A 57,432-nucleotide genomic window follows, 5' to 3' on the forward strand; every position below is an offset into this window, starting at 1 on the left:
CGACGGCGGCCAGCGCCTCGTTGTGGCGCCGGCGCAGCCCGGCGAGCGCGCCCTCACCCGCCAGCGCGTCGTCCGGGTACGGCGCCAGCGCCTCGGGCCGCGCCTGGTCGATACCCTCCAGGGCGCGCCAGCAGGCCCAGGCCAGGCTGGCCGCCTCGGCCTGCCGCTCGGCCTCGCCGTTGGCGCGGCGTCCATCCTCGGCGATCTCGGCCAAGTAGCGCACGCGCCGCGGCGGGATCAGGGCGCCGTGGTCGGTGGACACCGGCAACTCCGGGGGTATCCACGCCGCCTCGTCCAGCCCGCAGCGCGCCACCAGCGCCGTGCACAGGGCGCGAAAGAAGCGGTTTACCCCGGGGTCGTTGAACTGGCTGGCGATGGTCGGGTAGACGGGCACGCGCTCGTCGGGCATGTCGAAGGCCTTGCGATTGCGCTTCCACTGCTTGCGCACGTCGCGCAGCGCGTCCTCGGCGCCGCGCTTCTCGAACTTGTTCAGCACCACCAGCTCGGCGAAGTCGAGCATGTCGATCTTCTCCAGCTGGCTGGCGGCGCCGTACTCGCTGGTCATGACATAAACGGGCAGGTCCACCAGGTCGACGATCTCGGTGTCGCTCTGGCCGATGCCCGCGGTCTCGACGATGACCAGGCCGAAGCCGGCCGCCTTGAGGAACTCGACGGACTCGGCGAGGGCCGCGCTGGTCGCCAGGTGCTGGCGCCGGGTGGCGACGGAGCGCATGTAGATGCGCTCGTCGGCGAGGGAATTCATGCGGATGCGGTCGCCGAGCAGGGCACCGCCGGTGCGCCGCCGCGTCGGGTCCACCGCCAGCACCGCGATGTGCAGTTCGGGGAAGGCGCGCAGGAAGCGGTTCAGCAGTTCGTCCGTGAGGCTGGACTTGCCGGCGCCGCCGGTCCCGGTGATGCCGACCACGGGCACGGAGCGCGCGCCGATGCTGGCTACTGCGCCCTGCTGCCAGGCCCGAGCATCCTGGCCGCCGTCCGCGCCGTCCGCGCCCTCTTCGATCAGGCTCAGCGTGCGGCCGATGCGCAGGTAGTCCCGCGGCCCGTCCGCCCCGGGCGCCAGCTCGGGCCGGCGCGCGGCGCGCACGCGCTTGAACACGTCCTCGATCATGCCCTCGAGGCCGAGCTTCATGCCCTCCTCGGGGCCGTAGACCCGCTCCACCCCGTAGGCTTCCAGCGCGCGCCGCTCCGCCGGGGCGATGGTGCCGCCCCCGCCCACCACCACGCGGATATGCTCGGCGTCGTGCTCGCGCAGCATGTCCACCATGTAGCGGAAGTACTCGTTGTGGCCGCCCTGGTACGACGAGACGGCGATGCCGTCGGCATCCTCCTGCAGGGCGGCGCGCACGATGTCGGCCACGCTGCGGTTGTGGCCCAGGTGCACCACCTCCGCGCCGTGGGACTGCAGGATGCGGCGTATGATGTTGATGGCCGCGTCGTGGCCGTCAAACAGCGAAGCCGCCGTGACGAATCGCAGGGGGCGCCCCTCCGCGCCCGGCAGGACCTCGAGTTCGCGTGCTGCTGTGCTCATGGCTTTGGTGCGTATCCGGCGCCGCCCCGGGCGGCAAACAGCCCTTGATTATAGCGGCAAGCACCCGGTCACCGCGTTCCCGCCCGGATGCTGCAACGCGGCACAAGCGCACGGGAATGCACGGCTTTTCACCCGTCGCTATAATTGTCCGGCCCGACTCGCCGCCCGGCGGGACACGGAGGTCCGCCTCTCCTGTCAGCCCCGCGGCGCGACCAGCGTCATTGCAGACACTCGCGCGGCCCGCCCGGGTCCCGCCAGGCGTTGCGCACCAGAACAACGACCCAGAACAAGACTAAGGGGCGGACGCCCTGAACCGGACCAAACCCAGGAGGCATCCTCTGATGAACCTGTTCCAGAAGCTCGAAGGCATGGGCCACGAGCAAGTCGTCTTTTTCCAGCACAAGGACAGCGGCCTGAAGGCCATCGTCGCCATCCACAACACCGCCCTCGGGCCGGCGCTGGGCGGATTGCGCATGTGGCCCTACGCGAGCGACGACGACGCGGTGAAGGACGTGCTGCGCCTGTCGCGGGGCATGACCTACAAGGCGGCGGTATCCGGGCTCAACCTCGGCGGCGGCAAGGCGGTGCTCATCGGTGATCCGGCCAAGGACAAGAGCGAGGGCCTGTTCCGCGCCTTCGGCCGCTTCATCGGCTCGCTCGGCGGACGCTACATCACGGCCGAGGACGTCGGCACGACCGTCGACGACATGGACTACATCTACCAGGAGACGGATCGCGTGGTCGGCGTGCATCGCGTCCACGGCGGCAGCGGCGACCCTTCCCCCTTCACCGCCTTCGGCACCCTGCAAGGCATCAAGGCCTGCCTGCAGAAGAAATACGGCCACGACGACCCGGGCAAGGCGAGCTTCGCCATCCAGGGCGCCGGCAGCGTCGGCTACTACCTGGCCAAGTTCCTCTCCGAGGCCGGGGCCAAGGTGTTCGTGTGCGACATCAACGCCGAGCGCGTGCAGCACATCGTGGACGAGTTCGGCGCCGAGGCCGTGAGCACCGACCAGATCTACGACGTGGACGCCAACGTGTTCGCGCCCTGCGCGCTCGGCGGCGTCATCAACGAGAACACGCTGCCGCGGCTGAAGTTCGACATCGTCGCCGGCAGCGCCAACAACCAGCTCGAGACCAACGACCACGGCACGGCGCTGGAAGAGCGCGGCATCCTCTACGCGCCTGACTACGCGATCAACGCCGGCGGCCTGATGAACGTCGCGATCGAGCTGCAGGGCTACGACCGCGACCGCGCCTACCGCATGGTTTCCAGCATCCGCGACATCATCAGCCGCATCTTCCTGCTGGCGGAGCGTGACGGCATCCCGACCTGGCAGGCCGCCGATCGCCTGGCCGAGGAGCGCATCGCCATGATCTCCAAGGTGAAGATCCCCTACACCAAGCGCTTCAAGGACCGCCTCTCGGGCCGCCGCAGCCACACCACGGAAATGATGGGCTGAGCACCGCATGAGCGTCTTCAACACCGGCCTGGGCGAGGAGCTGGACCTGCTGCGCGACTCGGTGCGCCGCTTCGCGGAGGAGCGCATCGCGCCGCGGGCCGAAGAGATCGACCGCAGCAACGAGTTCCCGCAGGACCTCTGGCCTGCGCTGGGCGAGATGGGCCTGCTCGGGCTGACCGTCGGCGAGGACTACGGCGGCTCGGGCCTCGGTTACCTGGCGCACTGCGTGGCCATGGAAGAGATCTCGCGCGCCTCCGCCTCGGTGGGCCTGTCCTACGGCGCGCACTCCAACCTGTGCCTGAACAACATCTGGCTTAACGGCACCGAGGCGCAGAAAGCCAGGTACCTGCCGAAGCTGTGCTCCGGCGAATGGGTCGGCGCGCTCGCCATGTCCGAGCCCGGCGCCGGCTCCGACGTCATCGGCTCCATGAGCTGCCGCGCGGAGCAGCGCGGCGAGGTGTGGGTGGCGAACGGATCCAAGATGTGGATCACCAACGGCCCCGAGGCCTCGGTGCTGCTGGTCTACATGCGCACCGCCGACCCGGCCGCGGGCTCAAAAAGCATTACCGCGTTCATCGTCGAAAAGGGCATGCCCGGCTTCCGCACGGCGCAGAAGCTCGACAAGCTCGGCATGCGCGGCTCCAACACCTGCGAGCTGGTGTTCGAGGACTGCGAGATTCCCGCGGAGAACGTGCTCGGCGAGGTCAACGGCGGCGCCTACATCCTGATGCGCGGCCTGGACTCCGAACGGCTGGTGCTCTCGGGCGGGCCGATCGGCATCATGCAGGCCTGCATGGACGCGGTGCTGCCTTACCTGCACGAGCGCAAGCAGTTCGGCCAGCCCATCGGCAGCTTCGGCATCATGCAGGCCAAGGTGGCCGACATGTACACCGCGCTGCAGTCGGCGCGTGCTTTCTCTTACCGCGTCGCGGGTCAGTTCGACCGCGGCGAACCGACCCGCTTCGACGCCGCCGCCTGCCTGCTGCTGGCCTCGAAATCTGCCGTCGAGGTGGCGCTGGAAGCAATCCAGGCCCTGGGCGGCAACGGCTACATCAACGAGTACCCGACCGGAAGGCTGTTGCGCGACGCCAAGCTGTACGAGATCGGCGCCGGCACCAGCGAGATCCGGCGCATGCTGATCGGGCGCGAGCTGTTCCGTGCCACCGGCGGCGCCGACTAGAACAGGGAGTCACACCATGAGCGACACATCCATCGTCATCGCCGCCGCGCGGCGCACGCCCATAGGGTCTTTCCAGGGCGCGCTGTCCGCGGTGCCCACCCCGGAGCTCGGCGCCGCCGCGGCGCGCGCGGCGCTGGCCGACGCCGGCCTCGAGCCGGGCGAAATCTCGGAAGTCATCATGGGCTGCGTGCTGCCGGCCGGACTGGGCCAGGCGCCCGCGCGCCAGGCGGCCCTGGCGGCCGGCCTGCCCGAGAGCGTCGGCTGCACCACGATCAACAAGGTCTGCGGCTCGGGCATGAAGGCCGCCATGTTCGCCCACGACCTGCTCCACGCCGGCTCCGCCCGCATCGTGCTGGCCGGCGGCATGGAGTCCATGAGCAACGCGCCCTACCTGCTGCCGAAGGCGCGCGCGGGCTATCGCATGGGCCACCAGCAGGTGCTGGACCACATGTTCTACGACGGCCTGCAGAACCCCTACGACGGCCACATGATGGGGCACTTCGCCGAACAGACCGCGGGCAAGTACGGCTTCACGCGCGAGGCCCAGGACGCCTTTTCCATCGAGAGCGTGCGCCGCGCGCTGGCGGCCGGCGACGGCGCCTTCGCGACCGAGATCACCCCGGTGACGGTAAAGACGCGGCGCGGCGAAGAGGTCGTGGCGACGGATGAGGAACCCGGCCGCTGCGACATCGACAAGATCCCGAGCATGCGGCCCGCCTTCGCCAAGGACGGCACGGTCACCGCCGCCTCCTCGTCCTCGATCTCCGACGGCGCCGCGGCGCTGGTGCTGACCACGGCGGCGGAGGCGGAGCGGCGCGGCATGACGCCGCTGGCGCGCATCGTCGGCCACGCCGGCTACGCGCACGCCCCCGAATGGTTCACCACTGCGCCGGTGTCGGCAATGCACCACCTGCTGGATCGCATCGGCTGGACAGCCGACCAGGTCGACCTGTACGAGATCAACGAGGCCTTCGCCGTGGTGGCGATGGCGGCCATCCACGACCTCGGCCTGGATCCGGCTAAAGTCAACGTCAACGGCGGCGCCTGCGCCCTCGGCCATCCCATCGGCGCCACCGGGGCGCGCATCCTGGTGACCCTGGTGCATGCCCTGCGCGCGCGCGGCCTGAAGCGCGGCGTCGCCTCGCTGTGCATCGGCGGCGGTGAAGCGACGGCCGTGGCGGTCGAGGCGCTCTGAGCCCGATGCCCGCCATCAAGAGCAGCCTGCGCACCGACGACGACGCCTTCCGCGCCAACCGGCGCCACATGGAGGCGCTGGTCGCGGACCTGAAACGCCACAGCGAGCGCGCCGCGCTCGGCGGCGGTGAACGGGCCCGGGCCCGGCACGCCGACCGGGGCAAGCTGCTGCCGCGCGAGCGCATCGACGCCCTGCTCGATCCCGGCAGCCCCTTCCTCGAACTCTCGCCCCTGGCGGCGCATGGCCTGTACGAGGACCAGGCGCCGGCGGCAGGGATCATCACCGGCATCGGGCGCGTGTCCGGCCGCGAGGTGGTGGTGGTGGCCAACGACGCCACCGTGAAGGGCGGCACCTATTTCCCCATGACGGTGAAGAAGCACCTGCGGGCGCAGGAAGTGGCGCTGGAGAACCACCTCCCCTGCGTCTACCTGGTGGACTCGGGCGGGGCCTTCCTGCCGCTGCAGGACGAGGTGTTCCCGGACCGCGACCATTTCGGCCGCATCTTCTACAACCAGGCGCAGCTCTCGGCGGCCAACATCCCGCAGCTGGCGGTGGTGATGGGCTCCTGCACCGCGGGCGGCGCCTACGTCCCGGCGATGTGCGACGAGGCGGTGATCGTGCGCAACCAGGGCACCATCTTCCTCGGCGGCCCGCCGCTGGTGAAGGCGGCCACCGGCGAGGAAGTCGACGCCGAAACGCTCGGCGGCGGCGAAGTGCACAGCCGCATCTCCGGCGTCACCGACCATCTCGCCAACGATGACGCCCACGCGCTGGCGATCGCGCGCGAGCTGGTCGCCGCCTGCAATCGCCCGCGCCACGTGCACGGCGAGGTGGCGGCACCGGAAGACCCGCTGTACCCCGCAGAGGAGCTCTACGGCATCGTGCCGCAGGACACCCGCTATCCCTACGAGGTGCGCGAGGTGATCGCGCGGCTGGTCGACGGCTCGCGGCTGACCGAGTTCAAGCCGCTGTACGGCAAGACCCTGGTGTGCGGCACGGCCCACGTCCACGGTTACCCGGTCGGCATCCTGGCCAACAACGGCATCCTGTTCTCGGAGTCCGCGCTCAAGGGCGCGCACTTCATCCAGCTGTGCAACCGCCGCGGCATCCCGCTGCTGTTCCTGCAGAACATCACCGGCTTCATGGTCGGCAAGAAGTACGAGCAGGCCGGTATCGCCAAGGACGGGGCAAAAATGGTGAATGCCGTGGCCACCGCCACGGTGCCGAAGTTCACGGTGGTCATCGGCGGCTCCTTCGGCGCCGGCAACTACGCCATGTGCGGCCGCGCCTACGGCGCGCGGTTCCTGTGGACCTGGCCCAACGCCCGCATCTCCGTGATGGGCGGCGAGCAGGCGGCCAGCGTGCTGGCCACGGTGCGACGCGACGGCCTGGCGGCGCGCGGCGAGGACTGGCCGCAAGCCGACGAAGACGCGTTTCGCGCCGAGATCCGCGCGCAATACGAAACCCAGGGCCACCCCTACTACGCCACGGCCCGGCTCTGGGACGACGGCGTCATCGACCCGGCCGACACGCGCCGGGCCCTCAGTCTCGCCCTGTCGGCGGCGCGCAATGCGCCACCCGCAGTCGAGGCTCCCTACGGCATTTTCAGGATGTAGAGGCAGGCCCATGGCCGACAATGTCTTGCTCGAAATCGACCGTCGCGGCGTCGCGACGCTGACGCTCAACCGCCCGGAGGTGCACAACGCCTTCGACGCCGCGCTGGTGCAGCGCCTCACCGAGCTGCTGGTGGGGCTGAAGTCGCGCGGCGATGTCCGCATCGTGGTGCTGACCGGCGCGGGGCGCTCCTTTTCCGCCGGCGCCGACGTCAACTGGATGCGCTCCATGGCGAGCTGCAGCGAAGAGGAGAACTTCGAGGACGCCCTGCATCTCGCGGACCTGATGGCGCTGCTGAATTCCATGCCGGTGCCGACCGTGGCCTGCGTCAACGGCCACGCCTACGGCGGCGGTGTCGGGCTGCTGGCCTGCTGCGACATCGTGCTGGCGAGCAACGAGGCCCGTTTCGCCCTGTCCGAGGTGCGCCTCGGCCTGGTGCCGGCCGTGATCAGCCCCTACGTGGTGGCGGCCATGGGCGAGCGCAATGCACGCCGGCTGTTCCTCAGCGGCGAGGCCATGAACGCCAAGCTGGCGCGCCGCGTCGGCCTGGTGCACGAGATCGCCAAGCCGAATAAGCTCGACGCCGCGCTGGAGGACCAGCTCGGCATGCTGCTCAAGGGCGGCCCCAACGCCCTGCGCGAGAGCAAGGAACTCATCTTCACGGTCGAGGGCGGCGCCATATCGGCGGACGCCGCGCTGCGGCGGCGCACCGCCCAGATCATCGCCCAGCTGCGCGTCTCGGCAGAAGGCCAGGAGGGCCTGGCGGCGTTCCTGGAGAAGCGCAAGCCGGCCTGGATCGACGCGGCAGCAGCGCCGCGGCGCGGAGAAAAAGAGGGCGCGGGGTGAGCGACGGCCTGAAGATCCGGCGGCTGCTGATCGCGAACCGGGGCGAGATCGCCTGCCGCGTGATGCGCACTTGCCGCCGGCTCGGCATCGAGACCACGGCGGTGTATTCCAGCGCCGACGCCCGCGCCCGCCACGTGCGCCAGGCGGACACCGCCGTCGCCATCGGCGGCGCGGCGCCGGCCGAGAGCTATCTCGACGGCGCGCGAATCGTCGAGGCGGCCCTCGCCGCGGGCGTGGACGCCATCCATCCCGGCTATGGCTTCCTGTCGGAGAACGCCGCTTTTGCACGCGCCTGCACGGAGGCCGGGCTGGTCTTCGTCGGGCCCCGCGCCGAGACCATCCGGCGCATGGGCTCGAAGAGCGAGGCCAAGGCGATCATGGAGGACGCCGGCGTCCCGGTGGTGCCCGGCTATCACGGCGCCGACCAGGCTGACGCAACCCTGGCGGCGCAGGCGGAGCTGGTCGGCTACCCGCTGCTGATCAAGGCCTCGGCCGGCGGCGGCGGCAAGGGCATGCGCGTGGTGCGCGAGGCGACGCAATTCCTCGACGCCCTCGCCGCGGCGCGACGCGAGGCACAGAAGGCGTTCGGCGACGACCGCGTCATTCTCGAGCGCTACATCGAGCGACCGCGCCACGTCGAGGTGCAGGTCTTCGGCGACCGCCACGGCAATGTCATTCACCTGTGGGAACGGGATTGCTCGACGCAGCGCCGTTACCAGAAGGTCATCGAGGAAAGCCCCTCGCCGCTGCTGGACGACGCGACGCGACGGCACATGGTCGAGGCCGCCGTGGAGGCCGCACGCGCGGTGGACTACCTCAATGCCGGCACCGTGGAGTTCATCGCCAGCCCGGAGCGCGAGTTCTGGTTCATGGAGATGAACACGCGACTGCAGGTGGAGCACCCGGTGACCGAGATGGTGACGGGCCTGGACCTGGTGGAGTGGCAGCTGCGCATCGCCGCGGGCGAGCCCCTGCCGCTGGCGCAGGCGGAAATCCCGCAACGCGGTCACGCCATCGAGGCGCGCATCTACGCCGAGAATCCCGGCAACAACTTCATGCCCTCGACCGGGCGCATCCATCGCCTGCGCTCGCCGCAGCGCCATCCCGCCATCCGCCTCGACGCCGGCGTGGAGGAAGGCGACGTCGTGAGCCACCACTACGACCCCATGCTCGCCAAGCTGGTGGTGCACGGCCTCGACCGCGACGAATGCATCGGCCGGCTGCGCGGCGCGCTGGCGCAGACCTCGATCGCCGGCGTGGCCACCAACCTGCCGCTGTTGCGCGCCATGGCCGCGCACCCCCTGTTCGCCGCCGGGGAAGTCGATACCGGCTTCCTCGACCGGGCGCTGGAGGAAGTGCTGTGGGACGTGCCGCAGCCGCCGCTGCCGGTCCTTGCCGCAGCCGGCTGGCGCGTGAGCCGCGACCTGCCACGGCCGGTGCCGGCGGACGACCCGTGGTCGCCCTGGGCGGCCGGCGACGGCTGGCGCCAGGTGGGCGCCGGCGGCGTGCCCATCCGCCTGCTCGACGCGGCCGGACGTCGCCATGCGCTGCGGCTGGAAGTGCGGGGCCGGAACCTGCGCCTGCACTCTGGCGACCATCATCTCGACGCCATGCTCGAGGACCTGGGTGAAGGCCGGCTGCACATCTGCTGCGGCGGCCTGGACGAGGAGGCGCTGGTGGTCGCCGACGGCGAACGTATTTACGTCGGACTCGGCGATCACGGCTGGGACTTCGTGGTGGAGCCGCTGTTCGCGGCCGACGACGCCCAGGGGGAACAGGACCCCCACCCCGTGGCGCCCATGCCCGGCACCATCGTGGCGGTGAAAGTTCGCGCCGGGGACCGGGTCAGCGCCGGGCAACCGCTGCTGATCATGGAAGGGATGAAGATGGAGCTGACGCTGGCGGCGCCCGTCGCCGGCACCGTGGAGCGCGTGCTGTGCGGCGAAGGTGACAGCGTGGAAGCCGACACCGTGCTGGTGGACATCCGGCCGGAGGCCGACTGAGGTGTCGCTGCCCGCGAGCGTGCGCATCGTCGAGGTCGGGCCCCGCGACGGACTGCAGAACGAGCCGGCCGTGGTACCTGCGGCGGTGAAGATCGAGTTCATCCAGCGCCTGGCAGCGGCCGGGCTGCCGGCGGTGGAGGCCACCAGCTTCGTCAGCCCGCGCTGGATTCCCCAGCTGGCGGACGCCGACGAGGTCTACCGCGGCCTCGAACGCAGGCCCGGCGTGGCCTACCCCGTGCTCGTGCCCAACCTGCAGGGACTGGAGCGCGCGCTGGCGGCCGGCGTCAAGGAGATCGCGGTGTTCACCGCCGCCTCCGAGACCTTCAACCAGAAGAACATCAACGCCTCCATCGCCGAGAGCCTGGAGCGGATCCGCGCTCTCGCCGGGCCCGCACAGGACCGCGGCGTGCGTATCCGCGGCTACATTTCCTGCGTCCTCGGCTGCCCCTACGAGGGCCGCGTCACGGACGCGAAAGTAGTCGAGGTCGCCCAGGCGCTGTTCGCGCTCGGCTGCTACGAGGTCTCGCTGGGCGACACCATCGGCGTCGGCACGCCCGTGGCCGCGCGCCGCATGCTGTGGGCGGTGGCCGGTGAATGCGGCATGGAGCGCCTCGCGGTGCACTTCCACGACACCCGCGGCCAGGCGCTGGCGAACATCTTCGCCTGCCTGGAAGCGGGCGTGAGCACGATCGACGCCTCGGTGGCCGGCCTCGGCGGCTGCCCCTACGCGCAGGGCGCCTCCGGCAACGTGGCGACCGAGGACCTGGCCTACCTGCTGCACGGCCTCGGCATCGAGACCGGCGTCGAACTCGACAAGCTCGTCGCCGCCGGCCGCTGGATCTGCGCGCAGCTCGACCGGGCGCCACGCAGCCGCCTGGCGCAGCTGCCCGAATACCTGGACGAATCAAGCAACGGATAAGGAAGAAGCCTCAATGGAACTGTCACAGCTCAAGGCCGTCGTCTCCGGCGGCGCCTCCGGACTCGGCCACGCAGTGGCCCAACGCATCATCAATGAAGGCGGCAGCGTCGCCCTGCTCGACGTGAACGGGGCGCAGGGTCAACAGGCTGCCGCGGATCTCGGCGACCGTGCGATGTTCGTGCGCACCGACGTCAGCAACGAGGCCGAGGTCAACGCCGCCGTGGATGCGGCTGCCGGGGCTTTCGGCGGGATCAACCTGGCCGTGAGCTGCGCCGGCATCCTCGGCGCCGGGCGCGTGCTGGGCCGCGAGGGCCCGATGGAGGGCAGCTACTTCGCCAAGGTGATCATGGTGAACCTTGTGGGCACTTTCCTGCTCGCCAAGGCGGCGGCGGCGAAGATGCAGGAAAACGAGCCGAACGACCAGGGCGAGCGCGGCGTGATCGTGAACACGGCCTCGGTGGCAGCTTTCGAGGGCCAGGTCGGCCAGGCCGCCTACTCGGCCTCCAAGGGCGGCGTCGCCGCCATGGCGCTGCCGCTGGCGCGCGAGTTCGCCCGCCTCGGCATCCGCGTCAACACCATTGCCCCGGGCATTTTCCTTACCCCCATGATGGAAGGCATGCCCGAGCACATCCAGCAGTCGCTGGCCGCCCAGGTGCCCTTCCCGTCGCGGCTCGGCCGCCCGGAGGAGTTCGCCGACCTGGTGGCCTACATCTGCACCAACAGCATGCTGAACGCCGAGACCATCCGCCTCGACGGCGCCATCCGCATGCAGCCCAAATAGCCGGATGCCTCGGGTAAAATCACCGGTTCAGCCGCGCACGAGGACGAGTCGCCGATGAGCGCACACGACAAGGACATCGAGCGCGATGTCATGGAGTACGACTACGCCATCGTGGGCGGCGGGCCGGCCGGCCTCGCCTGCGCCATCCGCCTGAAGGAGAAACTCCCGGAGGCGAACATCTGCCTGCTGGAAAAGGGCTCCGAGATCGGCGCGCACATCCTCTCCGGCTGCGTCATGGAGCCGGGGCCGCTGGACGAGCTCATGCCGGCCTGGCGCGACAACCCGCCGGCCATCTGCGTCCCCGCCGGCGCGGACGAGTTCCGCCTCTACACCCGCAAGCGCTCCTACAAGCTGCCGACACCACCGCAGATGCACAACGCGGGGAATTTCATCGTTTCCCTCGGCGAGCTGTGCAAGCAGCTGGCTGCGCACGCAGAGTCGCTCGGCGTGGAGGTATTCCCGGGCTTCCCGGGCCGGCATCCCCTGCTCGAGGGCGAAGGCGATGCGGCGCGGGTGATCGGCGTGCGCTGCGGCGACATGGGCCGGGAAGCGGACGGCACGCCCGACGGCCGCCCCGGCGACAACTTCGCCGCCGGCGTCGATATCCACGCGAAAGTCACCCTGTTCGCCGAGGGCTGCCGCGGCAGCCTTTCCAAGCAACTCATCGCGCGCTTCGGCCTCGACCGCGACGCCATGCCGCAGACCTACGGCCTCGGCTTCAAGGAGCTGTGGCAGCTCCCCGCGGGGCGCACCACGCCGGGGCTGATCCAGCACAGCGTGGGCTGGCCGCTGGACAACGCCACCTACGGCGGCAGCTTCCTTTACCACCTCGACCAGGACCGCGTGTACATCGGCTACGTGGTCGGGCTCGACTACGCCGACCCGCGCTTCTCGCCCTTCGAGGCCTTCCAGCAGTTCAAGCACCACCCCGACATGCGCGCCCTGCTGGAGGGCGGCGAGATCATCTCTACCGGCGCCCGCACCATCATCGAGGGCGGCTGGCAGGCCTTGCCGAGAATGGACATGCCCGGCGCGCTGCTCATCGGCGACGGCGCCGGCACCCTGAACGTGCCGAAGATCAAGGGCGTGCACCAGGCCATCCGCTCCGGCATGCTCGCCGCCGACCACCTGGCGGCCACCGGTCAGCCCGCAGGCTACGACGCCGCCTTCCGTGCCTCCGCCGCGGGCGAAGAGCTGCGCAAGGTGCGCAATATCCGCCCCGGCTTCAACCGCGGCCTGTGGTTCGGCATGGCCAACGCCGCGCTGGAGACCGTGCTGGGCGGGCGCAGTCCCTGGACGCTGAAGACGCACTCCGACTGGGACAGCCTCAACTCGCTCGCTGCCGCGCGGGCGCACGACGGCCAGGCAGCGATGGCGGCAAACTGGGAAGCCGAGCGCACGCTGCCGCCGCGCGACCGCCTCGCCAGCGTGTATTTCGCCAACACCGCGCACGAGGAGGCCCAGCCGGTACACCTGCGCGTGGCCGACACCTCGATCTGCGCCACGCGCTGCGCGGAGGAATACGGCAACCCCTGCACCCGCTTCTGCCCCGTCGGCGTCTACGAGATGGTGGACGACGGCCAGGGCGGCCGGCAGCTGCAGATCAACGCTTCCAACTGCGTGCACTGCAAGGCCTGCGACATCAAGGACCCCTACCAGGTGATCAACTGGGTCACGCCGGAAGGCGGCAGCGGACCGAACTACCAGACAATGTGATCGCCGCGCCGGGGACGGCGCAGCACCTTAAGGAGAAGCCATGAAGATCCTGGTCGGCATCAAGCGCGTCATCGACTACAACGTGCGCGTGCAGGTGAACCGCGATGGCACCGGCGTCGTCAAGGACGGCGTCAAGATGAGCATCAACCCCTTCGACGAGATCGCCGTCGAGGAGGCGCTGCGCATGAAGGAGCGTGGCGAGGCCGAAGAAGTGGTGGTGGTGTCCATCGGCCCGGACGCGGCGCAGCAGCAGCTGCGCACCGCGCTGGCCATGGGCGCCGACCGCGCCGTGCTGTACCAGGCCGAGGAAGAGATCCAGCCGCTGGCCGCAGCGCGCGCGCTTTTGAAGATCGTGCAGGCGGAAGAGCCGGGGCTGGTGCTGCTCGGCAAGCAGGCCATCGATGACGACGCCAACCAGGTGGGCCAGATGCTGGCGGCGCTGTGGGACCGCCCGCAGGCCACGTTCGTCTCCAAGCTGGAACGCACCGGCGACACGCTCAAGGCCACGCGCGAAGTCGATGCCGGCCTGGAGAACATCGAGGTCGACCTGCCCGCCGTGGTCACGGTGGACCTGCGCCTCAACGAGCCGCGCTTCGTGAAAATGCCCGACATCATGAAGGCCAAGCGCAAGCCGCTGGACATCAAGCCGTTCGCCGAGCTCGGCGTGGAGATGCCGCCGCAGCTGGAAGTGGGCGCGCACGAGCCGCCGCCGAAGCGCCAGGGCGGCACCAAGGTCGAATCGGTAGCAGCGCTGGTCAAGGCGCTCAAGGACAAGGGGGTACTGTGATGAGCCGCGTACTGTTGATCGCCGACCACGACGGCAAGACCCTGAACACCGGCATCGCCCGCACGGTGGCCTGCGCCCGCCAGTTGGGCAACGTGCACGTGGCCGTGTTCCATGCGCCGGACGCGGATGCGGCCTGCGCTGCCGCGGCGAAACTCGACGGCGTGTCCCGTGTGCTGTCGGTCAGCCACGAGGCCAACGGCACGCCGCTGGCCGCGGTGCTGGCGCCGCAGATCGCCAGGCTGGCCGCCGCGCACGAGGGCGGCTACGACTACGTGCTCGCGCCCTCCACCACCTTCGGCAAGGACGTGTTGCCGCGCGTGGCGGCGCTGCTCGGCGTGCCGCAGGTGTCCGACCTGATGGAAGTCATCGACGCGCGCACCTTCAAGCGGCCCATCTACGCCGGCAACGTCATCACCACGGTCAAGGTGCCGGAAGGCATCCCGGTGCTGGCGACCGTGCGCATCGCCTCCTTCCAGGCGGTCGGCGAAGCCGGCGAGGCGCCCATCGTCGCGGCGCAGGCCGAGGCGGAACTGCCGGGCCACAGCCGCTACCTCGGCCTCGCCGAGTCCGGCGGCAGCGACCGTCCCGACCTGCAGAGCGCGCCGCGCGTGGTCGCCGGCGGCCGTGGCGTGGGCAGCAAGGAGAACTTCGAGATCGTCTTCAAGCTCGCCGACAAGATCGGCGCCGCCGTGGGCGCCAGCCGTGCCGCGGTCGACGCCGGCTACGTGCCGAACGACATGCAGGTCGGCCAGACCGGCAAGATCATCGCCCCGGACCTCTACATCGCCGTCGGCATCTCCGGCGCCATCCAGCACATGACCGGCATCAAGGACGCCGGCTGCATCGTGGCCATCAACAAGGACGGCGACGCGCCGATCTTCGAGGCCGCGGACTTCGGGCTGGTGGGCGACTTGTTCACGCTGCTGCCGGAACTGGAGAAGGCGCTGGACGCCTGAGGCGGGCGCTGGTGGACGACACGATCCTCTGGCAACCCTCCACGGAGCAGGTCGCGCGCGCCCAGCTGACGCGCTTCATGGCCTCGGCAAGCGGTGCTGCGGGCCGGCCACTCGAGACCTACGACGCGCTGTGGCGCTGGAGCATCGAGCAGCGCGACGCGTTCTGGGCCGCCGTGTGGGACTTCTGCGAGGTCAAGGCGTCACGCCGCTGGGATGTGGTGCTGGAAAATGGTGAGCAGATGCCGGGGGCCAGGTGGTTTACCGGCGCGCGGCTGAATTTCGCCGAGAACCTGCTGCGACAGGACGATCCCGGGCGGCTCGCCCTGGTCTGGCGCGGCGAGGATGGGTCGCGGCGCACCTTCACCCGGGCCGAGCTTTACCGCGAGACGGCGCGCCTCGCCGGCGCGCTCCGCGAACTCGGCGTCGGGCCGGGCGACCGCGTCGCGGGTTTCCTGCCCAATTGCCCCGAGGCCGTGATCGCCATGCTCGCCGCAGCCAGCCTCGGGGCCACCTGGTCCTCCTGCTCGCCGGACTTCGGCACCCAGGGCGTGCTCGACCGCTTCGGCCAGATCCGCCCGAAGGTGCTGTTCACTGCCGACGGCTACCGCTACAACGGCAAGCGCATCGACTCGCTCGAGCGCATCCGCGGCGTGCTGCAGCAACTGGAAGACGTGGAGCGCGTGGTGCTGGTGCCCTTCCTGGACCATGAGCCCGATGCCGAGCCCGACCCGGACACGCTCCCGCACGGGGTGCGCTGGCAGGACTTGCTGTCGCACGAAACGGAGCTCGAGTTCGCCCAGCTGCCCTTCGACCACCCGCTCTACATCCTCTACTCCTCCGGCACCACCGGCGTGCCGAAGTGCATCGTGCACGGCGCTGGCGGCACGCTGCTGCAGCACCTGAAGGAACACCGGCTGCACACCGACATCGGGCCCGAAGACATGCTTTTCTACTTCACCACCTGCGGCTGGATGATGTGGAACTGGCTGGTGTCCGGGCTGGCGGTGGGCGCCACCCTGGTGCTCTACGACGGCAATCCCTTCCACCCGGGGCCGGAAGCGCTGTGGCAAATGGCCGAGGAAGAAGGCATCACCGTGTTCGGCACCAGCGCCAAGTACCTCGCCGCAGTGGAAAAGGCCGGCTATGCCCCGCGCGCGCATTTCCGGCTCGAGCCCCTGCGCGCCATCCTCTCCACCGGCTCTCCCCTGATGCCGGCCTCCTTCGATTTCATCTACCGCGACGTGAAGGCCGACGTGCAGCTCGCCTCCATCTCCGGCGGCACGGACATCGTCAGCTGCTTTGCGCTCGGCTGCCCGGTCCTGCCGGTGCATCGCGGCGAGCTGCAGTGCCGCGGCCTCGGCATGGCGGTGGAGATCTTCGACGACGAAGGCCGCTCGCACACCGAGGAGCCGGGCGAACTGGTGTGTACGAAGCCCTTCCCCTCCATGCCAGTGGGCTTCTGGAACGACCCGGATGGCGATAAATACCGCGCCGCCTATTTCGAGCGCTTTCCCGGCGTGTGGCACCACGGCGACTGGGCGCGGCTGACGGAGCACGGCGGGCTGGTCATTTACGGCCGCAGCGACGCCGTGCTCAATCCCGGCGGCGTGCGCATCGGCACCGCCGAGATCTATCGCCAGGTCGAGAAGCTCGAGGAAGTGCTCGAATCGCTGGCCATCGGCCAGGACTGGGGCGGCGACCAGCGCATCGTGCTGTTCGTGCGCCTGCGCGCGGGCCAGTCCCTCGACGACGCGCTGCAGGCGAAGATCCGCCAGGTCATTCGCGCCAACACCACGCCGCGCCACGTGCCGGCGAAGATCGTCCAGGTCAACGACATCCCGCGCACGCTGAGCGGCAAGATCGTGGAGCTCGCCGTGCGCAACGTGGTGCATGGCCGCCCGGTGAAGAACACCGACGCGCTGGCCAACCCGGCCGCCCTGGACGAATTCCGCGACCGGCCCGAGCTGGCCGCGGACTGATGTCGCCCACCGACGCCGACTCCGACCCCGCCACGCAGACGCCGCTGGCGCGCTACCACGCCGAGATCGAGCGCCTCGGCTGGGTGCGCGACCCGGCGCAGGAAGCGGTGGCCCGCCGGCTGGACGCACTCCATCGCACGCTCGTCGCCTGGCGGCCGCCGCGCCGGCGCCTCTTCCGCCGCCCGGAGCCGATCGTGCCGGTGCGCGGGATGTACCTGTGGGGCGACACCGGGCGCGGCAAGACCTGGCTGGTGGACCTGTTCTACCAGTGCCTGCCGTTTCGCGAGAAGACGCGGCGGCACTTCCACCGCTTCATGGCCGACGTGCACGACGGCCTCAGGCGTTACCGCGACTTCAAGGACCCGCTCGGGCCCGTGGCCGACGAGCTGGCGGCACGGGCGCGCGTGGTCTGTTTCGACGAGTTCTTCGTCTCCGACATCGCCGACGCCATGATCCTCGGCACCCTGCTGGAGAAACTGTTCGCGCGCGGCGTGACGCTGGTCGCCACCTCCAACGTGCTGCCGGCGGAGCTGTACCGCGACGGCCTGCAGCGCGCCCGCTTCCTCCCGGCGATTGCGCAGATCGAGCGACACACCGAGGTGGTTTCGGTCGGCGGCGAGACCGACTATCGCTTCCGCCTGCTGGAGCGGGCCGAGATTTACCACGTGCCGCTGGACGACCAGGCCGAGGCCGGACTGCAGGCGCTGTTCGCGGATGCGGCGCCCCAGGACACGCGCAACCGCGGCCCCCTGCGCGTGCTCGGGCGCGACATCCCGGTGCGCTGCCGCGCCGACGGCGTGGCCTGGTTCGATTTCGCCTCCATCTGCGGCGGGCCGCGTAGCCATGCCGACTACATCGAGATCGCGCGCAGCTTCCACACCGTGCTGGTGGGCAGGGTGCCGCAGTTCACGGCGGAGAACGAGAACGAGGCGCGCCGCTTCATCGCCCTGGTGGACGAGTTCTACGACCGCAGCGTGAAGCTGGTCCTCTCCGCGGCCGTCCCGACCGACGCGCTGTACCAGGGCCGGCGGCTGCAGTTCGAGTTCAAGCGCACCGCCAGCCGGCTGGAAGAGATGCGCGGCAAGCCCTACCTTGCGGCACCCCACCGGCCCTGAAGCCCCAGGCGATAGCCGGCCCAGGCAGCGAATATCCACAGCGGCGCCGAGCAGGCGACATAGGCCATGGCCATACCGGTGCGGCCTGCCTGCAGCAGCCACAGCGTCTCCAGGCCGAAGGCGGAAAATGTCGTGAACGCGCCGCAAAATCCGGTCATCAGGAACAATTGTGCTGGCAACTGGCTGAGCGGGGCGCGGTGGCGCGCCACAAGCGCAGCCAGGATGCCGATCAGCAGCGACCCGGCGACGTTTACCGTCAGCGTGCCCCAGGGCCAGCCCGGGGCCATACCGGGCGCCCCGCTCCCGGCCATTACCTCCGCCACGGCCCAGCGGCCGAGCGCACCCAGGCTGCTGCCCAGGGCGACCCAGAGATAGAGCCTGCTGCGGGGGTGATCGTGGGCGTGGCTCATTTGGGGCCCCCGGCCGCCCAGCCCACCAGCGCCCAGCCCAGGCCCACGCCGCCCAGCGTGAGCAGCAGCGAGGCCATGATGTTCGCCGCCGCCTTCCCGGCCCGGCCGTCATGAAACAGGGCCAGCGTCTGCAGGCTGAAAGAGGACACCGTGGTGTAACTGCCGAGGAACCCCACCACGCCGAGCTGCCAGGCCAGCGAGCTCGCGAAGCCGGCTGCGCCGGCAGCCAGCCCGGCAGCCACGCCCGCCGCCAGCGCCCCGCTGGCGTTGACCGCGAGGATGCCCCACGGAAAATTATTGAGGCGCCCGCGGCTGAGCAGGTCCGCCAACCAGAAGCGGGCCATGCCGCCCAGCGCCCCGCCGGCGAGTACCGCGATCGCTTCCATGGACACCCTTCCGGTCGCCGTGCCGGGTTATTGTCAAATCCCGCTACGGGCGCGCCGCGAACCGGGAACTGAAGTATTGTATATGCGCGTAAACTGTTGTTTCGACAGTTGCCTGCTTTGTGACGGACGTCGCGTTCTGGCAACTTGGCAGCGGTACACTAATGCTCGTTGAACTATATGCAGGGTCCGGGGCGAGCGCAGGCGCAGGCCCCCGTCCGACGCGGGTCAAAACCCGAGGATGAAGATGAAGCGCGCGCAAGCGAGTCAAAGCCGGGGGTTCACCCTCATCGAGTTGCTGGTCACCATTGGTGTGCTGACCATCCTCATCGTGCTTGGGACTCCATCGTTCTTTGACGCCATCGACCGCCGGCGCGTTGTCGATGCGACCGAGGCCCTCGGCAAGCAGGTAGAGCAGGCGCGGATGACGGCCATCGAGACCAACCGGCCGATCACTATGGTGTTCGATACAGGGGCCGACTGGTGCTTCGGCCTCACTGATGCCGCTACCTGCGATTGCTCCCTTGCCTCAGCGGATGTTTGCGAGATTCCGTTCAGCGTCGATATCAACCTAATTCCACAGGACTATGAAGAGGTGGCCGGCAATGCTGGCCAGTTTCCGGGCTTGACCCTGGACTCAGCACCAGCCGCCATGCGGTTCGCACCAGGACGTGGAGTACGTATCGGCGCAATCAACCTGGGCGCGAATCCGGCTGACCCAAGCGATGACTTCGTGGAGACCGTCAACCCCGTCGAGACCATCGAAATCACCTCCCCGCGCCATGTCGCCCGCGTCATGGTGAATGCGATTGGACGCGTATCGACTTGTTCTCCCCCGGGCGCAGGCAATATATCGGTGATGAAGACATGTCCCCCGTGAAGCGCATGAATCTCGAACGCAGTCGGGGCGTCACCCTGATCGAGTTACTCATCGGCGTGGCTGTGGGCGCGATTGTTACGCTTGCCGTCGTTGCCGCGTGGGGGATCTCCGTGCGCTCGGCCTCCTATTCGCTCGAGTCAGCTCGGCTCAACAATGACCTGCGCAGCGCGATGCAGATCATGAGCCAGGACGTGCGCCGTGCGGACGGGGGGGTGGATATTCCGGATGAGTTCGCCGTGCAGTTCGGCGGCGACGGCGACTGCATCACCTACTTCGTTGAAGGCCTGGGCCGGGGCTTCAGACTTAACGATGCAGGTCTGTTCCAGATCTATTTCACTGAAAACCCCACCGACAGGCCGACATGTGTAGACAATAACAACTGGGTCGCTCTTTACGAGGACCTGTCGGAGGGCGGATTCAGCATCACGGATTTCTCTGTCGCCTGGCGCGTGACCTGCTATCCGTTTGACGAACTCGATCCGATCGTCGAGAACGATTCTTCCGCGGATATTGCGGTATTCCCACGCTGTAGGGACGGCGGGGGACCCATGACAGATGTGACTGAGGTGCTTGAGGTGACGCTATCGCTCACGGGCGAGATCGGCACCAGCAGCGGCATAAAGAATATGACTTTGAACGATGTAGTGATGGTCAGGAACCACGATGTACGCTGACCGGAGGCATAGAATGATGAACGCGAACTCCCGACCCGGGTGCCCGTCGATACGCAACCGCCAGCGAGGCGCGGCGACACTGCTCATAACGGTCATCATCGTACTGCTGGTCAACATCCTTACTTACATGATGACCCGAACGACCACGCTGGAAAACCGCATGACCGCTGCGGAGCTGCGCTCCAAGCAGGCATTCCATGCGGCGCAGGCCGGGCTGGACTTTGCGCTGCAAAACATCATTTCGGAGTCTCTGGATACCCTGAATACAACCTGCGGCATCGAGCCCGTCGATGCGAGTGGCGATTCTCCGACTTTCCAATTGCTATACGGTCGTGAGGCGCCCGTCTGTCCATCGCCCACTCTCGGGCTTCAAACCCGCAGCTTCGTGCGCTCGATCGGGCGCTCGGCGGACGGATCGGCCGTTCGGATTCTAGAGGTTGCGATCGACCTGGAGCGCGAGTGGATCAGTACGCCGCTGGAGGGGTCCGGGGGCACCGGAGGCACCCCCCCCGTGGTAAGTGCTGTCATCTCGAAAGGGAGCGTCAATTTTGACGGCACCGCTTCTGCTGCACCCTGTGCTACCGCAGAACAGTGTCGCGCCTGGGCCGACCAGGGTCACGACTGGCAAAAAGAAGCGTCCAACGATACGTACGAGGGCGTGCTCGTTACGGCAGGCGGTACCGTCGATCCCCCTGGCGGAACCAAGAGCACCCAGCTGTATCCGGAATTAGGACAGATCGTTGAAGATCCGGCGCTCGCATCAATGTCAGACGATGCCTTTTTCAAAGAAATCCTCGGAGTGGAGAGAACTGACTTCCGCGCGGATGCCGAGCCAATTAGCCTGGATGGCACGCGCACCGACATTAACTCCAATCCGAACGTATGGATCGAAGCGACCGTAGGCGGCGAAGTCGGCACCTATACCGTGCCCAGCGACGGCGCTTGGGGCAGTCCTGAGAAGCCTATCGTCATGGTCGTCGACGGCAACCTCGAAATCGGTGCCAATACCGTCATCTGGGGGGTCGTTTACGTCACTGGTGAGGTCACCAAGGGAAGCGGCACGGCAAAGGTCGTCGGCTCCCTCGTTACAGAAGAACCGATCGTCAAGGGCACAGGCAATATCGCCGTGTTCTACAACGAGAATGTTGCCAAGCAGCCTGTCCTTGGCGGACCCACGGGCGAAAGCGGTACCGAGGTCGGCGAGGTCCTGGCCAGCTTCGATGCAACCTCCTGGCGCGAGGTTTTCTTCTGATTACGGCGACAGTTAAGCCGGTCCGGACCAGGAGAGGGACGAGATCATGAAAATGCATTTACCAACACAAACGGATAGCGCACAGGCCGGCTCGCGCGAGTCCGGCTTTACCCTGGTAGAGGCCCTGATCTCCATCGCGATACTGGGCTTCGGCTTTGCAACCACCATGGCCATCCATGGCGAGCTGCTCGGCAGCGCGGGTGAAAACCGGCTCCGGTCCACCGCCATGTCGCTGGCTGAAGCCAAGATAGAGGAACTGCGGGCGAGCCAGTTCGACTCCATCACAACCGATGACGATCCGCTGCTTGAGCTCGACGGGTTCGGCTTCTTCTCGCTGCGCCCCGTCAGCCTGAAGAGGTGCTGGATCGTCACGGAGGTGGAGACCGACGTGATGAAGCATGTGCAGGTTGCCGTTTCAAGGGCCAGTGATGACTGCAGCCCCTACGGGGCTGACGTGCTCGTCACCCTCTCCTCTCGCATTGCCAGGAACGACTTCGGCCGCGCTGGCACCAAGGCTTTCGCGGACGCCCTGTACAGCCCAGACGGCCGCGGTGAACTCGTCCCGCGGCCTCCTGAGGATGAGGTGACTTTCTTCAAACCAGCACTCAACCTGGCTCCGGGCGGCTTCGATGTAATTAACCATCCCAGCGGCTTCGCTTTGTGTGATTCGAGTGTCTGCCTCGTGCCGGATGTGGAAGATGGTGTCCAGAACTTCGCCACAATCAACGGGAATATTTTCCTGTCGGGCCGGACCTGCGGCGACGGCGCTACCATCCAGGAGCAGTGCGACGTCGACATCTTCGTTGAGGGTAATGCGCTCTGTCGCTTGCACTACCCGGGCGATGCCGTGCCCGTGATCCCGGCAGCAACTGATGTCGAATCGTTCGCTTATATCAGTTACAGCTGCGTTGTCGCCAACCAGTGGCGCCGCTCCATCACCGTCCTTTCCAACTATGAGACGGAAGAGGAGAAAGTCTGCGTCGGCAATCCTGCCCTGGTGCTCGCCGATGGAGATCCCAACGACCAGCTGCGCACGCCAACCCGGTTTTATGACGGCAGGCAGCCCCCCACGACTGTCGAGGGAGACACTGTCGTTCGGGACTTGCCGCACGGAGTAAAAGGCGGCCCGCTCGAAGGCGAGCTGCAGGCCAACATTGGCACCGTCTGCACGGATGGCCTTGATGAACTTGGTGAACCTGCTGCTTGCTGGGCGGACACCGATGCGCGCGGTCTTGTGCCGGGCGGACACCACTTCCTGTTGATGCGCGATGATGTAGGCGGTGCCACGTGCTCCGCTCGCATGCAGGAACTGCAGGTTATCGATGAGGAAGTGGGTACGTATTACACCGATCTCTTTGGGCGCAACCCGGATATCTTTTACTGCACCAGCTCCAAGGATTACCAGGGTGACTTCTGCACGAGCTATACCCGGGTCAGTGGCTTCATAGCGAATGAAGCCTCCATGGCGGTAAGTGGCGCAGACGTGGACATCTATGCGATTGGTGGCGGGCTGTTCCAGGCCTGCAGGCACTTCGGTGCATTTGGCGAAGCCGGCGGCGGCTACGTCTGCGGCGTCCGGAATGGCGCCCTTGCTCCTGAAGTAACCGGAGAGGCACTGAATCCGCTTCTCGACTTCGCAGACCCGGTTGCCTATTCATTCACCCGGGCGCTGGGTGAAGCAGGCACGGACGATTACATGCCAAGCGTTTTCCCTGCGGATATCGTGGCGCGAAACTTCGAACTGATTGACGCCGCGGTACCGCCGACCGCGCTCTTCACGGCGGTGTGTCCGGAAGGCACATTAAGCTGCGAGTTCAATGCCAGTGCCTCAACTGGCGGCGATGGAAGCATTACCGAATACATTTGGTCGTTTGGCGATGGCAGCGAGTCCGTCACAGGAGAGGCCGTCGTGACATACGTGTATGGGGCCGCCTCGACTTACTCCGTGACCTTGACGGTGCGGAGCGATATCGGCCTGGCCGATACCCTGACCCAGTCCGTGACCGTGACGGGCGACGAAGGTTCTGGCAATGCTCCGATTCCGCTCTTCACCGTAACGTGTGACGAACTGACTTGTAACTTCGATGCCGGGGATTCGTTCCACCCCGATGCATCTGAAGGGAGCACAATCGAGTTGTACGCGTGGGACTTTGGCGATGGCAGCGATCGTGTCGAAAGCGCCGACCCAACCGTTTCTCATCCTTACGCAGTTCCCGGTGAATACATCGTCGAGCTCACCGTGACTGACGATAAGGGCGTGTCTGCAGTCCTTCCGAAGGAGGTGCAGCCGGTAATCACCAGGACCTGCAACATTTCGGTCAAGGGCGCCAAGGCAACCAACGAGAAGGTCGATATTTTCTACGACAACAATTTGACCAAGTGTGCGACAACCAAAGAAACCTACACTTGCGAGTTGAGCAACGTGCTGGATGGAAGCGACGTAGAGATTATCTGGACGCAAGGGAGCAACAATCCGTCGCAGATTCTTACGGTAAATTGCGATGCCCCAGACACTACTGGCTTTAACAAGCAACCCGAACCGTAGGGCTGAAACGCAATGCCTCAATGGCCCGTAGATTGCAGTCACGTGTTTGGCGACTTCAAGCGGATCTGCGTCATCACTAGAGATGTGTAGTCAATTGGCGAAAACGACACGCGGTTTCACGCTGATCGAGCTGATGATCACGATCGCGGTCGTGGCCATCCTCGCGGCCATCGCCTACCCGTCCTACAACCGCTTCATCACCAAGGCGGCGCGGGACGAGGCCAAGAGCACCCTGCAGCAGATTGAGCTGCTGCAGGAGGCCTGGCGCCGTGACAACGGGGTGTACGCAGACGCTACCGCCCTGGCGGCGCAGCTCACCGCGCTCGGTGAGACTGACAAGTACTCATACACCATCACGGCAGCTGGCCGGACCAGCTACGAGGCAGTCGCCACGGCTGTAGGCAAGCAGGCGGCGCGCGAAGCGGCGCAGTTCAGCGGGGCAGGATGCGAAGAGCTTACGATCATCGTCAATCTGGCCGGCGTGACGAGGGAGCCAGAGGGCTGCTGGTAGCTGAGCCCTCAGCCATTTAGAAGACGCGGCCGGGCCTGAATCAGGCCCGGCCGCTTTGCATTTGGCGGGAGTGATAGCGCCCCGCCGCTGCTCGGCTTGAGGGAGCCCCCCTAAGGCAACGGCACCGGCTGGCTCGTCCCCATGCCCGGCCCCAGCACCAGCACGTTCTCCAGCACCCGCATCGCCCCGAGCTGCGCGGCGCGGAAAGCCGGCGCGCTGGCGAACAGGATCACCTGGCCGCGGCCGACGCTTTCGCGCGTGACCCAGGCCGCGGACGCGATGCGCGTGCGCGCCTCGGGCCACAGCAGGCCGGACATGCGTACCCGCACTTCCTGTCCGGCCGGCACCGGCGCCCAGTTCAGCGTCGCGGCCCCGACATCGGCGGGGTCGTAGACGCCGATGCGGAACGGCGCCTCGACCGGCGGTGACGACATCAGCACCGGCGAGTTGGAGAACAGCACCGGCAGCACGTCGCCCGTGCCCGCTGCCAGCCAATGCGCCGTGTCCACGCGCGTGGCGACGATGGCGCCCGAAGGCATCAGCATGGACTGCCAGCTGTCGACGCGCTTGCGCGCCTCCGGCTCGGGCAGCTCGCCGGCGCCGTCCCAGGGGTACTCGGCGGCGGTCACGGCCGCCCGGCCCCAGGTGGACTCGGCCGCCGGCAGCGGCTGCGCCGCCAGCCACTCGCGGTAAATCGCGTCCTGGTACTCGGCCAGCTCCTCGCCGATCACGGCCTCGATGGGTCGGGTGTTCACCAGCGGCTCGTCGCCGCTCATCAGCGCGCGCGCCGAGTTGCCCACCGCGATCAGCGTGCCACCGGCGCGCACCCACTCCTCCAGCGCGCCGGACAGTCCGGCTGGCAGGCCGTCGCGGCTCCAGCGCTCGGGCAGGTAGATGACGTTGTAGCGCCTGAGGTCGAAGGCGCCGATGCGCCCCTCGTCAAGGTGGCTGTGGCGGATGCCGAGGCGGTGGTCCAGCGCGTACCAGGTGGCGCCGTAATCCAGCATGTTGGTCATGCCGCGCGACACGAGGGCGATGTTGGGCTTCACCAGCAGGCGCCACTGCTGTCCGCCAAGATCGGCAAGCTCGCCCGGCGCGCGCCCATGGCTAATGGCGTGCAGCGCGAGCCCGAGTTCCCGCGCCACCGTGCGCGCGTCGGCCTGCCAGTCCGACTTGCCGCGGTTGTCATCCAGCGTCACGGCGATGGAGCCGATGGGCAGGTCGATGTCGTCGAGGCGCGAGGCCTTGCGGCTGGCACGCACGAAATAGCCCCGCTCCATCATGCGCCCGGCGAAGGCGAGCGAACGGTCGTCAGCCCCGGAGACCGCCAGCGCGATCGCGGCCGCGCTGTCGGCCGGAACGGCCGCGGTCGCGGACGGCGCCTCCAGGTCGACGCGCTCGAGCCCGCTGTCGAGATGCTGCGGCACTTCCAGCGCCTCCAGCCCGAACATCATGCTGATGTTCCAGCCGGTGGTGTCGTAGATGGTGCTGCGCCCTTCCTTGAGGATGCGCTCGCGCTCGTTGGCCAGCGCGGTATCGGACATGCGCGGGTCGAACTCGAACATCGCCGCGAGCAGCCGGCCCTCGGGCTGGCGGTTGCGCAACACGAGACTGCCGGCCGGCAGGTCGACGCTGCGCAACTCGCGCCCAAGCTGGTCGGTGGCGCTGCCGACGCGCAACTCGCGCGTGAGGCGGTGCACCTCGAAGCCCTGCACCCGCGCCAGGTCGAGCAGGTCGTCGAGACGCCCCTGGTTGTCGGTCGGGAGGATGACGAAGCTGCGGTTGCCGTATGGCCCGCGCGCCGAGGCCACCTCGGCCCGGTCGCTGCTGAAGGCCTCGAGCAGGTTCTGGCGCTCGCGGCGCAGGGTCTCGAGGTTGGCGAAAGAGGATATGACCTGGTGGTGCACCGACTGGCGGTAGCTGATCAGCTGCGAATGGCGCTGCACGCCGTCCTCTGCCAGGCGCGCCTGTTCGTACAGGATCCCTTGCGCACCGCGCAGCGCGGCCCACGCATCGCTGTAGCCCGGGTACCAGTCCTCGTGCCACTCCCCGGAGTAATAGGGGTAGCCGTAGCGGTCGAACGCCGCGGCCTGGTCGTCGGCGAAGACATTCCCCATGGGGCGGCGGTAGGGCGGCAGGTGCGGGTTGTGCGGCTCGCGCGCCGGCGAGAACAGGTAGGTGTCCTGCGCGCCCATCTCGTGGGCGTCGACGAACAGCAGCGGCCGCCACGCCGCGATCTCGGGAATGCGGCCGCGCGTCTCGGGGTGGCGCGCATAGATCCAGTCGCGGTTCAGGTCGAAGAGATAATGGTTGCCGCGCCCGTAGGGCCAGTAGCCGGTGTGCAGCACCGACTGGTCGTCCACGTTCGGCTGCGTGCCACGCGACTCGGTGAGCCCCTTGACGAAGCGCGCGCGCCCGTCCGGGTTCATGCTCGGGTCGACAATGATCACCAGCTCCTCGAGCAGCGCGCGCGTGGCCGCGGAGCGGTCCGCCGCGAGATGATGAATCACCGCCAGCGAGGCATCCGAGCCGGAGCTTTCGTTGCCGTGAATGGAATACGCCAGCCAGGCCACGCCGGGCAGGCTCTCGACCAGGCGCGCGCGCTCCGCGGCGCTGGTGTCGCGCGGGTCGGCCAGGGCCTGCATACCGGCCTTGATCTCATCCTGGCGCGCCAGGTTGGCGGGGCTGGAGATGACGAGATAGACGAGCGGGCGGCCCTCGTAGCTACGCGTGTACTCCACCAGCTCGACCCGCGGCGAGGCCTCCGCGACGGCACGCGCATAGGCCACCACCTGCTCGGGCGTGGCGGTGCGCTGGCCCACCGGGAAGCCGAGGAAGGCGTCGGGGTTCGGAACTTCGGGATCGTGGTCGGCACCGGCGGGGTAGATGTCGCGTCCGTATTCCAGGCCCGGCAGCGGCGAGGGCGCCAGGGCGGGATACGGGGTCTGGGCGCCGACAGACAGGCCGGCCAGCAGCAAAACGGCGGCCAGCACGGCCGAGGGGATGACTCGGGTCATGTAAGGGTTCCTTGGACAGATGAGCGGGGTAATTCTAGCGGCACGGGCCGCGCTCGGCTAACCGGTGAAAGGGCCCGCGACCTGGCCCGTGCAATGGTCCAGGAAATGGCGCCAGCGCTCGTAGCGGGCGCGCAGCCCGGGCCACGCCTGCGGCGCGAACGTCTCCGGCGTAGCCGGCTGTCCCACCCGGGCGCCGAGGAGCCAGGCCAGCCCGCGCGCCGTGGCCTCCACCTCGCCCGGGCGTTCGACCGGCAACCCGGCGAGCGACGCCAGCCGCCGGCACAAGCCGTCCAGCCTCGACAGCCCCCCGGTGACGACGATGCGTCGCGCCGGGACTCCCTGCTCCGTGCCGCCATTGAGGCGCTCGATGTTCGCCTGCAGCAGGAACACGATGCTCTCGATCACCGCCACCGTCTCGGCAGCAAGCGGCGCGTCCGTGCTGAACTCCACCGGGCAATCGGGGCACCAGAACGGGGCGCCGAGACCACCCACACCGTTGATGAACAGCGGCGGCTCAGGCACCTTTTCGAGCCAGCGCGGCGCGGCGCCGACCAGCCGCTCCACGTTGGTGTCGCGCGCCGCGGCAAGCCAGGCCAGCGCGGCACCGGCGCCGTTCACCGTGCCCTCGGAAACATAGAGCCGCCGCGCGGCGTCGCTCAGCACGACACCACGCAACATGCCCTCAGCCTGTGGTGGCGTATCGGCGCCGACCCGTTGCACGAAAGCCCCGGTGCCGATGTTCACGAACAGCGCCTCCGGCGCCGGCTCGCCCCAGGCGAACAGCGCCGCGGGCTGGTCGCCGGTGAGCACGCGCAGCGTCGCCGCGCAGTCGCCATGGCCACTGCCCTCGCCCTCCGCCTCACTCACTGCCAGCGTGCCGAAGCGATACCGGCTCGGCACGCAGCGTGGCAGGCACGTGCGCGGAATGGCGAAGGCTTCCAGCAGCTCGTCCGACCAGTCTCCGGCATCAATGTCATACAGCAGCGTGCGTGCGGCATTCGCCGGGTCGGCCACGCACGGCCGCTCGTCCAACAGGCGAAAGGCAAGGAAGCTCGCCAGCGGGCCCATGCACAGGCGTCCGGCGCGCGCCGCGGCGCCAACCTCGGGCAGCTCGTCCAGGCACCAGCGCAGCTTGCTGGCGCCGTAGTGCGGCGAAACGACGAGGCCGGTGATTTCACCGACGCGGCCAGGATCGAGCGCCTGGCGGGCCAGCCAGTCGGCATGGCGTCGGTCCTGCCACGACAGCACCGGCGACAAGGCGCGCCCGCTGTCGCGGTCCCAGCACACTACGCTGGAGCGCTGCACGGCGAGGCCGGCGACCAGCGTCCCCGACGGCATTGCGGCGCCATCCAGGTCGGCGTTGGCCAGCGCCGTGTCGATCGCCCCGCGCAGCGAGGCCAGCACCGCCTCGGCGTCGTGCTCGACCCAGCCCTCGTGCGGATGGCGCGTCGCCAGGGGCTCCTCGCCCGCACCCAGCACCCGGCCGTGGCCATCGAACAGGAAGGCCTTGCTGGCGTGGCTGCCCTGGTCCAGGGCCAGGAAAAAACTCGGGGTCGGATCCGGCATCAAGAGGATGATGCCAGACCCGACCCCGATGGGGTTGCGCGATTACGCGCTGAAGATCACTCGCTGATGGTGATCTCGTCGATCTGGTTGGCTGCGATGTCAGCCTCGCTGAACCAGAGCTGGCGGAAGTCCTTGTTGGAGTAGCGCAGGTTCTGGTCGTTGAAGAACGGCGAGGCCGGGTCCACCGACTGCGAGTAGCTCACGAGGCCGAAGCCGCGCGGGCCGTCGTCGGTGAACTCGAGGCCGAAGTGCCAGCTGGTGCCGCGGGCCATGTTCCAGCCCTCGCCCGGCGTGGTCGACAGTCCGGCCGTCTGCGGGATGGTGGGCGACGTGACGCGCGGCAGGCGCGTGTCCTCTGCTACCGGCGAGCTGACCACGCCGATGGCATTGAAGGCGCCGTCCAGCGAGCCGTCACCGCCATGCCAGGGGAACGACGGTCCCAGGTTGACCGCCGTGCCGCCCGGAGGCGCCCCGCCGGAAGGCTGGAAGTACTGCACGGTGCCGAGCGGCGCGTCATAGGCGATCTGCGCCTGGTCGAGCCGCTCGAGGCCGTCGGCCAGCGACACCAGCATGGGATCGTTGGCCAGGTCGCCCGCGTCCGCCGGCGCCGGCACGCCCGGCGTGGCGATCGGGTCGGCGGCGTCGAAGGGCACGGTCAGGTGGCTGCCGAACTTGTTGCGGTAGTCGACGATGAAGACGCGGAACACGTGTGCGCCGACGCTGTCCTGCTCGTAGACGCCGTCCCAGTTCGCCAGCACGCTGCAGGCCGAGGCCACGCTGCGGGTACCGCCTGCGGAGAGGTTGACCTCGCCAGCGCCGATGGCAGTGCAACGCGCGCGCAGCTCACCCAGGAATTCCTCGGCGTACCAGCTGCGGTTGTTGTGGATGACGTTGATCAGGTCCTCGGCGCCGAACTTACCGTCCTGCCCGGCCGGCGGGCTGTCGGCGAAACCGGGGTTGGCCGGGTTCAGCAGCATGAAGGTGCCGATGCGGGTGCGCGGGTTGAGCGCACTGCGCTCCGGGCCGTACAGCGGCGAGAAGCCCTCCAGCGGCGCATTCACGTTGGTCGACCAGTAGCTGTCGTTGGAGTTCTGGGTGAAGTCGCTGCGCACCAGCTTCGGCTTCCCTTCATAGGGCACCAGGCCGATGCCGCAACGCCCGGCGATCCAGTCGTCGCGGATGCTGTCGCCGTCGAGCAGCGTCAGGCCGCCATTGAATAGCGCGTTGTAGGCCGGGCTGGCGGCTCGCTTCGCCGCGATCACGCCGAGCGCGATCGGCGACAGGTTGGGCACGGAGCTGCTGTCGATGTAGAAGGCGTTGCCCTGGTCGTCGGCGTAGGTGGTGTTCACCCACAGCGTGCCACGGCACTCCTTGAACACGGTCTGGAACTCCTCGAGATTGCTCGCCTGACCCATGCGCAGCCAGGTATCGAGCAACCCGTTGGTGTCGGCGTTGGCGTCGCGATAGCTGTAGGCCGCGGGCACGCCCTTGGTGCCGACACCGCCCCACGCCGGCAGCCCGCCGCTGGTGACCGCGTCGGCGGCGAGCATCGGGCCGTACTCGGAGAAGTAGAAGTCGCGCGAGACGGTGATCGGCTCAGGCGCGCCGACGTTCACCTGGATCTCGAAGGTCTCCACGGTGATCGGCTTCTCCTCGCCACCCTTGATGTAGGTGAGCGGGTCGCCGTCCTTCAGCGTGAGCTCGTAGAGGGTGAAGCGGCGGCTGGTGCTCACGGTGTGCGACCAGCCGAGGTTCTCGTTGAAGCCGATCAGCGGGATCGGCGTGCCATGCAGGCCGGCGCCGCGGTAGTTGATGAAATCAGGCACCGTGACCTGGCTCTCGTAGAAGCGCCGCACGCCGGTGTAGGGGAAGTGCGGGTTGGCCAGCAGCGCGCCGCGGCCGTTCTCGCTCATCTCGCTGCCGATGCCCCAGGCGTTGCTGGCGAGACCGGTGTCCACGTAATCCTCGCGCTCGCCGGCATGCTGGCGCGCCAGCATCGGCGTCTGCTCGAAGATGTCCATGACCGCGCGGTCTTCCACCGCCGCGACCGGGACCGGGGTCGGATCGACGCCCGGCGGCACGGCGATGAACACCGCGCCGGTGGCGAACAGGTCGCCGCTGGCGTACTGCGCCACGATGCGATAGTGCGCCACCAGGTCCTCGGGCCCGATCTCCTTCACCCACGGGCCGTTGCGGCACTCGGGCGGCAGGTCGGCGGGATCCGTCTCGCGCACGTACTTGTTGTAGCCCGCGGTGAAGCCCACCACCATGGCGCGCGACTCGTCGGTCATGGCGGCAAAGTCGGCGGCCGCGCCGCTGCGGATGCGCTGCGCCAGGTAGCTGAAGTCGTTGATGATGTGGATGTTGCCGGGGCCGGGGCCGAAGTACTTCGCCCGCTCGCTGCGCGCCTTCACAAAGGCGTCGGCCAGGTGGCAAACGAGGTCCTGTGCCTGGGAATAGCCCATGCCGAAAGCGGCCGACTCCAGGTTCTCGGCGCGGATGTGCGGAATGCCGTTGGTGGTGCGACGGATGGTCGCCACCGGGCCGTCAGGACCCGCGTTCACCAGGTCGGGCGGCGGCGGCGGCTCTACGACCGGAGGTGAATTGTTGCTGCTGCCACCGCAGCCGGTGAGGACCAGGGCGGCGACGAGATGCGCCGCGCCGAGCCACCGGACGCGACGACTACGCGCATGCGCGCGCGAGTTGTCTGGATTCATGGGAAGCGGCCTCTTCTATTTATGTTGCAACGCAGTAGGAGTGACTCCTCACTCGATGCGTGAACATAGCCGAGGCCGCGGGCGCGGTCAAAGCGCCCGGCGACTATCGCTCAGCGCAGCGCGAACAGCGCGGCCGCGCTGCGCACGCCATCCGACAGGGCGACCTCGAGCGCGCCATGTGGCGCCGTCACCGTCACTTCGCCATCGCGGTCCAGCGCCAGCACGGACCCTGTCGCCGGGTCGCTGAGCTGCAGCAGCGCAAACTGGTCCGCATCCCAGCGCACGCCGGTGCGGCCATCGGGCAGCGTAGAGATCTGCACGCCGGCCAGGGCGGCGCGCAGCTCCGCCGCAGTGCGGACCGCGCGGCGCGTGACGCTCGTCTCCCCGGCCTCCAGTACGACGCGCGCGAGCGCCTGCGCTCCGCCCGGATTTAGAAGCACTGCGGCAGCAAACTGGCGCTGCGCCTGCCCCGCCACCGCCACCAGCCCTGCCTCGCCAAGGCGCACATCGAACAGGGCTTCATCGTTGTCGGCAAAGCCTCGCAGCCGATATGGACCTGCAGCCTCACCAGCACTGGCCGGGGCCGTCGCCAGCGGGATCACCGGCTCGAGACAGGCGTCCGCCTCGCCGAGCCAGCCGCGCACCAGCACCGCGTCGCGCTCAAGGATCCTGCTCATCTCCATCCGGGCCGACTCGGCCTCGCGTGGCGGCAGGGACGTGCACCCGGCTGCCGTCACGGCGACCGCCAAGGCGGTCAGCACGGAGGCCGGCCAAACAGCGGCGCCGCCCGCCCGCCACCGGGACGTCACCTGGTCTCCTGCGGCGGGTCGAGGCGGGTGCGCACCCCGTCCGGCAGCAGCAGCTCGGGCTCCAGCCCGGCGGCTGCAGCCCCGGGGATGCGCAGCTCGCCGCTGCGGCCGATGCCGATGATGTCGCCGGAACGACGATCCCGCAGCAGCGCCACCGGGTTGCGGCCGGCATCCCAGCGGACGCGCAGTCCTCCGCCGGGCAGCCGCTCCGCTGCCGTGTCCGGCCCGGGTGCATCGGCCAGCGCAACTGGCGCCTGCGGCTCGATTCTTGCCGGCAAGGACTGTCGTGCAGTGCCCAGCGGGCTGGCCAGCTCGACCCGGTCGACCGAAGCCAGTTGCGCCGGCGCCAGCGGCACGAACCAGGCGAACTGTTCCTCGTCGGCATGCCGCGTATGCGGCACTCGCGCAGCGGCGAAGGAGAACTCGAATACGACGTTGCCATCAGCCCCCAGGCCGCGCAGCAGGTGCGGGCCAGGAGCGTCGGGCAGCAGCGGGCGCGCCTGAAGCACGAACGCGGGGTTCAGCTCGACGCCGCCGCCGTGCATCCGGCCCCACAGCAGCAGGCCGGACTCCATCGCAGCCGGCGCATCGGCCAGCGCCCCGGCCGGATCGCCGCTGTCGGCCAGCGTATCCGCCACGCGCCACTGCAGTATGGCGCGATAGTTGTAATCGCTGGTCCAGCGCGGCCGGCAGTAGCCCATGTAGTCGAAGTAGCCGGCCGGGCCGCGCAGCAGCCCGTCGCCGATGCTGTAGCCGGGCACGCCGATGCCGCCGTCCGGATAGGGGAAATCCGGATCCTCGCCGTCGGCGTCGCCGCAGGGGGCATGCAGCCGGCCGAAATTGTGGGCGAGCTCGTGGGCCACCGTCTCTGCCGCGAAGGGCAGGCGGTCGTAGCTCAGGCCGACGCGCTCCGGACGGGAGGGTGAGCTCAGGACATAGGCAATGCCCGCCACCGGGATGTCCTGCACGTCCGGCATGATGCCGTGGTAGTAGCGATCGCCGGCCGGCTCGGACGCGCGCACGGCGAGCAGGTCGCTGAGCAGGCCGCCGATCTCGTCCTGGTCGGTCAGGTCCCGGTCGGTCACGAAAGGCGTGCCGCGCACCTCGGCCTCGATAGAGTTCACCGGCAGCCAGCGGCGCGAGTTGAGCAGGAAGTCGTCGAGGTTCGAGGCGGAGATCTGCCCGGTGGCGCCGTGGCGCGAGGCCTCGATGGGAATGAACAGCACGCGCAGCGGCGGCGGCGCCTGCACCACCAGCGGCGCCTGGCCGGAACCGCGCGGGAAGCGCGTGTCTTCGCGCGACCCCAGCTCGATTTCCCCGGCCGGGTCAACGACCGCCTCGACCGCGACGCCGGGCTGCACCTCTGCGGGCGTCAGCTCGATGTTCCAGGTCTGGTCGAGCGAGGCGAGCGACGGCTCCATGGGCACGCCGACGGACTGCGCAGGCAGAATGCGCTCCCACTGCTGTATGCCGTCGCGGAACAGGCGCACGCGCACGTCGGGAGCCAGCTCGTTCGGGCGCGAGGCGCTGACGATCACCCGCAGCAGGCCCGGCCGGCCCGCCACGGCGGGAATATCACCGTCCGCCGTCTGGGTGGACTGGTTGAGCTGGATGCCGTCGATGGCAAGCGCCAGCGGCTCCAGGGCCACCGCCGTGAACGCCACGCTGCCGACGCTGTCGAGGGTGGCGCGCACCTCGTTCAGCCCCGCGGTGTCGCCGAGGGTCCAGGCTTCCACGCGCGCGATCCCGCGGGCATCGCTGGTGGCATTGGTGCTGGAGAGGGTCCCGCCGCCCTGTACCACGGCAAACGTTACGCGGGCGCCGGCCACCGGGTTGTCGAAACGGTCGACCACGAGCACGGACGGCGGCCTGTCCACCGCCGCGCCGATATCGCCGAACTGCTCCTGGACACTGGCCGGCAGGACCTCCGCCGCGGGTCCGGCCTGCGCGGTGACGTTGAAACGCCGCTCGCTGCTGGTGCCCTGCAGGCCCGCGACCAGCGTGTTGACGCCGACACGGGTCCCGAGCACCCAGGTCGAAGGCCGGGCCCGCCCGTCGGCGCCTGTGGTCACGGTGGCGGGCGCTGCGGACGCGCCCGCCGGCTCCGCCCGGAACGTCACCACGGCGCCCGCCACGGGCGCGCCGCTGCCGTCGACGACCCTGACGACGGGCGTCTCGGCCACCGGCTGGCCCACCACGCCCGTCGCGCTGCCGGACGCATCGGCGACGAGCTGCCGCACCTCGCCGCCCCCGCTACCCCCGCCACAGGCGGACAGCAACAGGGCGAGTGCCAGCACGTTGAGCCGTGCCAGTCGTCTTGCCCCGGTCCGGACCGGTGTCGGGTTGTGCATGGATCGGCCCTCGCTCTGCATCTCTGCGCGCCGGCGCTGGCGCCCGCTAAAATTTTCGCTGTGCGGACTCACGGGGATTCACCCCCGCAGCCTCGTGCCGGGGAGTATATCGGCAACCGGCGCGGGGCCGTGCTTAGGCGCGCAGCCGGGCCCGCAGCGCGCGCGTGGCGCGCAGGCCGAGCTGGGCCGGCAGCGGCAGCTGCTCCTCGTCGAGGCCGTCGAGGAAGTTCTTCACCCCGAGACCGAGCTCGGTGTCGCCCTCGATCACCAGCCGGCGCTGGAAAAACAGCGTGTCCGGGTCTTCCAGGCCGGCCGCCATGAGGAAGAAATCCCATGACTGCCCGCGGATGGTGACGTCGGCGGGATGCGCCCGAGCGAGAACCTGGAGCCTCCTGTCGGCCAGCGCGACCGGCCAGCGCCATCCCGCGTCCGCCAGCTCCACCGCCAGGCACCGGCCCTCGAGGAAATCCAGCGCGCCTTCCGCCACGCTGGCGCGGAACAGCTGTTCTAGGGCGAGCTCGAGGGGCCGCTGCTGCACGGGATGCGGCACCAGCCGCAGGGGCCTGGCCAGCAACGGCACGACGGTTTCGGGTCTCGGCAAGGGCAGCATGAAGTCCTCCGCGCAGCCGCCCCAACATACCCCATCCCGGCGCCGCGGCATTGACCTCCGTCAAAACGCCCGGCCTTTGCGGTGGCTATCCTGAGCGCCCTCGACCAGAACCCGGGGACCACCGTGGAACTGCTCTGTCCTGCCGGCAACCTGCCCTCGCTGCGCGCCGCCGTCGATGCGGGCGCCGACTCCGTGTACCTCGGCTTTCGCGACGCCACCAACGCGCGGCACTTCGCGGGCCTGAACTTCACCGACAAGGACATCGTGCGCGGCATCCGCTACGCCCACGACCATGGCTGCAAGGTGCTGATCGCCCTCAACACCTATCCCCAGCCCGACGGCTGGCCGCAATGGACGCGGGCAGTGGATCGCGCCGCCGAGCTCGGCGCCGACGCCCTGATCCTGGCCGACACCGGCTTGCTGGCCTACGCCGCCGAGCGCTGGCCCGACCTGGAGCGGCACCTGTCCGTGCAGGCCTCCGCCACCAGCCCCGAGGCGTTGAAGCTGTATCACCGGCTGTTCGGCATCAGCCGCGCGGTGCTGCCGCGCGTGCTCTCGGTGCGCCAGGTGACCCAGGTCGCCGCCCAATCCCCGGTGCCCGTCGAAGCCTTCGGCTTCGGCAGCCTGTGCGTCATGGTCGAGGGACGCTGCCTGCTGTCGAGCTACCTCACCGGCCGCTCGCCGAATACCTACGGCGCCTGCTCGCCCGGCTCACACGTGCGCTGGGAGGAGACGCCGCAGGGCCTCGAGTCGCGCCTGAACGGGGTGCTGATCGACCGCTACGGCCCCGGCGAGAAGGCGGCCTACCCGACGCTGTGCAAGGGCCGCTTCTGCGTCGACGGCCACACCTACTACGCGCTGGAGGAGCCGAGCAGCCTGAACTCCATCGAGTTGCTGCCGGAGCTGTACCGCGCCGGCGTCGCGGCCATCAAGGTCGAGGGCCGCCAGCGCAGCCCGGCTTACGTGGCGCAGGTGACAGCCGTGATGCGCGCCGCCATCGACGCCTGTGTCGCCGACCCCGACAACTTCCGCGCCACGCCTGCCTGGCAGGAAGCCCTCGCCGCCGTCTCCGAGGGCACGCAGACCACGCTCGGCGCCTACCACAGGTCATGGCAATGAAACTCGCCCTCGGCCCGGTACAGTATTTCTGGCCCCGCCAGCGCATGTGGGCCTTTTACGCCGCCGCCGCCAACTGGCCGGTGGACGTCGTCTATCTCGGCGAGGTGGTCTGTCCCAAGCGCCGCGAACTGCGGCTCGAGGACTGGCTCGAGATTGCGGCCTGGCTGGAGGAATCCGGCAAGGAAGTCGTGCTTTCCAGCCTGGCCCTGCTCGAGGCCGGGTCCGAGCTCGGCGTGCTGCGACGCCTGTGCCGCAACGGCCGCTTCATGGTCGAGGCCAACGACATGGCGGCCGTGAGCATCCTGGCCGAGGAATGCGTGCCCTTCGTCGGCGGCCCGACGCTGAACATCTACAACGCCCGCACGCTCCAGGTGCTGGCGGCACAGGGCATGCGCCGCTGGGTCCTGCCCTTCGAGCTGTCCGGCGCCACCGCGGCGGGCCTGGTCGCCGCGGCGCCGGCGGACTGCCCCTGCGAGGTGCTGGGCTGGGGACGGATCCCGCTGGCGTGGTCGGCGCGCTGCTACACCGCGCGGGCCGAGGATCGCCCCAAGGACCATTGCGACCTGGCCTGCCTCGAGGACCCGGACGGCCGGCTCATGAGCACGCGCGAGGGCGAACCCTTCCTTGCGCTCAACGGCATCCAGACACAGTCGGCCCTGACCCAGGACCTGGCCCCGCTGCTCGGCGAGATACGCGCGGCCGGCGTGCAAGTGCTGCGGCTCAGCCCGCAAGCACAGCACATGGACCAGGTCGTCGAGCATTTCGCGGCCCTGCTCGCCGGCGATCCCGATCCCGCCCGGCTGGAAGCGCTCGCCGCGCTCGCGCCCACCGGTACCTGCGACGGCTACTGGCGCGGCCTGCCAGGCTTTACCGGCGCCCGCCACGCGGGCACGGTGCCCACGCCCGCCCCCGCGCCGGCCTGAGCGCGCCTCAGGCGGGCACCGCCTCCGGCCGCAGCAGGCGGCGCACCTCCTCGTCGGAGACGGCGCCGAAGTCCTGGTACCACGAGCCCACAGCGTAGAACGGCTCGGGCGTGGCCAGGCACACGACCTCCTCCGCATGCGCTTCCAGCTTTTCCACGACCTCGGCCGGCGCCACTGCGAAGGCGGCAATCACCCGCTCCGGGTCCAGCTGGCGCGCTGCTTCCACGGCCGCATCCATGCTGGCGCCGGTGGCGGCGCCGTCGTCGACGATGATGACGCAACGATGAGCCAGCGCCGGGCGCGCGCGATCGCCCCGGTACAGGCGCTCCCGACGCTCCAGTTCGCGCGTCGCCATGGAGACGACCTCTTCCAGCGCGTCGTGCCCGATGCCGGCACGGCGAATCACGTCCGGGTTGAGCACGCGAATGCCGCCGCTGGCGACGGCGCCCATGGCCAGCTCGGGATTGAACGGCACGCCCAGCTTGCGGATGTTGAGGATATCCAGCGGCGCATCGAGGGCGCGGGCCACCTCGGCGGCCACGGGCACGCCGCCGCGCGGCAGCCCCAGCACGATCACGTCACGGTCGCGATACTTGTCCACCAGCAGCCCGGCCAGCGCGCGGCCGGCGGCAATGCGGTCCTTGATGGGGAGTTTCATGGCAGACCTCCGGGTGCGGAAGGTTCACCTCAAGCTTGGACCCTGGACGGGCAAAAAGACAGCCAGAGTTCCGCTGCCCGGGCTGCGGAAAATCCCTAGCGACAGCCGTCGCGGCGCGGCCTATGTTCAAGCTGCACGCGAACGGATTCCAAGGCAGTGTGCAGCCCGGCCCGGTGCCGGTAGCCGACCCAGATCGGGTCCCGCGCACACGCAAGACCTGCAGCGCCCGGCGCTGGTCCGATTGCGGCACCGGTGCACGGCCATGCGCCCGGACACCGCGCCGAGAACAGCCGCATAGCGGCCTCCGGCGCACCGCGGAGACATTCCGCGACAAGGTGAACCGAACGGCACGCATGGGGCCCGCACACCGCGAGCGAAAGGGGTCGGCGTGCCGGCCCCTTTCTTTATGGCCGGGCCGTAACCCTGCGGTATCCTGCAGGCCGTGTCGCACAAGGAAGCCCAGATGGCTGACGACCCACGCTTCGACGAGCTCGAGCTCAAGCTGGCGTACCTGGAGCGCGCCAACCAGGAGCTGAGCGACGTGATCTACCGCCAGCAGCAGTCCATCGACCAGCTCGAGGCGCGGCTGGCCCGCCTCGCCGACCGGCTGCAGGCCCTCGAGCAGCGGCCGCGTGATTACGTGGCGGAAGAAGAGGCGCCACCGCACTACTGAAGCGGACGCACCCGGCCGGCACGCTCAACGTGCGCCCTCGACCGGCGGGCTAACCGGCCCGTTCTACAGCCAGGCTCTGCTGCAGGTCTTCCAGTTCAAGCCACCGCTCCGCCAGCCGGTCGTGCTCGGCCTGCTTCGCTGCCAGGGCGTCCAGCGCCGGCTGCGTTTGCTCCCAGGGCTGGGCGTAGAAACCTGGCGCGGCCATCTCGGCCTCCAGGGCGGCAATCTCGGCCTCCAGCGCCTCGATGCGCCCCGGCAAGCCCTCCAGCTCGCGCTGTTCCCGGTAGCCGAGCTTGCGCGGCTTCGCCGCCGCCCGCGCCGGCTCGTCACCGGCCGAGGCACTCGCCGCGCTCTTCGCCGCACCGGGCGCGTCCATCTGCGCCAGTTCGTGGCCGCGGCGCAGCCAGTCGCTGTACCCGCCGGCGTATTCCACGATCCGGCCGCCCGGCTCGAACACCAGGATCTTGTCGACCACGTTGTCGAGAAACTCGCGGTCGTGGCTCACCACGATGAGGGTCCCGGAGTACTCGGCGAGGCGCTCTTCGAGCACCTCCAGGGTCTCGACGTCGAGGTCGTTGGTGGGCTCGTCCAGCACCAGCAGGTTGCTCGGCCGGGTGAACAGCTTCGCCAGCACGACCCGGTTGCGTTCGCCGCCCGACAGCGAGGCCACCGGCGTCAGTGCGCGCTTGGCGGTGAAGAGGAATCCGCGCAGGTACCCGACCACGTGCTGCGACTTGCCGTTGATGACGACGTAGTCGCGGCCTTCGCCCACGTTCTCCGCCACGCTCTTGGACGGGTCGAGCACGCCGCGCGTCTGGTGAAACCACGCCACCTCCAGGTTGGTGCCGTGCTTCAGCGTACCGGCCTGCGGTTCGAGCTCGCCCAGCAGCAGCCGCAGCAGCGTGCTCTTGCCGACGCCGTTGTTGCCGACCAGCCCGATACGGTCGCCGCGCATGATCTTCAGGTCCAGCCCGTCGACCAGCGGCGTGGCGCCGAAGCGGAAATGCATGTTCTTCGCCTGGACCACCTTGCGGCCCGACAGCTCCGCCTCGCCGATGCTGATACGCGCGGTGCCGGGGCGCCGGATCCGTTGCCCGGCCACCTCGCGCATCGCCTCGAGCGCCCGCACCCGGCCCTCGTTACGCGTGCGGCGCGCCTTGATGCCCTGGCGGATCCAGGCCTCCTCCTCGGCCAGCTTGCGGTCGAACTCGGCGTTGTGGCGCTGTTCTTCCTCGATGGACTCGGCCTTGCGGCGCAGGTAGTCGCGATAGTCGCCGGGCCAGCTCACCAGCTTGCCGCGATCGATCTCCACGATGCGCGTGGCGAGCCGCTGCAGGAAGGCGCGGTCGTGGGTGATGAACAGCACCGCGCCGGGCCAGCTGGCGATGCGCTGCTCGAGCCACTGGATCGAGGACAGGTCGAGATGGTTGGTCGGCTCGTCGAGCAGCAGCAACTCGGGCTTGCTGACCAGGGCGCGTGCAAGGGACACCCGCCGGCGCCAGCCGCCTGACAGCTCGCCGAGCCGCTGCTCGCCGGGCAGTTGCATCTCGCTCAGCATGGTGTCGACCACCCGCTCGACGTGCCAGCCGTCCACGGCGTCGATGCGCCGGTGGAGTTCCTCCAGCGCCTGCAATCCCGGCGCATCCAGCTCCGCGCGCGACAGTTGCTCGTACTCGTCCACCAGGGACCGCACCGGCGCCAGCCCGCCCATCACGACTTCGCGCACGGTGAGCTCGAGCTGGCCGGGCAGCGACTGCTCCAGCCGGCTGATGCGCAGGCCGGCGCGCGACAGGATCTCGCCCTCGTCGGGCGGCAGCCCGCCGTCGACCAGTTTCAGCAGCGAGGTCTTGCCGGCGCCGTTGCGGCCGATCAGGCACACGCGCTCGCCCGGGTCGATGCCGAAATCGGCGCCGGCGAGGATCACCTGGTCGCCGAAGCGCAGCGAGACCTGGTCAAAGCGGAGCAACATGGGGAATGTACGCAGTTTCGTGGACGATGGATTGTGTATTCTACCTTGACGACATTCCGGCCAGCGGTGGTGCCGGGGTCTTCGTGCGTCCCGGACAACGGAGCCCAGCCCAGGAGGCAAGTCTTGAGAACAGAGCTGACGCCCCTCGAAGCCCGCGTCATCGGCTGCCTCGTCGAGAAGGAAATCACTACGCCGGACCAGTACCCGCTGTCGCTCAATGCGCTGGTCACGGCCTGCAACCAGAAAAGCAACCGGGATCCCGTGCTGGACCTGGATGCAGCCGCCGTCCAGGGCGTGGTGGACGGCCTGATGAAGAAACACCTGCTCACGGACCGCAGCGGCGGCGTCGGCGGGCGGGTCACGCGCTACCGGCACCGCTTCTGCAACTCGCATTTCAGCGAGCTCCAGCTGCAGCCGCAGGAGCTGGCCGTGCTGTGCGAACTGTTGCTGCGCGGCCCGCAGACGCCCGGGGAGCTGCGCAACCGCGCGGCCCGCATGGCTCCGTTCGCGGACGTGAGCGAAGTGGACGCGGTGCTGGCGCGGCTCGCCGCGCGCGAGGAACCGCTGGTCGCCTGCCTGCCGCGCCAGCCCGGCAAGCGCGAAAACCGCTGGATGCAGCTGTTCACGGGCGAGGCGCCGGAGACCGTCGCGCCGCCCCCGCCGCCCGAGGCGCACCGCACGCCCTTCGCCCCAGGCCCCGACGCCACCGACCTGGAAGCGCGGGTGGCCGAACTCGAGGCAGAGGTCGCACGGCTGCACGCCCGCATCGACAGCTTCACCGGCGCTGCGCCCGCACAGCCGCAGCGGGACAGGGACGCGTGAGCGAAACACCCGCCACGGCGCTGCGCAGCGTCACGGTCGCGCGCCGCTTCTGCGGCCCGCCGGACTCGGGCAATGGCGGCTACACCTGCGGCCTGGTGGCCGCAGCGCTCCGGGGTGTCGTGGAAGTGACGCTGAAGCGTCCGCCGCCGCTCGAGCGCGAGCTGCAACTCCTGCGCACGCCGGATGGCGTGGCCTTGCTGGACGGCGAACTCACCATTGCCGAGGGGCGCCGCGCCACGCTGGCACTGCAACCGCCGCCCTGCCCGGGCCTCGCGGCCGCCACCGAGGCGTCGGCGCGCTATCACGGCCTCGAAGAACATGCCTTCCCGAGCTGCTTCGTCTGCGGCACCGGCCGCTCACCCGGCGACGGGCTGCGCATCTTCGCCGGTGACGCGCACGTCGACGGTCTCGTGGCCTGCCCGTGGAAGCCCGGCCCGGAACTGTGCGACGCCGACGGTCACGTACGCCCCGAATTCGTATGGGCGGCGCTGGACTGTCCCGGCGCCTGGGCCTGGCTCGAGGAACTGGAGCGACCGCTGGTGCTGGGCAAGCTCACCGCAGCGCTGGACGTGCCGCTGCAGGCCGGCCGGCCCTACATCGTCGGCGGCTGGCGGCTGGCGCGCGACGGGCGCAAGCACGGCGCCGGCACCGCCATCTGGAGCGCCGACGGGACCGTATGTGCCCGCGCGCAGGCCACCTGGATCGAGATCGACCGGGCCCGCTTCGCGGCCGCGGGCAAGCAATAAGAGTTGACGTCACCCTGGGGGATAAGGAATGAGCTCAATCGCTTTGTTGTTGGTCGGGCTGGGGATGCTGACCGCGGGCTACCTGTTCTACTCGAAGTTCATCGCTGAGCGGATCTACCAGCTCGACCCTGACTTCCGCACGCCGGCGCACGAGTTCCGCGACGGCGTGGACTACGTGCCGACCAACAAGTTCGTACTCTGGGGGCACCACTTCACCTCCGTGGCCGGCGCCGCGCCCATCGTCGGCCCGGCCATCGCCGTCATCTGGGGCTGGGGCCCGGCCTTCGCCTGGGTGATCCTCGGCACCATCTTCTTCGCCGGCGTGCACGACTTCGGCGCCTTGTGGGCCAGCGTGCGCAACAAGGGCAAGTCCATCGGCACGCTCACCGGCAACGTCATCGGCAACCGCGCGCGCAACCTTTTCCTGGTGGTGATCTTCCTGCTGCTGCTGATGGTCAACGCCGCCTTCGCCGTGGTGATCTCCAACCTGCTGGTGGCGCGGCCGACTGCAGTGATCCCGACCTGGGGCGCGATCGTGGTGGCGGTGATCATCGGCCAGCTCATCTACCGCTACAAGATGAGCCTGCTGTGGGTGTCCATCGTCGGCGTGGTGGCGCTGTATGCGCTGATCTTCGTCGGCTACGCCTATCCCATCGTGCTGCCCGAAAGCGTCCTGGGCCTGGGGCCGCGCTCGCAGTGGATCCTGCTGCTGTTCGTCTACGCCGGCGTCGCCTCCATGCTGCCGGTGTGGGTGCTGCTGCAGCCGCGCGACTACATCAACGGCCTGCAGCTGTTCCTCGGCCTCGGACTGCTCTACGTGGCGGTGCTGATCGGCGCGCCGGACATCGTCGCGCCGGCCTTCAACGACAACGTGCCCGCCGGCACGCCCAGCCTGGTGCCGCTGCTGTTCGTCACCATCGCCTGCGGCGCCATCAGCGGCTTCCACGGCCTGGTCTCCTCGGGCACCACCTCCAAGCAGCTGGACAAGGAAACCGACGCCCGCTTCGTCGGTTACTTCGGCTCGGTGGGCGAAGGCATGCTGGCGCTGGCGGCGATCATCTGCACCACCGCGGGCTTCGCCACGCTGGCCGACTGGGAGGCCATGTACTCCAAGTTCGGCGGCGGCAGCCTGGCGGCCTTCGTGCAGGGCGGCGGCGCCATCCTCGCCGGCGGCTTCGGCATGCCTGAAGACCTCGGCGCCACCATCCTCGCCGTGATGGCGATCCTGTTCGCCGCCACCACCATGGACACCGGCCTGCGCCTGCAGCGCTTCGTGGTGCAGGAGGCGGCGGAGATCGCCGGCTTCAAGGTCAACGTGGTGTTCAGCACGCTGATCGCTCTGGGCTTCTGCCTGGCGCTGGCCTTCGGCGCCGGCGCGGACGGCGCCGGCGGCATGATCATCTGGCCGCTGTTCGGCACCACCAACCAGCTCATGGCCGGCCTCACGCTGTCCATCATCTCGGTGATCCTGATCCGCCAGGGACGCCCGGCGGTGTTCACCGCGGTGCCGCTGGCCTTCCTGCTGACCATGTCGATCTACGCGCTGCTGGTGCAGCTGGGCCAGTTCTACGCGCAGAAGAACTGGCTGCTGCTGGTGATGGACATCGTCATCCTGCTCGCTGCACTGTGGGTGGCGCTGGAAGCCGCCATCGCCATGGGCCGCGGCGCCAAGGGCACGGCGCCGGTGGCGGCGAAGCGCTGAGGCGGCCATGGGCGAAGACCGCCGGTCGGGTCGCTGGCGTGAAATTTCCGCAGGCCTGCGGGAGTTCTACGTCGCGCCCTACCGGCGCACCTTCGCCCGCGCGCAGCGCGAGGAGGACGACCTGTTCATGCTGCTGGTGTTTGCCGAGACGCTCGGCGTGCCCAACCCGGCGGCCTGGTACACGCTGGAGTTGATGCCGCTCCTCTACGAACGCTTCCACGACTGGCACCGGCGCATGGGCATGGAGCATTCGCCGCTGGACCACCTGCGATGCTGCTGAGCCTTGCGCGCGAGAAACGCGTGCTGTTTTTCGGCGGCAAGGGCGGCGTCGGCAAGACCACCGTGTCCACCGCCGTGGCCCTGGCCGAGGCCGACGCCGGGCGGCGCGTGCTGCTGGTGTCCACCGACCCGGCACACAACCTCGGGCACCTCTGGGGCCGTGCGGTGGGACCGGACCCGGTCCGGCTGGCGCCGGGTCTTGACGGCATGGAGCTGGATCCGGACGTGGTCGTCACGCGCCACCTCGACGAGGTCGGCGCGGCGCTGCGGCGACTGATGCCCGAGCGCCTGCAGGGCGAGGTGGACCGGCACATGGCGCTGTCGCGGGACGCGCCCGGAATGCAGGAGGCGGCCCTGCTCGAGCGCATCGCGGAGACCGTGCAGGCCGGGCTCGAAGATTACGAGCTGGTGGTGTTCGACACCGCGCCCTCGGGCCATACGGCGCGCCTCATGGCGCTGCCGGAGATGATGACGGCGTGGACGGAGGGACTGCTGACGCGGCGCGAGCAGAGCGCGCGCTTCGGCGCCGCGCTGGCGGGCTTGGGGAAGGAAGACCGGGCGCTCGGCGACCGGGTCGTCGGCGAGACCCCGGGGGGCGGGGAAGAGCGCGACGACCGCATTCGCCACCTGCTTTACCGGCGGCGCGAGAAACTCGCGCTGCTGCGCGACACCCTGGCCGACGGTGCCCGCACCGCCTTCGTCATCGTGCTCGCAGCGGAACGCCTGCCGGTACTGGAGACCATCGAGTTGGCGCAGAAACTGCAGCGCGCCGGCGTGGCACTGAGCGCGCTGGTGGTCAACAAGCGCAGTCCCGCGGAGGCAGGCGAGTTCTTCGCCGCTCGCCGTGGCCAGGAAGAGACGCACCTGGCGACCCTGTCGGCGTCGCTGGGCGACGTGCCACGCCTCGACCTGCCGCTGGTGGCGCGCGACGTCGTCGGGGCCGAGGCCTTGCGCGAATTCGCCGCCCTGCTCAGGGCGCGAGACGCTCGATAACCCAGGCGTCGTCCACGCGGCGGTAGCGCAGGCGGTCGTGCAGGCGCGAGGCGCGCCCCTGCCAGAACTCGATCTCCGCCGGGCGGATGCGGTAGCCGCCCCAGAAGGACGGCAGCGGCACGTCGCCCGTCGAGAACTTGCGCTTCATCTCGTCGAGTTTCATCTCCAGCACCGAGCGGTTGGTGATGACGCTGCTCTGCTCCGACACCCAGGCGCCGAGCTGGCTGCCGCGGGGGCGGCGGGCGAAGTAACGCAGCGCCTCGGTGGTGCTGATCTTCTCGGCCACGCCGCGAATACACACCTGGCGCTCCAGCGTCTGCCAGAAGAACAGCATGGCGACGGCGGGATTCTCCGCGATCTGCTGCGCCTTGTGGCTGTGGGTGTTGGTAAAAAACACGAAGCCGTCGGCGTCGAAATACTTCAGCAGCACCGTGCGCGCGCTCGGGCGGCCGTCGATGCCGGCGGTGGCCAGGGTGCAGGCGTTCACCTCCGGCTGCGCGACCTCGCGCGCCTGCTGGAACCAGTGCGCGAACTGCTTCACCGGATCCGGGTCCAGGTCGCCGCGGCGAAAGGGTTGCCCGCTGTATTCGCTTCTCAGGTCTCCGATGTCCATGCGCGCTCCTTTCTGCCGGATTTCTCCCAGACCGTTATTCTAGGACGCGAATGCGCCGAAGGGAGGACCCGATGCGTCCGGGAAAGATACTGCTCCAATTACTCGCCGCCTGCAGCCTCGCCACGCCCGCGGCGGCCGAGGTGCTGAAAGTCGCCAACCCCGGCCACCCCGCGTCGCTCGACCCGCACCGCATCACCGGCGTGTGGGAGAACCGTATCGTCGGCGACATGCTCGTCGGGCTGACCACCGAGGGCCGGGGCGGCGCCGTGGTGCCGGGCGCAGCCGAATCCTGGACGGTGTCGGACGACGGGCTGCACTACGAGTTCGCCCTGCGCGAGCATGCCTGGTCCGACGGTACGCCGGTCACCGCCGACGATTTCGTGTTCGCATTCCGCCGCATGATGTCGGGCGAGACGACCTCACCCTACGCGCAGTTCTTCTGGGTCATCGAGAACGGCCGCGCCGTCACCTCGGGCGAGATGCCGCCCCAGGCGCTCGGCGTCGCCGCCCCCGCGCCTGACCGGCTGGTGATCCGGCTGGATCGCCGCACGCCCTATTTTCCCGGGCTGCTGATGCACTTCGCCGCCTTCCCGGTGCCGCGGCACGCCGTGGCGGAGCATGGCGAGGACTGGACGAAGCCGGGCAACATGCCCGCCAACGGCGCCTTCCGCCTCGCGGCCCGCGTGCCCAACGACCACGTGCTGCTGGAAAAGAACCCGGCGTTCTGGGACGCGCCCGCCGTCCGTCTCAAGGGGGTGCAGTATTTCGGCCTCGAGGACCGCGACGCGGCGCTGCTGCGCTTCCGCGCCGGCGAACTGCACGTCTTGCGCGACTTCCCGGCCAGTCGCACGGCATGGCTGCGCGAGCGCATGCCCGACGCGGTGCACACGGCGCCTTACCTGGGGCTGTCCTTCCTCGCCGTCAACCACCAGCGCGCGGCACTCGGCGACGCGCGCGTGCGCCGGGCGCTGTCCATGGCGCTGGATCGCGCCACCATCACGGAGAAGGTGCTGGGCAGCGGCGAGCGGCCGGCCTTCAGCCTGGTGCCGCCCGGCACCGCCGGCTACCCCGATCCGGCGCGCCCTGCGTGGCGCGACCACTCGATGCAGGCGCGACGGGAGGAGGCAAAGGCGCTGATGCAGGCCGCCGGCTTCGGTCCGGGCCAGCCGCTGCAACTGCGGCTGCGCTATCCCCAGTCTGAGAACGAGCGGCGCGTCGCCATCGCGCTGCAGTCCATGTGGCGCGCGATTCACGTCGACGCCGAGCTGCAGCGGGCCGAGACCGCGATCCACTACGCCGCCCTGCAACAGGGGGACTTCGACCTTGCCCTCGCCAGCTGGCTCGCGGTGTACGACGACGCGCAGACGTTCACGCTGCTGCTGCAGACCGAGAGCGGACCGAACAACCTCGGCAACTACAGCAACGCGGAATACGACCGTCTCACCGCGGCGGCCTCGCGCCAGCCCGATCCCGCGGCGCGCGCGCGCCTGTTGCGCGAGGCCGAGGCGCTGGCCGTGGGCGAACAGGCACTGATCCCGCTCTACCACCACGTCTCGCGCAACCTCGTCAGCCCGCGTGTCACCGGCTGGGAGGACAACATGCTGGACGTCAACCGCAGCCGGTACCTCGGACTCCGGCCGGAGTGAGCTGCCGGGACCATTGCGGTAGTTGCGCTATGCTTGGCGCGCCAAGTCCCCAAGGAGCCAGGCCGTGAAGCTTTACGACATGCGCGTCGCCCCCAATCCGCGCCGGGTGCGCATCTTCCTTGCCGAGAAAGGCATCGAGATCCCGACGGTGGAAATCAACATCCGCGCCGGAGAGAACCTGCAACCCGGCTTTCTCGCCGTCAATCCGCGCGGCGTGCTGCCCGCGCTGGAACTCGACGACGGCACCGTGATCGACGAGTCGACCGCCATCTGCCGCTACTTCGAGGCGCTGCAACCCGAGCCGCCGCTGCTCGGCACCACGCCGCTGGAGATCGCCCTGGTGGAGTGCTGGAACAGGCGCATCGAGTTCGACGCCGGACAGGCCGTGATCGACGCCTTCAGGAACAGCTATCCGCCGTATGCCGACCGGGCCGTGCCCGGGCGCAGCGGGATGCCCGCCATCCCCGCCCTGGTGGAGCGGGGGCGCGTGCGCCTGGCCGAGTTCTTCCCGGTCATCGAACAGCGGCTGCGCGAGTCGGAGTTCGTCGCCGGCCCGAAGTTCTCCCTCGCCGACATCACCCTGCTGTGCATCACGGACTTCGCCCGCGCGCTGAAGATGACGGTACCGGAAGACGACGTGCCGAATTTCCTGCGCTGGCACGCCACGGTCTCGGCGCGGCCGAGCGCGACCGCCTAGCGCGACGTAGCGCGGGCGCGACGCCGGCGTCGCGCCTCAGTCCTTGCTGGCCAGGCGCCGCTCCAGCTCGGCGACCTTCTCCTTGAGCTCATAGACGCTGCGCGCCAGCGCATCCAGCGTCTGCGGCACGAAGCTGCCGGCGGGCGCGCCGCGGAACAGCTGCTCCATGGACTTGACGAACTCCCGGTCCTCGAGCGCGGCCTCGCCTACCTTGGACAGCGAGAAACGCGGGTGCTCGACCGGGGCCAGCACCTCGATGGCGACCCAGCGCGCGGCAGTGCGCCGATCCTCATCCGCCAGCGCGGGATGCTGCCACCAGGAGATCTCCGTGACCTGCTCCGGGTGTGCGGTCATCTGGCGCAGCGCCTCGCTCGGCGCCGTGAAGGCGAACAGGTGCTCCTCGGCCAGCTGGCGCAGGTTGGCGGCCGAGCCGACGGTGAGCGCCTGCTGGTGTTCGTAGAGCGCGTAGACGCCCGGTCCATCCGGGAACTTGTTCAGGCTGAAACGGCTCATGGTGTCTTCCCTTTCTGCTACACCCCAATTCTAGTCCGTCCGGTGCGGGCGGTATCGGGGCTTGCCGCAGTCAGGGGGCGGGTGCGGCGTCCGGCTGGCGCTCCGGCACCGCGGCCTGGAACGCGTCCAGCTCACCGCAGGCCGCCTCGATGCGCAGCAGCGTCGGGCAGGCATCCAATGGGCACTCGTAGCGCCGCGCGTTATAGAGCTGCGGCACCAGGCAGCAGTCGGCCAGCCCGGGGGCGTCGCCGTGGCAGAAACGACCGGTCTCGGCGTCGCGCGCCAGGCGGGTCTCCAGGGCTTCGAGCCCCACCCTGACCCAATGGCGGTACCACGCCTGCCGCTGCGCCTCCCCGGCACCCATGTGTGCGTCGAGATATTGCAGCACGCGCAGGTTGTTGAGGGGGTGCAGGTCGCCTGCCACCAGCTGGGCCAGGCTGCGCACGCGCGCCCGACCGGCGGCGTCGGCTGGCAGGAGCGCGGGTGCGGGGCGGGTCTCCTCGAGATACTCGATGATCGCCAGCGACTGGCTCAGGAGCTGGCCGTCGATCGCCAGCGCCGGCACCAGGCCCTGCGGGTTCAGGCGCAGGTAGTCGGGACGCCGCTGCTCACCGCCGTCGCGCAGCAGGTGCACGGCCCTGGAGGTCCACGCCATGGCCTTCAGGTTGAGCGCGATCCGGACGCGCCACGCGGCGGTGCTGCGCCAGTAGCCGTAGAGCGTGGCCGGTTCAGCGCCGGTAGGGCTCATAGGCATGCTCGATGGCGCCGAAAATCGAATGCCCCGCACGGTCGAACATCTCCACCCGCACGCGCGCCCCGAAAGACAGGAACGGCGTCGTCGGCTTGCCGTCGCGGATGATTTCCAGCATGCGCTTCTCCGCCATGCAGGAGGCCCCCAGGGATTCGTCCTGGTTCGCCACCGTGCCGGAGCCGATGATGGTGCCCGCGGCCAGCGGCCGGGTCTTCGCCGCATGGGCGATGAGCTCGAAGAAGGAAAACTGCATGTCCACACCGGCCTCGGGCGCGCCGAAGCGCTCGCCGTCGAGCGTGGTCACCAGCGGCAGGTGCACCTTGCCGTCGCGCCAGGCGTCGCCCAGCTCGTCGGGCGTGACCATGACCGGCGACAGCGCCGAGCGCGGCTTGCTGTGCAGGAAGCCGAAGCCCTTGGCCAGCTCGGCCGGGATCAGGTTGCGCAGCGAGACGTCGTTCACCAGGCAGACCAGCTGCACGTAGTCGCCCGCCTCCTCGGCGCCCACGCCCATGGGGACGTCCGAGGTGACCACGCAGACCTCGGACTCGAAGTCGATGCCGTAGTCCTCGCTGGCCACCGGGATGGTCCCGACCGGCGGCAGGAACCCGTCGGACGCCGCCTGGTACATCAGGGGATCGGTGAGGAAGCTGGGCGGCATCTCGGCGCCGCGGGCACGCCGCACGCGCTCCACGTGCGCGAGATAGGCGCTGCCGTCGAGGAACTGGTAAGCGCGCGGCAGCGGTGCGGCCAGGTCGCCGACGGCGAGGTCGAAGGCATCCCCGGCCTCGCCCTGCTCCAGCGCCTCCGCCTGCGCGCGCAGCAGCGGGCTGCAGCGATCCCAGTCGTCCAGCGCCGCCTGCAGGGTCGGCGCCGCCGCCGCCCGCGCCGCACGCGACAGGTCGCGGCTGACGACGACCAGGGCGCCGTCGCGCCCCCCGTTCTTGAGGCTGGCGAGCTTCACGCGGCACCCCCCTTCCAGCTGTCGACGTAACCGTGCCATTCGACCCCGGCCGCGGCCTCGCCGACCTCCAGCGCATCGCGCGTATCCAGCATGACGGCGACCTCGTTGGTGCCGGGCGCCTTCTGCTCCAGCATGTTCTTTAACGCTTTCGGGTGCGGCCCGTGGGTGAAACCGCAGGGGTGCATGGTGATCATCCCGGGGTGGATGTTGTCGCGCGAGAAGAACTCGCCGGCGTGATAGAAGATCACCTCGTCGAAATCGTCGTTGTTGTGGAAGAACGGCACCTTGAGCGCGCCGGGGTCGGACTCGAACGGCCGCGGCACGAAAGTGCACACCACGAAGCGGCCGGCCAGGAAGGTCGTGTGCACCGAGGGCGGCAAGTGGTAGCGGTGCGACATCAGCGGCCGGATGGCGCGCCAGTTGATGCGCACCGGCACCAGGTCGCCTTTCCAGCCGACCGCGTCCAGCGGGCTGTAGGGATAGGTGATGACGGACACCTGGTCGCGTCGCTTCACCTCGACGCGCCACTCGCGCTCGTCCTGCTGGGCGAGAAAGCCTTCATCGATGGCCGGTGTGTCGAGCATGGCCTCGTCGAAGATGGCGTGCGGGCCCAGCATGCCCTTGTCGGGCAGCCGGAAACTGTCGTTGGTGGCCTCGATCAGCAGGGCGGACACCGGTGCCTCGATCTCCAGGCGCCACATGGTGCCGCGCGGCAGCAAGAGGTAATCGCCCTCGACCAGCTCCAGGCGCCCGTAGTCGCAGAACAGGACGGCGCTGCCCTGGTGCAGGAACAGCAGCTCGTCGCCGTCGGAGTTGCGCGCCAGCGCCGGCATGCTGCGCGCCAGGCGCCAGTGGCGGAACTTCACCGCGGCGTTGTGCAGCAGCAGCGCGGCCTGCCAGGGCGAATCCGCCGCGATGGCGAGCTTCGTGGTGTCGAAAGCGCGCGGCCGCAGCGGCCCCTCGAAGCTGCTCCACCCGGTCGGCGGGCGGCGGTGGTACATGTGCGTGGCCGGGCCGAAGAAGCCCTCCTTGCCCAGCTCGCGCTCGAACGTGCCCGGCGGCAGGTCGGCGTGCGCCTGGCGCGACGCCGTGCCCTCCACCCGCGGAAAGGAAATCCACTTCTTCATGTCGTGCCCCGGCTAGATCACGCCCCGGCGCATCTGGTCCCGCTCGATCGACTCGAACAGGGCCTGGAAGTTGCCCTCGCCGAAGCCCTCGTTGCCCTTGCGCTGGATGATCTCGAAAAAGATCGGGCCGACGCAGGTCTGGGTGAAGATCTGCAACAGCAGGCGCTTGCCGGTTTCGCGGTCGGCGTCGATCAGGATGCGGTTGCGGGACATGCGCTCCAGGTCCTCGCCATGCTCAGGCACGCGGCCGTCGACCATCTCGTAGTAGGTGTCAGGCACGTCGAGGAACTCGATACCGTCGCCGCGCAGGGCTTCGACCGAAGCGTAGATGTCGTCGGTGAACAGCGCGATGTGCTGGATGCCCTCGCCGTTGTATTCCTCGAGATACTCGGCGATCTGCGACTTGTCGTCGGTCGCCTCGTTGATGGGAATGCGGACCATGCCGTCCGGCGCCGTCATGGCGCGCGAGACCAGGCCGGTCTGGCTGCCCTTGATGTCGAAGTAGCGGATCTCGCGGAAGTTGAAGATGCGCTCGTAGAAGCCCGCCCACTTGTCCATGTTGCCCTGGTACACGTTGTGGGTGAGGTGATCGATGAAGGTCAGGCCAAAACCGGCCGGGTGCCGGTCCACGCCGTCGAAATACTCGAAGTCGGCGTCGTAGATCGAGGCGCGCTCGCCATAGCGATCGACCAGGTACAGGGCGCTGCCGCCGATGCCCTCGACCACCGGCGCGCGCACCGGCAGCGTCGCCGGCTTGTTGCTGAGCGCCGCCGCGCCATGATCGATGGCGTGGGCGCGGGCGCGCGCCGCGTCGGCCACGCGAATGGCGAAGCCGCATGCGCTCGGGCCGTGGGCGCGCGCGAAGTCCGCGGCAAAGCTGTCGGGCTCCTCGTTGACGAGGAAATTCACGTCGCCCTGGCGGTACAGCGTGACCTTGCGCTCGCGGTGGCGGCCCACCGCCGTGAAACCCATGTGACGAAAGAGGCTGTGCAACAGGGCGGCGTCGGGCGCCGCGAATTCGACGAACTCGAAACCGTCGATGCCCAGGGGGTTGTCCTGAACTTCGGTCATGTCTGTCTCCGGAGTTGAAACGGCAGGAACTTGAATAGTTACAAGTGAAACTATTATAGTCCCGAGACGCATCGCCCAACAAGCTGCATCGCACCATGACCGACAAGCCTTTCCTGCTCGACGCGTTCCTGCCTTACCGCCTGTCCGTGCTGTCGAACCGGCTCAGTGCGGCCATCGCCGAGTCCTATTCCCGGCGCTACGGCCTGTCCATACCGGAATGGCGCGTCATCGCCGTGCTGGCGCACGCGCCGGGGGCCTCCGCCGCGGAGGTGGCCGAGCGCACGGCCATGGACAAGGTGGCAGTCAGCCGCGCCGTGCGCCGGCTGCAGCAGACCGGCCGGGTGTCGCGGCGCATGGCGGCCGGCGACCGGCGGCGCAGCATGCTCGACCTGACCGCGGAAGGACGCCGCATCTACGACCGGATCACGCCCGCACTGCGCCGCTACGAGGAGCAACTCCTGGCTGTCTTGGACGTGGCCGAACGACGCACCATGGACACCCTGCTAAGCCGCCTCGAGCGCCGGGCGCGCGAGCTCGCCCCCCCGGTCATCGACTGACGGGACGGGCGGCAGCTCGTGGGTGGCCACTCGAGGGCATCAAAAAACTAACCGAGAGTGGCCACCCACGAGCTGCCGCCCAAGCCGCTACTCGATCTCCGTCCGCACGTCGATGAGCTCCGGGAACAGCCGGATGTCGATGGCCTGGCGCAGGAAGTTCACGCCCGAAGAGCCGCCGGTGCCGCGCTTGAAACCGATGATCCGCTCCACTGTCTTGAGATGACGGAAGCGCCACAGCTGGAAGTTGGTCTCGAGGTCGACCAGCTTCTCGCACATGTCGTATGCGTCCCAGTGATTGCGCGTGTCCTCGTAGATCGTCTTCAGCACCGCCACCACGCCCGGATGCGACTCGCAGGGCTCGGACCAGTCCCGCTCGACACGCTCGGGCGGCACCGGCATGCCGCGGCGCGCCAAGAGGCGCAGGAACTCGTCGTAGATCGACGGCGCCTCGAGGGCGGCGCGCAGCCGGGCGGTCGCTTCCGGGTCGTGGGCGAACACGGCCAGGTAGCTTGCCTCCTTGTTGCCGAGCAGGAACTCCAGCAGGCGGAACTGTACCGACTGGAAGCCCGAGGCCTGGCCGAATACGTGCCGGAAGCGCGCGTATTCCGCCGGCGTCAGCGTCTCCAGCACGCTCCACTGGTGATACATCTGCTGCTGCACCTGCTTCACGCGCGCCAGCACCTTGAAGCACGGCTCCAGCTGGTCGGCGCGGATCGACGCCATGGCCGCCTCGAGCTCGTGGATGATGAGCTTCATCCACAGCTCGGTGACCTGGTGCTGCACGATGAACAACATCTCGTCGTGGTGTGCGGGGTCCGACAACGGCTGCTGCGCCGACAGCACGTGATCCAGGCCGAGGTAACTCGCATAGGTCATCCGGTCCCGCAGGTCGCGGTGGATTCCGGCTTCCATTTCTCTCTTCGCCATCCGGCTCTCCTGCTGCGGCGGCGCAGCATAAAACACGCTTCCGGGCCGGGCCGGCCCACGCGGAGGGAGTGTATAATGCCGCGCTATTTACGGTCCGGCCGTCCGGCCCGCGACCAGAATATCAGGAGGATCACCTGGTGAAGACCATCGCCGAATTTCGGATCCCGTACCGCCAGGTGCTGGATCCCGCAGGCGCGCTTGTGGCCGAGCTGCCTGAATTCGCCAAGGACCCCGAGGAACTGTTGCGCCTCTACCGTCTCATGGTGCTGACGCGCACCTTCGACACCAAGGCCGTGAACCTGCAGCGCACCGGCAAGCTCGGGACCTACGCCTCATGCCTCGGGCACGAGGCGGCGCACGTCGGCGTCGGCGCCGCGATGCGCCCCGAGGACTGCTTCGCGCCCATGTATCGCGAGTACGGGGCCCAGTTCTGGCGCGGCGTGCGCATGGAAGACGTGCTGCTGTACTGGGGCGGGGACGAGCGCGGCAACGACTTCGCCGGTCCGCGCCATGACTTTCCCTGGTGCGTGCCGATCGGGACGCAGTACCTGCATGCCGCCGGGGCGGCGCTGGCCTACAAGCTGCGCGGCGAGCCGCGTTGCGCGGTGAGCGTGATCGGCGACGGCGGCACTTCGCAGGGCGACTTCTACGAGGCCCTGAACCTCGCGGCGGTGCGCGACCTGCCGGTGGTGTTCGTGGTGGTCAACAACAAGTGGGCCATCAGCGTGCCGCTGGCGCTGCAGACCGCGTCGCGCACGCTGGCGCAGAAGGCCGTGGCCGCCGGCATGCCCGGCATCCAGGTGGACGGCAACGACGTCATCGCCGTGCGCCAGACCATGGAAGAGGCGCTCGAGCGCGCGCGCGGCGGCGAGGGCCCGACCCTGGTGGAGGCCGTCACCTATCGCCTCTCCGACCACACCACGGCGGACGACGCCAGTCGCTACCGCGACAAGAGCGAGGTCGAGGACGCCTGGAAGACGGAGCCGATGATCCGCATCCGCAAGTACCTGGTGGACACCGGCGCCTGGAGCGAGGCGGACGAGGAGGCGCTGAAAGCCGAATGCGGCAAGCAGGTCGACGCCGCGGTCGCCAGCTACCTCGACACGGCCGTGCAACCCGTGGAGTCGATGTTCGACTCCATGTTCGCCGAACTGCCCGAGGCCATGGAGGAGCAGCGCGAGACGGCCGTCCGTTTCCTCAATTCCGGGGGGCACCACTGATGGCGCGCATCACGCTCATCGAGGCCGTGACCATGGCGCTGGCCTGGGAGATGGAGCACGACGACAGTGTCATCGTGCTCGGCGAGGATGTCGGAGTGAACGGCGGCGTGTTTCGCGCCACCGCCGGCCTGCAGCAGCGCTTCGGGCCGGACCGCGTCATGGACACGCCGCTGGCCGAGTCCATGATCGCCGGCATGTCCATCGGCATGGCGGCGCAGGGCATGAAGCCGGTGGCCGAGATCCAGTTCATGGGCTTCATCTACCCGACCGTGGACCAGATGATCAACCATGCCGGTCGCCTGCGGAACCGCACGCGCGGACGGCTGCACGTGCCGATGGTGCTGCGCGCGCCCTTCGGCGGCGGCATCCACGCGCCCGAGCACCATTCCGAAAGCACCGAGGCGCTGTTCGCCCACATGCCCGGCGTGCGCGTCGTGATCCCCTCCTCGCCGCGGCGCGCCTACGGCCTGCTGCTGGCGGCGATCCGCGACCCCGACCCGGTGGTGTTCCTGGAACCGAAGCGAATTTACCGCCTGCAGAAGCAGGAGGTCGAGGACAACGGCGAGGCGCTGCCGCTGGACACCTGCTACATCCTGCGCGAAGGTGAAGACGTCACCATCGTGACCTGGGGCGCGATGACCTTCGAGACGCTCAAGGCCGCCGAGGAGCTGGACAAGGAGGGCATCAGCGCCGAGGTCATCGATCTCGCCACCATCAGCCCCATGGACCTCGACACCATCCTCGAGTCGGTGGAAAAGACGGGCCGGCTGGTCATCGTGCACGAGGCCGCGAAGAGCTGTGGCGTCGGCGCCGAGGTCGCCGCCGGCGTGGCCGAGAAGGGCATCTGGGACCTGAAGGCGCCCATCGTGCGCGTAACCGGCTACGATACGGTCATGCCGTTGTTCCGCCTGGAATACGAGTACCTGCCCAGCGTCGCGCGCATCATCGACGGCGTGAAGAAGACCTTCGAGGACTAGTCGAATGAGCGTCAAGACCTTCAACCTCCCCGACCTCGGCGAAGGCCTGCCCGAAGCCGAGATCGTCAGCTGGCTGGTGGCCGAGGGCGACACCGTCCAGGTGGACCAGCCGATGCTGTCGGTCGAGACCGCGAAGGCCGTGGTCGAGGTGCCGGCGCCCTACACCGGCCGCATCAAGAAAATCCACGCCCCGGACGGCACCATCCTGCCGACCCACTCGCCGCTGGTGGACATCGACACCGACGCCGGAAGCGCAGCGGAAGAAACGCAGGGGGGAACGCAGGAAGAGGCGCAGGAAGCGCCCGCCGCGGCAAAAGCGCCGGCGAAAGAAGACGAAGACGCCGCCGGGCGCGAGGATTCCGGCACCGTGGTCGGCAAGATGATGAGCAGCGACGAGGTGCTGCAGGACGCCGACATTACCGGCCGCTCGCGGCGGCGCAAGGCGGGTCGCATCAAGGCCGCGCCCGCAGTGCGGGCGCTGGCGAAGCAGCTCGGCGTGGCGCTCGAGGACTGCAAGCCGACGGGACGGCACGACCGCATCGTGGCCGACGACGTGCGCACCGCGGCCGGCAGCCGGGCGAGCGAGGCCGCACGCCACACCCCGCGCCTCGCGCTGCCGCCCGGCACCCCGGAGCCGCTGCGCGGACCGCGCCGCGCCATGGC

General features: G+C 69.1%; 50 protein-coding genes (1 of these 50 only partly in view). 32 read left to right on the forward strand and 18 right to left on the reverse strand.

The annotated features are described in order from the left end of the window. The coding region (locus G8346_RS12860) for a cobalamin-dependent protein (RefSeq protein ID WP_206202762.1) at positions 1-1,546 on the reverse strand (1,546 nt) is incomplete at its 3' end. Between the two features lie 341 nt (positions 1,547-1,887). Between G8346_RS12860 and G8346_RS12865 the strand changes: the two genes are divergently transcribed. The 13 genes from G8346_RS12865 (at position 1,888) to zapE (ending at position 18,100) form a co-directional block, all read left to right on the forward strand. Next, a complete protein-coding gene (locus tag G8346_RS12865; RefSeq protein ID WP_166051966.1) occupies positions 1,888-3,009 on the forward strand; it encodes a Glu/Leu/Phe/Val dehydrogenase in 1,122 nt (373 codons plus the stop codon). Positions 3,010-3,016: 7 nt separating this feature from the next. Continuing rightward, on the forward strand, positions 3,017-4,189 hold the full coding sequence (locus G8346_RS12870) for an isovaleryl-CoA dehydrogenase (RefSeq protein ID WP_166051968.1): 1,173 nt from the start codon (positions 3,017-3,019) through the stop codon (positions 4,187-4,189). Between the two features lie 16 nt (positions 4,190-4,205). Then, entirely contained in the window at positions 4,206-5,384 is a 1,179-nt protein-coding gene (locus tag G8346_RS12875; protein ID WP_166051970.1) for an acetyl-CoA C-acyltransferase, read from the forward strand. 5 nt (positions 5,385-5,389) lie between these two features. Then, positions 5,390-7,000: a carboxyl transferase domain-containing protein gene (locus tag G8346_RS12880; RefSeq protein WP_166051972.1), complete on the forward strand. Its 1,611-nt coding sequence runs from the start codon at positions 5,390-5,392 to the stop codon at positions 6,998-7,000. 10 nt (positions 7,001-7,010) lie between these two features. Then, positions 7,011-7,844 carry an enoyl-CoA hydratase-related protein gene (locus G8346_RS12885; protein ID WP_166051974.1) on the forward strand — a complete coding sequence of 278 codons (834 nt, stop codon included), beginning with the start codon at positions 7,011-7,013 and terminating at the stop codon, positions 7,842-7,844. Continuing rightward, positions 7,841-9,847 (forward strand): acetyl-CoA carboxylase biotin carboxylase subunit, encoded by a 2,007-nt coding sequence (locus tag G8346_RS12890; protein WP_370520651.1) that lies wholly within the window; start codon positions 7,841-7,843, stop codon positions 9,845-9,847. Before G8346_RS12885 ends, G8346_RS12890 begins: the two co-directional genes overlap by 4 nt. Positions 9,848-9,854: 7 nt before the next feature. Next, positions 9,855-10,766 carry a hydroxymethylglutaryl-CoA lyase gene (locus G8346_RS12895; RefSeq protein ID WP_206202789.1) on the forward strand — a complete coding sequence of 304 codons (912 nt, stop codon included), beginning with the start codon at positions 9,855-9,857 and terminating at the stop codon, positions 10,764-10,766. A gap of 13 nt (positions 10,767-10,779) precedes the next feature. Continuing rightward, positions 10,780-11,547: an SDR family NAD(P)-dependent oxidoreductase gene (locus G8346_RS12900; protein ID WP_166051978.1), complete on the forward strand. Its 768-nt coding sequence runs from the start codon at positions 10,780-10,782 to the stop codon at positions 11,545-11,547. A gap of 75 nt (positions 11,548-11,622) precedes the next feature. Next, a complete protein-coding gene (locus tag G8346_RS12905; RefSeq protein WP_370520670.1) occupies positions 11,623-13,263 on the forward strand; it encodes a 4Fe-4S dicluster domain-containing protein in 1,641 nt (546 codons plus the stop codon). 40 nt (positions 13,264-13,303) lie between these two features. Next, entirely contained in the window at positions 13,304-14,050 is a 747-nt protein-coding gene (locus tag G8346_RS12910; RefSeq protein ID WP_166051982.1) for an electron transfer flavoprotein subunit beta/FixA family protein, read from the forward strand. Next, the gene (locus G8346_RS12915) at positions 14,050-15,006 is read left to right on the forward strand and encodes an electron transfer flavoprotein subunit alpha/FixB family protein (protein ID WP_166051985.1); all 957 of its coding nucleotides are present in this window, start codon (positions 14,050-14,052) and stop codon (positions 15,004-15,006) included. Before G8346_RS12910 ends, G8346_RS12915 begins: the two co-directional genes overlap by 1 nt. 11 nt (positions 15,007-15,017) lie before the next feature. Then, complete coding sequence (locus tag G8346_RS12920; protein WP_370520652.1) at positions 15,018-16,985, forward strand: acetoacetate--CoA ligase; 1,968 nt, start codon at positions 15,018-15,020, stop codon at positions 16,983-16,985. Continuing rightward, on the forward strand, positions 16,985-18,100 hold the full coding sequence (gene zapE, locus G8346_RS12925) for a cell division protein ZapE (RefSeq protein WP_166051987.1): 1,116 nt from the start codon (positions 16,985-16,987) through the stop codon (positions 18,098-18,100). The genes G8346_RS12920 and zapE overlap by 1 nt, the downstream gene beginning before the upstream one ends. On the opposite strand, the gene crcB is transcribed toward zapE, so the two are convergent. Together crcB and G8346_RS12935 are read right to left on the reverse strand one after the other, a co-directional pair. Beyond that, on the reverse strand, positions 18,073-18,510 hold the full coding sequence (crcB, locus tag G8346_RS12930; protein WP_166051989.1) for a fluoride efflux transporter CrcB: 438 nt from the start codon (positions 18,508-18,510) through the stop codon (positions 18,073-18,075). The two genes, zapE and crcB, sit on opposite strands and share 28 nt — an antisense overlap. Continuing rightward, positions 18,507-18,896, reverse strand: coding sequence for a CrcB family protein (locus G8346_RS12935; RefSeq protein WP_166051991.1), 390 nt, complete (start codon positions 18,894-18,896; stop codon positions 18,507-18,509). The genes crcB and G8346_RS12935 overlap by 4 nt, the downstream gene beginning before the upstream one ends. A gap of 238 nt (positions 18,897-19,134) precedes the next feature. Between G8346_RS12935 and G8346_RS12940 the strand changes: the two genes are divergently transcribed. From G8346_RS12940 to G8346_RS14885, 5 genes are all read left to right on the forward strand, one after another. Beyond that, positions 19,135-19,773, forward strand: coding sequence for a Tfp pilus assembly protein FimT/FimU (locus G8346_RS12940; RefSeq protein WP_166051994.1), 639 nt, complete (start codon positions 19,135-19,137; stop codon positions 19,771-19,773). Between the two features lie 5 nt (positions 19,774-19,778). Next, positions 19,779-20,447: a type II secretion system protein J gene (locus G8346_RS12945; RefSeq protein WP_166051996.1), complete on the forward strand. Its 669-nt coding sequence runs from the start codon at positions 19,779-19,781 to the stop codon at positions 20,445-20,447. 13 nt (positions 20,448-20,460) lie between these two features. Then, entirely contained in the window at positions 20,461-21,699 is a 1,239-nt protein-coding gene (locus G8346_RS12950) for a PilX N-terminal domain-containing pilus assembly protein (RefSeq protein WP_166051998.1), read from the forward strand. Between the two features lie 46 nt (positions 21,700-21,745). Continuing rightward, the gene (locus G8346_RS12955; protein ID WP_166052000.1) at positions 21,746-24,244 is read left to right on the forward strand and encodes a PKD domain-containing protein; all 2,499 of its coding nucleotides are present in this window, start codon (positions 21,746-21,748) and stop codon (positions 24,242-24,244) included. 94 nt (positions 24,245-24,338) lie between these two features. Next, positions 24,339-24,755: a type IV pilin protein gene (locus tag G8346_RS14885; protein WP_166052002.1), complete on the forward strand. Its 417-nt coding sequence runs from the start codon at positions 24,339-24,341 to the stop codon at positions 24,753-24,755. Positions 24,756-24,865: 110 nt separating this feature from the next. Here the strand turns inward: G8346_RS14885 and G8346_RS12965 are convergent, their stop codons facing one another. The 6 genes from G8346_RS12965 to G8346_RS12990 all read right to left on the reverse strand — a co-directional run bounded on the left by G8346_RS12965 (position 24,866) and on the right by G8346_RS12990 (position 35,825). Beyond that, the gene (locus G8346_RS12965; protein ID WP_166052004.1) at positions 24,866-27,772 is read right to left on the reverse strand and encodes a M14 family zinc carboxypeptidase; all 2,907 of its coding nucleotides are present in this window, start codon (positions 27,770-27,772) and stop codon (positions 24,866-24,868) included. Positions 27,773-27,829: 57 nt separating this feature from the next. Further along, complete coding sequence (locus tag G8346_RS12970; protein WP_166052006.1) at positions 27,830-29,338, reverse strand: FGGY family carbohydrate kinase; 1,509 nt, start codon at positions 29,336-29,338, stop codon at positions 27,830-27,832. A gap of 56 nt (positions 29,339-29,394) precedes the next feature. After that, on the reverse strand, positions 29,395-32,055 hold the full coding sequence (locus tag G8346_RS12975) for a penicillin acylase family protein (RefSeq protein ID WP_166052008.1): 2,661 nt from the start codon (positions 32,053-32,055) through the stop codon (positions 29,395-29,397). A 110-nt stretch (positions 32,056-32,165) separates the two neighbouring features. Beyond that, positions 32,166-32,732 (reverse strand): hypothetical protein, encoded by a 567-nt coding sequence (locus tag G8346_RS12980; RefSeq protein ID WP_166052010.1) that lies wholly within the window; start codon positions 32,730-32,732, stop codon positions 32,166-32,168. 128 nt (positions 32,733-32,860) lie between these two features. After that, a complete protein-coding gene (locus G8346_RS12985) occupies positions 32,861-35,215 on the reverse strand; it encodes a hypothetical protein (RefSeq protein WP_166052012.1) in 2,355 nt (784 codons plus the stop codon). Positions 35,216-35,348: 133 nt separating this feature from the next. Then, entirely contained in the window at positions 35,349-35,825 is a 477-nt protein-coding gene (locus G8346_RS12990; protein WP_166052014.1) for an SCP2 domain-containing protein, read from the reverse strand. A gap of 123 nt (positions 35,826-35,948) precedes the next feature. Here G8346_RS12990 and G8346_RS12995 point away from each other — a divergent pair, with 123 nt between their 5' ends. Then, the gene (locus tag G8346_RS12995) at positions 35,949-36,944 is read left to right on the forward strand and encodes a peptidase U32 family protein (protein WP_166052604.1); all 996 of its coding nucleotides are present in this window, start codon (positions 35,949-35,951) and stop codon (positions 36,942-36,944) included. Continuing rightward, on the forward strand, positions 36,941-37,867 hold the full coding sequence (locus tag G8346_RS13000; RefSeq protein ID WP_166052016.1) for a U32 family peptidase: 927 nt from the start codon (positions 36,941-36,943) through the stop codon (positions 37,865-37,867). The genes G8346_RS12995 and G8346_RS13000 overlap by 4 nt, the downstream gene beginning before the upstream one ends. 7 nt (positions 37,868-37,874) lie before the next feature. Here G8346_RS13000 and G8346_RS13005 read toward each other — a convergent pair whose 3' ends face one another. Beyond that, entirely contained in the window at positions 37,875-38,525 is a 651-nt protein-coding gene (locus tag G8346_RS13005; RefSeq protein ID WP_166052018.1) for a phosphoribosyltransferase, read from the reverse strand. Positions 38,526-38,988: 463 nt separating this feature from the next. On the opposite strand from G8346_RS13005, the gene G8346_RS13010 reads away from it, so the two are divergent. Beyond that, on the forward strand, positions 38,989-39,198 hold the full coding sequence (locus G8346_RS13010) for a SlyX family protein (RefSeq protein WP_166052020.1): 210 nt from the start codon (positions 38,989-38,991) through the stop codon (positions 39,196-39,198). Positions 39,199-39,247: 49 nt separating this feature from the next. Here G8346_RS13010 and G8346_RS13015 read toward each other — a convergent pair whose 3' ends face one another. Then, positions 39,248-41,167 (reverse strand): ATP-binding cassette domain-containing protein, encoded by a 1,920-nt coding sequence (locus tag G8346_RS13015; protein ID WP_166052022.1) that lies wholly within the window; start codon positions 41,165-41,167, stop codon positions 39,248-39,250. A gap of 123 nt (positions 41,168-41,290) precedes the next feature. Between G8346_RS13015 and G8346_RS13020 the strand changes: the two genes are divergently transcribed. Genes G8346_RS13020 through G8346_RS13040 form a run of 5 tightly spaced genes read left to right on the forward strand, consistent with a single transcriptional unit; the run spans position 41,291 to position 45,709 of the window. Continuing rightward, the gene (locus G8346_RS13020; RefSeq protein ID WP_166052024.1) at positions 41,291-41,989 is read left to right on the forward strand and encodes a YceH family protein; all 699 of its coding nucleotides are present in this window, start codon (positions 41,291-41,293) and stop codon (positions 41,987-41,989) included. After that, positions 41,986-42,735, forward strand: a complete 750-nt coding sequence (locus G8346_RS13025) for a hypothetical protein (RefSeq protein WP_206202763.1) — start codon at positions 41,986-41,988, stop codon at positions 42,733-42,735. Before G8346_RS13020 ends, G8346_RS13025 begins: the two co-directional genes overlap by 4 nt. 28 nt (positions 42,736-42,763) lie before the next feature. Continuing rightward, positions 42,764-44,437: a carbon starvation protein A gene (locus G8346_RS13030; protein ID WP_166052026.1), complete on the forward strand. Its 1,674-nt coding sequence runs from the start codon at positions 42,764-42,766 to the stop codon at positions 44,435-44,437. 7 nt (positions 44,438-44,444) lie between these two features. Beyond that, positions 44,445-44,717, forward strand: a complete 273-nt coding sequence (locus tag G8346_RS13035) for a cory-CC-star protein (protein ID WP_166052028.1) — start codon at positions 44,445-44,447, stop codon at positions 44,715-44,717. After that, positions 44,708-45,709, forward strand: coding sequence for an ArsA family ATPase (locus G8346_RS13040; RefSeq protein WP_166052029.1), 1,002 nt, complete (start codon positions 44,708-44,710; stop codon positions 45,707-45,709). The genes G8346_RS13035 and G8346_RS13040 overlap by 10 nt, the downstream gene beginning before the upstream one ends. On the opposite strand, the gene pdxH is transcribed toward G8346_RS13040, so the two are convergent. Beyond that, positions 45,687-46,322, reverse strand: a complete 636-nt coding sequence (gene pdxH, locus G8346_RS13045; RefSeq protein ID WP_166052032.1) for a pyridoxamine 5'-phosphate oxidase — start codon at positions 46,320-46,322, stop codon at positions 45,687-45,689. The two genes, G8346_RS13040 and pdxH, sit on opposite strands and share 23 nt — an antisense overlap. A 71-nt stretch (positions 46,323-46,393) precedes the next feature. Here pdxH and G8346_RS13050 point away from each other — a divergent pair, with 71 nt between their 5' ends. Together G8346_RS13050 and G8346_RS13055 are read left to right on the forward strand one after the other, a co-directional pair. Then, the gene (locus tag G8346_RS13050; protein ID WP_166052034.1) at positions 46,394-47,968 is read left to right on the forward strand and encodes a peptide ABC transporter substrate-binding protein; all 1,575 of its coding nucleotides are present in this window, start codon (positions 46,394-46,396) and stop codon (positions 47,966-47,968) included. 64 nt (positions 47,969-48,032) lie between these two features. Further along, positions 48,033-48,665, forward strand: a complete 633-nt coding sequence (locus G8346_RS13055) for a glutathione S-transferase family protein (protein ID WP_166052036.1) — start codon at positions 48,033-48,035, stop codon at positions 48,663-48,665. Between the two features lie 36 nt (positions 48,666-48,701). Here G8346_RS13055 and G8346_RS13060 read toward each other — a convergent pair whose 3' ends face one another. The 5 genes from G8346_RS13060 to hppD all read right to left on the reverse strand — a co-directional run bounded on the left by G8346_RS13060 (position 48,702) and on the right by hppD (position 53,088). Next, positions 48,702-49,178 carry a hypothetical protein gene (locus G8346_RS13060; protein WP_166052038.1) on the reverse strand — a complete coding sequence of 159 codons (477 nt, stop codon included), beginning with the start codon at positions 49,176-49,178 and terminating at the stop codon, positions 48,702-48,704. A gap of 70 nt (positions 49,179-49,248) precedes the next feature. Then, positions 49,249-49,926, reverse strand: a complete 678-nt coding sequence (maiA, locus tag G8346_RS13065; RefSeq protein WP_166052040.1) for a maleylacetoacetate isomerase — start codon at positions 49,924-49,926, stop codon at positions 49,249-49,251. Beyond that, on the reverse strand, positions 49,907-50,890 hold the full coding sequence (locus G8346_RS13070) for a fumarylacetoacetate hydrolase family protein (protein ID WP_166052042.1): 984 nt from the start codon (positions 50,888-50,890) through the stop codon (positions 49,907-49,909). The genes maiA and G8346_RS13070 overlap by 20 nt, the downstream gene beginning before the upstream one ends. Further along, a complete protein-coding gene (locus G8346_RS13075) occupies positions 50,887-52,017 on the reverse strand; it encodes a homogentisate 1,2-dioxygenase (protein ID WP_166052044.1) in 1,131 nt (376 codons plus the stop codon). Before G8346_RS13075 ends, G8346_RS13070 begins: the two co-directional genes overlap by 4 nt. Before the next feature lie 12 nt (positions 52,018-52,029). Further along, a complete protein-coding gene (hppD, locus tag G8346_RS13080) occupies positions 52,030-53,088 on the reverse strand; it encodes a 4-hydroxyphenylpyruvate dioxygenase (RefSeq protein ID WP_166052046.1) in 1,059 nt (352 codons plus the stop codon). 95 nt (positions 53,089-53,183) lie between these two features. Between hppD and G8346_RS13085 the strand changes: the two genes are divergently transcribed. After that, positions 53,184-53,645, forward strand: a complete 462-nt coding sequence (locus tag G8346_RS13085) for a MarR family winged helix-turn-helix transcriptional regulator (RefSeq protein WP_166052048.1) — start codon at positions 53,184-53,186, stop codon at positions 53,643-53,645. A gap of 87 nt (positions 53,646-53,732) precedes the next feature. On the opposite strand, the gene kynA is transcribed toward G8346_RS13085, so the two are convergent. Beyond that, a complete protein-coding gene (kynA, locus tag G8346_RS13090; RefSeq protein ID WP_166052050.1) occupies positions 53,733-54,572 on the reverse strand; it encodes a tryptophan 2,3-dioxygenase in 840 nt (279 codons plus the stop codon). Between the two features lie 137 nt (positions 54,573-54,709). On the opposite strand from kynA, the gene pdhA reads away from it, so the two are divergent. The 3 genes in view from pdhA to G8346_RS13105 are tightly spaced (at most 4 nt apart) and all read left to right on the forward strand, a layout consistent with a single transcriptional unit that may run on beyond the window. After that, positions 54,710-55,792, forward strand: a complete 1,083-nt coding sequence (pdhA, locus tag G8346_RS13095; protein ID WP_166052052.1) for a pyruvate dehydrogenase (acetyl-transferring) E1 component subunit alpha — start codon at positions 54,710-54,712, stop codon at positions 55,790-55,792. Continuing rightward, positions 55,792-56,769 carry an alpha-ketoacid dehydrogenase subunit beta gene (locus tag G8346_RS13100; protein ID WP_166052054.1) on the forward strand — a complete coding sequence of 326 codons (978 nt, stop codon included), beginning with the start codon at positions 55,792-55,794 and terminating at the stop codon, positions 56,767-56,769. Before pdhA ends, G8346_RS13100 begins: the two co-directional genes overlap by 1 nt. Positions 56,770-56,773: 4 nt before the next feature. Beyond that, a protein-coding gene (locus G8346_RS13105) for a dihydrolipoamide acetyltransferase family protein (RefSeq protein WP_166052056.1) crosses the window boundary here: on the forward strand, positions 56,774-57,432 show its 5' portion. The gene runs 595 nt beyond the window's last position; the window shows 659 of its 1,254 coding nt (coding positions 1-659); the start codon lies at positions 56,774-56,776; the stop codon falls past the right edge of the window.

Source organism: Thioalkalivibrio sp. XN279, from assembly GCF_011089885.1.
Lineage (GTDB): Bacteria > Pseudomonadota > Gammaproteobacteria > Steroidobacterales > XN24 > XN24.

Bases quoted from the DNA above. Each gene is read 5' to 3' on its own strand.
- zapE (WP_166051987.1), top strand. From the start codon at position 16,985: ATGTCGCCCACCGACGCCGACTCCGACCCCGCCACGCAGACGCCGCTG.
- G8346_RS13000 (WP_166052016.1), top strand. From the start codon at position 36,941: ATGAAACTCGCCCTCGGCCCGGTACAGTATTTCTGGCCCCGCCAGCGC.
- crcB (WP_166051989.1), bottom strand. From the start codon at position 18,510: ATGAGCCACGCCCACGATCACCCCCGCAGCAGGCTCTATCTCTGGGTC.
- G8346_RS12910 (WP_166051982.1), top strand. From the start codon at position 13,304: ATGAAGATCCTGGTCGGCATCAAGCGCGTCATCGACTACAACGTGCGC.
- G8346_RS12945 (WP_166051996.1), top strand. From the start codon at position 19,779: ATGAATCTCGAACGCAGTCGGGGCGTCACCCTGATCGAGTTACTCATC.
- G8346_RS13015 (WP_166052022.1), bottom strand. From the start codon at position 41,167: ATGTTGCTCCGCTTTGACCAGGTCTCGCTGCGCTTCGGCGACCAGGTG.
- G8346_RS12975 (WP_166052008.1), bottom strand. From the start codon at position 32,055: ATGAATCCAGACAACTCGCGCGCGCATGCGCGTAGTCGTCGCGTCCGG.
- G8346_RS13075 (WP_166052044.1), bottom strand. From the start codon at position 52,017: ATGAAGAAGTGGATTTCCTTTCCGCGGGTGGAGGGCACGGCGTCGCGC.
- maiA (WP_166052040.1), bottom strand. From the start codon at position 49,926: ATGAGCCCTACCGGCGCTGAACCGGCCACGCTCTACGGCTACTGGCGC.
- G8346_RS13005 (WP_166052018.1), bottom strand. From the start codon at position 38,525: ATGAAACTCCCCATCAAGGACCGCATTGCCGCCGGCCGCGCGCTGGCC.
- G8346_RS12880 (WP_166051972.1), top strand. From the start codon at position 5,390: ATGCCCGCCATCAAGAGCAGCCTGCGCACCGACGACGACGCCTTCCGC.
- G8346_RS12980 (WP_166052010.1), bottom strand. From the start codon at position 32,732: ATGAGCAGGATCCTTGAGCGCGACGCGGTGCTGGTGCGCGGCTGGCTC.
- G8346_RS12865 (WP_166051966.1), top strand. From the start codon at position 1,888: ATGAACCTGTTCCAGAAGCTCGAAGGCATGGGCCACGAGCAAGTCGTC.
- pdxH (WP_166052032.1), bottom strand. From the start codon at position 46,322: ATGGACATCGGAGACCTGAGAAGCGAATACAGCGGGCAACCCTTTCGC.
- G8346_RS12940 (WP_166051994.1), top strand. From the start codon at position 19,135: ATGAAGATGAAGCGCGCGCAAGCGAGTCAAAGCCGGGGGTTCACCCTC.
- G8346_RS13085 (WP_166052048.1), top strand. From the start codon at position 53,184: ATGACCGACAAGCCTTTCCTGCTCGACGCGTTCCTGCCTTACCGCCTG.
- G8346_RS12900 (WP_166051978.1), top strand. From the start codon at position 10,780: ATGGAACTGTCACAGCTCAAGGCCGTCGTCTCCGGCGGCGCCTCCGGA.
- G8346_RS13030 (WP_166052026.1), top strand. From the start codon at position 42,764: ATGAGCTCAATCGCTTTGTTGTTGGTCGGGCTGGGGATGCTGACCGCG.
- G8346_RS13010 (WP_166052020.1), top strand. From the start codon at position 38,989: ATGGCTGACGACCCACGCTTCGACGAGCTCGAGCTCAAGCTGGCGTAC.
- G8346_RS12870 (WP_166051968.1), top strand. From the start codon at position 3,017: ATGAGCGTCTTCAACACCGGCCTGGGCGAGGAGCTGGACCTGCTGCGC.
- G8346_RS13040 (WP_166052029.1), top strand. From the start codon at position 44,708: ATGCTGCTGAGCCTTGCGCGCGAGAAACGCGTGCTGTTTTTCGGCGGC.
- G8346_RS13035 (WP_166052028.1), top strand. From the start codon at position 44,445: ATGGGCGAAGACCGCCGGTCGGGTCGCTGGCGTGAAATTTCCGCAGGC.
- G8346_RS12875 (WP_166051970.1), top strand. From the start codon at position 4,206: ATGAGCGACACATCCATCGTCATCGCCGCCGCGCGGCGCACGCCCATA.
- G8346_RS12990 (WP_166052014.1), bottom strand. From the start codon at position 35,825: ATGCTGCCCTTGCCGAGACCCGAAACCGTCGTGCCGTTGCTGGCCAGG.
- G8346_RS12935 (WP_166051991.1), bottom strand. From the start codon at position 18,896: ATGGAAGCGATCGCGGTACTCGCCGGCGGGGCGCTGGGCGGCATGGCC.
- G8346_RS13050 (WP_166052034.1), top strand. From the start codon at position 46,394: ATGCGTCCGGGAAAGATACTGCTCCAATTACTCGCCGCCTGCAGCCTC.
- G8346_RS12985 (WP_166052012.1), bottom strand. From the start codon at position 35,215: ATGCACAACCCGACACCGGTCCGGACCGGGGCAAGACGACTGGCACGG.
- G8346_RS12965 (WP_166052004.1), bottom strand. From the start codon at position 27,772: ATGACCCGAGTCATCCCCTCGGCCGTGCTGGCCGCCGTTTTGCTGCTG.
- G8346_RS12950 (WP_166051998.1), top strand. From the start codon at position 20,461: ATGATGAACGCGAACTCCCGACCCGGGTGCCCGTCGATACGCAACCGC.
- kynA (WP_166052050.1), bottom strand. From the start codon at position 54,572: ATGGCGAAGAGAGAAATGGAAGCCGGAATCCACCGCGACCTGCGGGAC.
- G8346_RS12885 (WP_166051974.1), top strand. From the start codon at position 7,011: ATGGCCGACAATGTCTTGCTCGAAATCGACCGTCGCGGCGTCGCGACG.
- G8346_RS12970 (WP_166052006.1), bottom strand. From the start codon at position 29,338: ATGCCGGATCCGACCCCGAGTTTTTTCCTGGCCCTGGACCAGGGCAGC.
- G8346_RS13060 (WP_166052038.1), bottom strand. From the start codon at position 49,178: ATGAGCCGTTTCAGCCTGAACAAGTTCCCGGATGGACCGGGCGTCTAC.
- G8346_RS13100 (WP_166052054.1), top strand. From the start codon at position 55,792: ATGGCGCGCATCACGCTCATCGAGGCCGTGACCATGGCGCTGGCCTGG.
- G8346_RS12955 (WP_166052000.1), top strand. From the start codon at position 21,746: ATGAAAATGCATTTACCAACACAAACGGATAGCGCACAGGCCGGCTCG.
- G8346_RS12915 (WP_166051985.1), top strand. From the start codon at position 14,050: ATGAGCCGCGTACTGTTGATCGCCGACCACGACGGCAAGACCCTGAAC.
- hppD (WP_166052046.1), bottom strand. From the start codon at position 53,088: ATGACCGAAGTTCAGGACAACCCCCTGGGCATCGACGGTTTCGAGTTC.